Below are 56,885 nucleotides of genomic sequence, written 5' to 3'. Positions count from 1 at the left end.
TCAATTGCCAGCGCCTGCCCTTTCAGCACTACACAAGCCTGACCGACATCTGCAGTCCCCATGCTGCGCAGGATACCTGCCGCTCGGTCAGCATCTGCGTGATCGGTATCCGAGGGGTGTGCCTCAGTCAGCGCGCCGAGCGGCGGTAGCAATTCAGGTGCGATCTCGTGCGCGGCACGGACCGTCAATTCAGAATCTTCAAAAATCCCGATAACTGCGCGCAGGGCACCGTCATCACCGGCCATAATGGCCTTTTGTAAGATCGGGACCAATGGCATCGTCGCAGCATCAATGCGCGCAGGATTTACGGTGGGCCGGCGCACAGCCCCGGCCATGCAAATCTCGATCACGCCACGCGCTTTCAGATCGGCGATAAAACTGCCCAATTCCTCAAGCGGAAAGACCACGTCAACATTCAGCCTTTCAGGTTCAAACCCTTCCAGCGCGCAAATCAAAGGTCGGTTCGGCAAACATGCGACCACCTCGTCCGGCAATGCCCCAGTTCCCGCGATCAGCGCCAACATGTCTTATTTCCTCGGCGTCAGGAAGGAACGGTCCGTTTGCCCCGTCACAAACTCGACAATCTGGCGCACATATTCGTTGTCGGCCTCCTCGCCCAATCGATTGGCGCGATCCATGAAGGTGCCATCACCTTCCGACAACTCTTTGAATGCCGCGCGCAGCGCCGAGATATCCTCGCGCGTGACACCGCGCCGTTTCAACCCGACCAGATTCAATCCATCAAGCTCACCGCGTGGTGCCTGAACCAGACCATATGGAATCACGTCGTTCGGAACCATAGTCAGCGCACCGATGATGGCCCCGCGACCAACGCGCACGAACTGATGCAGCCCCGAGATACCGCCAACGATGACGTCATCCTCGATTATGCAATGACCTGCTGCGCCTGCGTGGTTTACCAAAATGACCCGGTTACCGATCTGCACATCATGCGCAACGTGGACTCCAGCCATCAGCAGGCAGTCATCGCCAATCCGCGTGACGCCACCGCCGCCATCCGTGCCGGTATTGATGGTGACGTGCTCGCGAATGCGATTGCGTTCACCGATTTCAAGCCGTGTATCTTCACCGCCAAACTTTTTGTCTTGTGGGATTTCGCCGACAACGGCAAAGCTGAAGATCACTGTGTCGTCACCAATTGAAGTATCGCCGGTGACGACCACATGGGATTTAAGCTCAACCCGATCGCCTAGACGGACGGACGGCCCGATATGGCAGAACGGACCAATCGTACAGCCCTGCCCGATCTGCGCACCGTCTTCGATAATGGCGCTGGGATGAATGCCGCTCATGTTGTTTTTTCCATATCCCAGTCGACATAAGCCGAAAATTCGGCTTCAGCGGCGACCTCACCTTCAACGGTCGCACGGCCGCTGAACTTGAAGATCTTGCCACCTTTCTTGCCACGCACCGTCTCTACATGCATTTCAAGCACGTCACCGGGCACAACTTTGCGACGGAATTTGCATTTGTCGATGTTCATGAAATAGATCAGTAATTCACTGTCGATCACGTCCATGCCAACACCCAGCATGACACCTGCAGTCTGCGCCATCGCCTCGACAATAGTCACACCAGGCATGATCGGTGTGCCGGGAAAATGACCCTGAAAATGCGGCTCGTTCATAGTGACATTCTTGATGCCAACTGCAGATTGATAGCCGTCAATATCCACGACCTTGTCGACCAGCAAAAACGGATAGCGATGCGGCAATATACGCTGAATCAGCTGAATGTCGGCGCTCTGGGTTTCCGTGGTCATGGTGCGGATGTCCTGTTTTGGATGTCTCTTTCAAGCGTGGTTAGCAATACGCGTACTTAAGGGCAAGCCAGCCTATTTGTCATTAGCGTCTTCAAGTGCAGACCCGTCGCCAATTGCCGCGTCAATCCGGGCAATTGCGGTATCGGTAATATCCGACGCATCCGAGCTGAGAACAACATTTGAACGCTCAATGACGATCGACGCCCCATATTCGCGTAGAAGTTCGATCAATACAGGTTGCGCCATCTCAAAGAACTGATTGCGTGCCTCTTCTCCATGCCGCGCCAAAGCATCCAGTTTGGCGCGTTGGCTATCTCGATGCGACTGGACTTTCTCATCGAAAGCCTCGGCCAAAGGTCGAAATTCACTGGCGGACATTTCAGAGCGCTTGTCCGTCAGGTCTTTCTCTTCTTTGCTGAGCTGTGCCACGATCAACTCATTTTCATCCGCTAGCAGAGCGCTCTCGGCCTCAATCTCGCGAAAAACGCGCTGACCGAACCGAGAATCAGCAAACAGCCGTTCACTTGAAATGGTAAGTACGTCTGATTGCGGAACGCCCAATTGTTGCGCCAACAATGGACTTGGCGCCATCAAGACCGCCCAAACACACAGGGCCCTTAGCGGGCCCTGCAGAATGTTCATGACTTTGGTCAACATCTGAGTTCAGAACTGTGCCTGAATGGTCAGGTCAAAGCTCTGTTCCTTGTCGAACTCTTCTTTCTTCAGCGCTTGTGAAAAGTTGAAGCGCAGAGGACCAAATGGCGTTGTCCACAGAACCGAGACACCTACCACATGGCGGATGGATCCGCTGGCTCCGACGATATCGGCACCCGACGTATCCACGTTGTTGATGTTGTAAAGGTTACCTACGTCGTAGAATAAACCACCCCGCAATCCGAGCTCTTCAGGCAAGCCCAAGGGGAAATCAGACTCGAACCGGGCAACCCAATAATAGTTACCACCGATGGCATCGTCCTGACCGTTGGAAAGGTCGCGCGGCCCAAGACCGGCAGGTTCGAAACCACGGAACGTGTTCGGGCCAAGCACAAATCGATCAATCGTCCGGCTAAAATCATCCCCGGTCCAGTTGAGCGCGCCAAGTTCCAGAGATGCCCGAAGCACGACCTCCTCGTTGAGCACGCGCTTCTGAGCGATCGCGCGGGCTGTGGTTTTGATATACTCGTTGTCGCCGCCCAATCCAGCTGCATCTACGCCAAGCTCAAACAAGACGCCTGCATTAGGATTCAAGCCACCCAATCGACTGTCGTACACATAAGAAACACCAATCGAACTGCTGGTTCTTTTGCCCTGAGCAATTTCAGAAGCGATGACCGCTCCATTGGTCTCGTTGCTCTGCTGGGTCATTTCGCTTTGGTTCCAGCCGTAACGCAAACGCAGCGCTGAAAGTTCGCCGATGGCATAGCTGACCTGAGGATTAAAAAAGACGGTTTTGGTGTCGTAACTCGCAAAGCTTGAGTTGGTGCTTGCGAGACCTACCCCAAGATCAAAGCGTAATTTCCGCCCCAACAGATAAGGTTCGGTAAAGTTAATTGTATACTGCTCAGAATCTTGAGCCGTCGATAGCGTGATCCCAAGATTCTGGCCACGGCCAAGGAAATTGGATTCGTTCAGGCCAATGGCGATCCCGAAACCGTCCGAAACCGAGTAGCTACCACCCAGGCTAAGCGATCCGGTCGGTTGTTCTTCAACATCGACATCAACGATGACCTGACTTGGAGATGTACCCTCGCGGGTTTCAACATCAGCGGTCGAGAAGAAGCCTAACGCACGAATACGTTCGGCGCTCTGACGGATTTCTCGCGGATTGAAGGGGTCACCTTCCACGGTATCGAATTGCCGCCGGATCACCCGGTCAAGTGTTGTGGTATTGCCTTCGATGTCGATGCGTTCGACAAAAATACGCGGGCCGCGCGTTAGGACAAACTGAACATCCAGCGTCAGATCACGCGGGTTGCGCGTCACCCGAGGTTCAACCCTCAAGAAATCGACGCCCTGTTTCAGACCCAGACGCTCAAGTCGAGCAATCGAGTTTTCAATCAAAGTCGGCGAGTAGATAACACCAGGCTTGACCTTTAGTGCTGCCTGATAGGGTGCCGGATCGACCCCAGGAATTTCGCTTACAGTTGAAATCTGACCAAAGGCGAATCTCTGACCTTCGGTGATATTCATGACCAGGAAAAACGCATCCCGTTCACGCGTGAATTCCACATTGGCACTGTTTACTCGGAAATCGATATAACCGCGCGAAAGGTAGAAATCGCGGATGACCTGCTTATCGAATTCGATACGATCAGCAATAAATGTGTCGCCCCGTAGGAAAGTCCGCAGAATATTTGCTTGTTTGGTCTCGAGCACACGACGCAGGCGGCGGTCCGAGTAAGCACGGTTGCCAACAAAGCTGACGCGCTCAACTTCGATGGTGGTGCCTTCGGCCACCTCAAAAACCAAATCCACACGATTGTCATTTCGGCGGATGATGCGTGGGATCACCGTTGCTGACACCCGGCCCTGCGCAGAATAGATCTCGGCGATCAAATCTGCGTCGGCTTCTGCCAATTGCGGGGTAAAGACACGGCGGGTCTGGGATGAGATCGCCTCGAGCAGTACGTCATCCTTGACGCGACGGTTCCCCTCAATGCTGATCTGATTAATCGTCGGGTACTCTTCAACCGCAATAATCAGTGTGTTTCCGCGAGGAGTCAGTTCGACTGTTTCAAAAACACCACTGTCAAGCAAACGCTGAAAAGCATCATTTATCTGTCCGGCACTGACAGTTTGCCCCGGCTCGATTCCCGTTCGTGCGATGATTGTCGAGGTTTCGATCCGTCGATTGCCTTCAACCTCGAAGCGGTTAATCGTGTAAGATTGCGCCTGAGCAGGATCCGGTAATACCAGCAAACCCGGTGTAGCAAATAGAAAAAAGAGCGTTAGTGCCTGCCACAAAATATTGGTCTTCTGCCCTCGAGCGCCGCAGAATGTGCTCGTGCCCCTGCAATCAGTCATTTTTATCACTACCCAGAAATCTCAGCCTGTAGTTGCTGAGTAGCCGGATTGAGAAGCCATGTCAAAAGAGCAAATACAAAAAAACGGCCCGGTGGGCCGTTGCATTTTCATAGTCTTGGTCTGAAGAATCACAAACCGACGAGATATCCACCTACAGCCAATGCCAAGGCGGTTACGCCAAAGCTAAGTAATACATCCCAGTTCAACTGAAAAAGGACGCTGACGCTTTTGTAAGATCTCTGCAACGCTTCGGTCATCGCTCTCAAGCCCGCTCATTGAATTACACCAATGAAGATACGCTTCAATTGCGGCAATATTGCGTCCAAATGACGCCTGTCACGCCTTATTCAGCAGAACAGGTCATTGCTGACAGAGAAGATCATCAACGAAAGGATCAGCGTTATTCCAATTCCCATCAAAATCCGCAGGGCATTGTCACTGGGTGGTTTGCCCGAGACGGCTTCGTAGGCGTAAAACAACAAGTGTCCGCCATCAAGCGCTGGGATCGGGAACAGATTCAGCAGCCCAACCGCCGTAGAAAGTACCGCGATAAAGAAGATGAAATTCTGTGCACCTTGACTGGCCATCGCGCCAGAGGTTTCCGCAATCCCGATCGGGCCGGATATATTGCACGTGCTGATTGCCCCCGTGATCATGTGCCACATACCGGACAATGACCCTTCGATAATGCGTCCGGTCTGGGCAAAACCGGTTTTTACGGAATCCCAGATGCCGGCGGGAACAGTCTGAGGTTCGAACATCATCCCCCGAACGATCCCGATCCGCCAATGGGTCACAAAACCACCATCTGCTTTCGGCTCGTCAGTACGTCTGGGGGCCAGCGCAAATTCAAGCTCGGTTCCATTACGCCAAACGTCCAGAAGCAACACGCGCCCGTCCGAGCTTTCGACACGTTCTTTCAATTGTTCGAAATTGAAAATCGGGTCGCCATCGACCGCTGTAATTACATCGCCCTGCTGCAATTGTATGTCCATTGCAGCGCTGCGTGGCGTAACCTGCTGGATCAACGCTGGAAACAGCCACGGGGCAGAAACATCGATGGTCTCACCGTCCCGGATTACAGTATAGTCCAGTTCAGGCTGTACGGGCAGAGCATCAACGAAATCCGACCAACTGCCTGCATTGTCAAAATCCGGTGTCGGCACGCCTGCAATCGCAACAATTTCGTCCCCTTCAAGCAACCCCTGCTCGACTCCGGGGAGCGGCTGCAAGGAACCGACTGTCAAAGGTTCTCGTGATACGCCTTGCGACCAGTACACAAATCCAAAAACCAGGATCGACATCGCGAAGTTGAATATAGGCCCTGCCGCCACAGTGGCGGTACGCGCCCACAGCGGAGCCCCATGCATCGTTCGACGCAATTCTTCCGGGCTCTGTTCGGCGATCTCGTTTATCGCATCCGTGTCTTTGCCAGACGCAGCGTTGGCATCCCCCAAAAACTTGACGTATCCGCCAAATGGAAGCAACGCGACCTGCCACCGTGTGCCACGCTTATCTAACCGGCTCCACAGAACCGGACCGAAGCCGATCGAAAACACTTCTGCATGAATGCCCGACCAGCGCCCGACAATATAATGACCGTATTCATGCACAGCGACAATCACTGAAAGCGCAATAACAAAGGCTACTATGGTATAGAGAAGATTGCCGAATTGCGGGATCAAAGAGAGTATGTCCAAAGGTATTATCCTGCTCGTTCCAATACGGTTTCATCGACCCACTGACGTGCGAGATGGTCCGTTTGCTGTACATTATCAAGAGTCAACGGAGCATCAATAAGGCCATCTGTCGCCTCAAAACGCTCCAAAACCGACGAAACTGCGTCAGCCATATCCAGAAACCGAATTCTACGGGCGATAAAGTGGTCCAGCGCGCGCTCTTTAGCAGCATTGAAGATCGCACCCGTCAATCCGCCGCGTTGCATCACTTCGCGTGCAAGACGCAACGCAGGATACCGGGCCTCATCCGGAGCGCTAAAGCTCAATTGCCCCAGTTGAGCCAGATCAAGCCTTGCGACAGGTAGATCGAGCCGCTCGGGCCAGTGCAATGCGTATCCGATGGCATGGCGCATATCGGGTGCACCCATGTGTGCCATCAAGGCACCATCCCGATACCCAACCATCGCGTGAACAATAGATTCGGGGTGCACCAGAACTTCGATTTCAGAGGGCTGAATGCCGAAGTATTCTTTTGTTTCTATGACTTCCAATGCTTTATTGAACATAGAAGCACTGTCGATTGTAATTCGCTGCCCCATGTTCCAATTCGGATGGCTTGACGCTTGTTCGACAGTTGCGTTCGCCAGATCACGCAGCGGCCAATCCCGAAATGCGCCACCGCTTGCCGTGATAATAATCCGCTCGACGCTTGTCATATCTTCGCCGACAAGGGCCTGAAAGACTGCCGAATGTTCACTATCGACAGGAAGTAGCCTTGCGCCGTAGTTCCGAGCAGTCTCCAGCACCAAAGGTCCTGCACATACCAGCGTTTCCTTGTTCGCCAGCGCAAGCGTCGCGCCTTGCCTAAGGGCTTCGATCCCCGGAGCAAGCCCCGCGGCGCCGACAATCGCTGACATGACCCAATCCGCGGGTCGCGCACCTGCCTCGATCAAAGCCGCCTGCCCCGCAGCCGCTTTGATACCGCTACCGGCTAAGGCTGAACGCAGGTCATCCAACCTGTCATCAAACGCGGTGACAGCAACATCTGCGCCCAGACGGACCGCATCTTGCGCCAATTTCGAAATATTGCCGCCACCGGTCAGCGCGACGACATCATAGGCATTCGGATTCCTCGAAATCAGATCAAGCGTGTTCTGCCCGATCGATCCGGTCGCGCCGAATATCGATACCTTTCGCATTACATGCCTCCGGGTGCATAAAGCAACCCTGCCAACAGGACAAAGACCGAGGCCCCCATCATCCCGTCGAACCGGTCCAGAAAGCCACCATGACCAGGTAACAAGTTCGAACTGTCCTTAACTCCAAACCTGCGTTTCGTTGAGCTTTCGACGATATCGCCGATCTGGCTCGCCATAGAGGCGAGAACCGATACAACTACGAAAGCCAAACCAAAACCCGCGTAGAACGCAAATAATGTACCAACTATTCCTGCGGCGACCCATCCCCCTATCGTTCCAGACCATGTTTTCTTGGGGCTGACCTTTGGCCAAAACTTAGGTCCACCAAGCGTTTTGCCCACAAAATACCCGGCAACATCCGTCGCTATGACAACAAGGATCAGCCACACCATCCATCCAAACCCCAAGCTTTCGCGTATCGAGATAAAGCCCAACCCCGAAGTTGCTATCCAGATCGCAAAAAGCGCATAGGTACCACGCGCGCACTTGATTTGACCCGCGCCAACCAAAGCAGGTGCCAACAAAAATGGAATTTTATACAGCGGCGGCAAATGGTAACTCAGAACAACGGCGACACCGGTCAATATCGCAAGCTGAATCGCGACGCCTTGTTGCTGAGGGTCGACAATCCGCACCAGCTCCCACGTCATGAGTCCGCACGAAATGGCAATAAATGCCTCGAACCAAAGTCCGCCTAGCCACACCATGATGGCCGCTATGACGACCAACACTGACGCTGACAAAACCCGAGCGGTCAGATCAGACCATCGGCCATCACTCATGCCGGAACCGCCCCAAATCGCCGTTCACGCGATCCATAGTTCAGGCATAAACGTTCCAACTCGGCAGCAGTAAAGTCGGGCCACAATGTATCTATGAATTCATACTCTGAGTAGGCAGATTGCCAGAGCAAGAAATTCGAAATTCGGGCTTCACCACTGGTGCGGATTACCAGATCAGGGTCCGGCAGAACCCGCGTGTCCAGATATTTGGGCAGAGTTTCCTCGTCCACATCTTCGGGACGCAAAACACCTTCGGCCACGTCACGCGCCAAACGTTTGGTTGCGCGAGCAACCTCATCTCGACCGCCATAGTTCAAGGCGACTGTCAGATGGACCAGATCATTATCCTGCGTTTCACGTTCAAGCGTATCCATCAGCTCGGTAAGTTTGGCATCCAAACGTACGCGGTCACCGATAAATCGCACCCGGATACCATTGTTCTTTAGCGTATTGGTTTCTTTGACAATATAGCGTCGGAACAGGCTCATGAGGCCTGCAACCTCCACCTGCGTACGCTTCCAGTTTTCTGTCGAAAACGCAAAGATCGTCAGATATTTGATCCCGAGCCTTGGGCAGGCCTCGACTACCTCACGAACACGCCGCGCGCCTGCGTGATGGCCAAACAACCGAGGCCGTCCCCGTGCCTGAGCCCATCGACCATTGCCGTCCATGATAATGGCCACATGGCGCGGACCGGCTTGCAAAGCGTTATCGGGATCCTTTGGCATGACCGAGTCTCAGACCTGCATAATCTCGGCTTGCTTGGTCTCAAGTGCCTCATCGACGGATTTGATCATCGTGTCGGTCAGCTCCTGCACTTCTACCTCCCAGAATTTCTGATCATCCTCGGACATGCCATCGGCTTTGGCTTTCTTGATCTGGTCCATACCGTCGCGGCGCACGTTCCGGATCGAAACACGCGCGCTTTCGGCGTATTGGCCTGCAACCTTGCCCAATTCACGTCGGCGTTCCTCGTTCAACTCGGGAATCGGTAGCATGATGATCGTGCCATTCAACTGTGGATTGATGCCAAGCCCGCTTTCACGAATTGCTTTTTCAACTTTGCCCACAAGACCTTTGTCCCAGACATTTATGGTAACCATGCGTGGTTCGGGGACGTTTACGGTGCCGACCTGATTGATCGGAGTCATCGAGCCATACGCGTCAACCATCACGGGCTCAAGCATCGAGGCCGACGCGCGCCCGGTCCGCAATGATGCGAATTCGGTTCTGAGGTTGGCCATTGCGCCGTCCATACGGCGTTTCAGATCATCGGTGTCGAGTACGAAATCATCAGACATGCTGCTCACTCCCCGTCTTCAGGTGATGTTTGGATGGGTCTTAAGCCATCACAATTGGGATGTATAGCAATCATGCGGATGAATTGTGGCAATGACCAGAACTGTTTCCAGCATTCCGGCCCCAATCGCGACCAAGGGACCGACCGAACACTGAACTCGGTCGGATTTTTCTTGGTACAATCAATATCAGGTGTTCACATCGACAACGACGCGACCTTTGACTTGTCCCTGCAGAATATCCGCGCCCAATTGCGGCAGATCAGACAGTGTTGCTGGGTGAATCATGGCCTCAAGCTTATCCATGGGCAGATCGGTAGCGATACGCTGCCAAGCGCGAACGCGGTTGTCATAGGGCTGCATGACGCTGTCGATACCCAACAGATTCACGCCACGCAGTAGGAATGGGATCACAGTCGCAGGCAAACCTGCACCTCCGGCAAGTCCAACGGCAGCAACTGATGCCCCATATTTCATCTGACCCAATACGCGGGCGAGCATGGCGCCACCCACTGCGTCAACACACCCCGACCAGGTTTCACTTTCCAACGGGCGCCTGGTGGTTTCGTTCAAATCGTCGCGCGGAACAATTGTGGTTGCACCCAAAGACTTTAGGTAGTCAGCGGTATCCGGGCGACCGGTTACTGCTGCGACTTCATATCCCAGATGAGCCAGAATGGCAGTCGCGACCGATCCAACACCGCCCGCGGCACCCGTGACTAGCACCGGGCCATGGCCCGGCTGCATTCCATGATCTTCCAACGCCATGACGGCTAACATGGCCGTAAATCCTGCGGTGCCAACTGCCATCGCCTGTCGCGTATCCAAACCCTGCGGCAATGGAACCAGCCAATCTGCACGGGCATTGGCCTTCTGAGAATACCCGCCCCAATGCGCCTCACCCACGCGCCAGCCCGTCAAAACGACTTTGTCACCGGGTTTATAGCGATCATCAGAGGATTGCTCGACGGTGCCCGCATAATCGATACCCGGGATATGCGGATAACTCCGCACTAAGCCGCCACCCTTTGGCGACATACACAACCCGTCTTTGTAGTTAACCGTTGAATATTCGACAGCAACAGTCACTTCTCCATCCGGCAAATCATCCAGAGATATCTGTTTTACCGAGGCGCTTGCGAGGCCACTTTCTTCATCTTTTTCAACGACGAGTGAATTAAACATAACCTTACTCCTTTAGTAGCCCGTATGGGCATGTCCTCAGATACAGGGCTCAGCGCCAGAATTTCTCTTGTACGACGGCCCATCGCATACCGTGTTCAGTCATCAACTCGATCCGCGTGTCGGGTGCCCAATGCGACCGGTCCACCATCCCTATGGCGACGTTCACCTCAAACTCGGGCGAATATGCAGCAGAGGCCACTTGCCCCACCTGACGACCCTCAGCCATCAAAGGCCAAGATTCGGTGCACGGGCCGATCTCGCCCTCGATAGTCAGCGGACGGATTTGTCTGGGCGGCCCGTTTTCTGCCTGATCCGCCAAAGCGGCCTTACCGATGTAATCCAGCGGAGAATTGCAAAAGCGCTCAAGACCGCATTCATAAGGAGTGTTCTCGCGTCGCATATCCGACCCAAAACTCAATAGGCCACTCTCGATCCGTTCAATTCCATTGGGGCAACCCGCACGTACATTTAGGTCGCGCCCATTTGCGAACAACGCATCCCAAAGCGGCATTCCGTAATCCGCTCCTTCGACATAGATCTCGAACCCACCTTGTTTCGACCAGCCGGATCGGGCGATGACAAACGATGTATCTTCGAAGGGCAACCTCTTGTATCGGAAGAATTTTATGTCCCTGACATCATCTCCAAATACCCGTGCCATCAAATCATCTGCCCTGGGGCCTTGAACGGCTAGCGGAGACACGTCTGGTTCGGAAACTTCGACATCCAGCCCCAGGGCAAGCACGATGCCTAGGGCAAATTGCCAAAGATCTCCATCAGCGACGGAAAGCCAGTAATGGTCATCTGCCAGTTTGATCGCCACCGGGTCATTCAGCATACCGCCATTTTGGTCAACGATCGGCACATAATAACACTGATCCGCCTGCATCTTGTCCATATCGCGCGGGCTGAGCATTTTCATCAGTCGCAGCGCATCCGGGCCTTTGATCAGAACTTGTCTCTCACACGAGACATCCCATACCTGCACATGCTTTTTCAGATGCGCAGCATCAGCCTCGACACTTTCGAAGACTGTAGGCAGAAGCATGTGATTATAGACAGTATATCCCTTTACCCCTTCGGCTTCGACACCCGGAGTAAACGGGGTTTTGCGCACGCGTCGGTTCGGTGTAATGACTGCCATGTCAGAAATCCTCTGGCAGAAAGACAAGATCGCTGACGGGCGCATCAGAGCCTGCCTCGGTCAGCATTTGGTGCAATTGTCCGCGATGATGCGTCTGGTGATTGAACATGTGAATGATGCATTGCGCATAAGGCTTTGTTACTTCTTCTTCTTTTGCAGCGGAATACCATGAGAACGGGCCCGTAAGTTCGTCGTCTCCCAGAGTTTCGCTCCACCTAGTAATCCGATCGTCAATGGTATCCCGCAGCGACAACCAGTCGGACAAACCAGCGCAGATTGACACGCTCTCTGGGATGCCACCGCCTGGTCCAGGGCCTTTGTCGAACCGTGAGATCCAGATCCAGTCCCCCCAAAGCAGATGATTGGCTGTTCCCATGATTGAACCAAAAAAGGCACCCTGATTCCGCGTCAGTTCTTCGTCGGGAAGAGCCTTAAGAAAACCCTTTAACTGACTGTTCTCCCATCGACTATAACGCGCCATCTCACGGGCATAGGCACCGGTGATCATTACTTTGGCCCGTGCCAGTCGATGGGGCAAATCTCGGCTGATTTCCCGCCAAAGTCCCAGACGCGACCGTAATCACGTACCTTGGATTTCGTTCCTCTGGCCACGATGATGTCCGGGCCCATCCAATATTTCGAGTTTGAAACCATCACCGGATGTTCAGGATCTTTACCAGCCAGCATCTCGATCTCGCCCTGAATTTTGCGCCCGATCATAATCCGGCGTTTTGTCCCATCTCGCTCGATTTGAACCGGTGCACGCTCTGCCCCGATGATTTCACTAACCAACATGGTGAATAGACCGGTAGTGCCGCCTGCCTGCCCGCTGAAGATTTGCAGCAACCCGTTATAGGCCTTCCCACTGGCGCGTTCGTCGACATAGGCCGCGACCTTCCATTGGCCTTCACCCATGCGGCCCGGAATGTCGACCAGCAGCCCAACATTCAGCCCGGACAGGTCTTCGCCTTCGTAATGGCCTTCGTCGATCACGATACCCATCCACGCATGGCAATGTCCTTCGGTCGGAGGGTGTGCGCCTAGCGAAACGACGCAAGGACAAAACACATCGCAGGAGCAGTTCAGGATCAGTTCACCCTTGACTGCCCAGTCGGTCGGGCTCATCTCGCGGCGTTTGGGATTGGGCATCCGGCTGTCAATTCTCTGACTGACCGGCAGCTTATCCGCATCCGGTTTTCTGTTTTTAGCCATAGACCTATCCTCCGTAAGTAATGTGATGTACGAGCAGTGCCAGACCGCCTGCTATTAAGATGAACCCCATAGGCCGGGTTATTGCGTGTCCGATTTGGGGTAGTTTTTCCAAAACCATGAACAGCGTCGCCAGCCCCATCCACAGCAGGCTCATGACGCCGCCCACAAAGCCCAGAGCCATGAAGCCCCAGCAACAGCCAACGCAAAATGCACCCAACCCTAAGCCCATGCGCAGGCCGCCTGAGAAACCCGTTTTCCAATGTCCCAGAAAGTACGTCATGGGCGCATGACAAACGCCATGGCAGACCTCTTTTGAACGGGTGAATTGGAAAGCGCCCACCGCGACAAGCAGGCCTGCAGCCAAGTAGGGCGATTTGGCGATGCCCAACATATCAACCGCACCCCCGAATAGCAGTGCCAACTGCAGGCAAGCGATCAGCGCCGCAAAACCCACCCAAACTATGAAGTATCCGGATAGAACGCCCAGCCACCCTGCCCGCGTGCCATTCGCGCTGCGGATCAGATCATCGTAACTGCGCAATGTGGGGACTAGTGTTGGCAGCATCATTGCCGCCATCATGATTGCCCACATCGAGAACAGCGGGCGAAACTCGGCCATGGGCATATACATATCCATGCGCGGGTCCATCGCCGCCATGGCCTGTCCCATCGGGCCGGGCCGCCCGATCCAGTCCAAATCCATATCGCGGCTCATCGAGACCATCATCCACCACGCCCAAAGGATCGCGATGTAGAAGCCCAACCAAAGCGCGCTGCGGAAAACTGAGCGACTCACTTGCCTCTCCCGACTCAACTCTCTTGCTTTTCAAATGTCAGACTTTTAAATGTCAGACAAATAAAAATTTACTTTTGACGCAAGCGACGATGAAAATTGACCCCCAAAGCTCTGCCGATCTATCGGCTCAAATTGCCCAAGCGATCCGGGATGCCATCATATCGGGGCAGCTTATCGTCGATGAACGCTTGCCCTCCGAATCTGAACTTGCCGAGCAATTCAATGTCTCGCGCCCGACTGTTCGCGAAGCTTTGAAACGCTTGGCGGCACAATCTCTGATCCGTACGCAACGTGGGGCCACAGGGGGCGCGTTTGTAAATCGACTAAGCTTTGAAGGTGCTTATTCTCAACAGGTTACGACCTCAACGCTATTACTGTCGATGAACGCGGTCAGTTTCGACACTGCGTGCGAGGCACGGTACGCGTTGGAACGAGCCTGTGCGTCCCTGTCTGCGCAACGTCGAACGGCAGATCAGCTTGCGACAATGCGGGCCGAGATCTTTCGGCAGGCACAGCCCGGTCTGACTGACGAAGCATTCTGCGCCTCAGATGTTGCCTTCCATCGAGCGCTGGTCGATGGCGCTGGCAATCCGGTCTTGTCCTACCAGCTGGCTAGCGCTGTCGAGGCGATGCAGCCATTAATGAACATGATCACCTTCACCGCTCGTTCGCGGGAAGAAATCATCGCGTTGCACGCCAACATCGCCAATGCCTTAGAGGCGCGTGACGCTGAAAAGGTTGATGCGGCGCTGGTTCAGCTTGAGAGCTATACTCGGCAACTGGCGCAAGATGTTGCCCAGAAAAAACGCAAACCGGCCTGATCTAAATGGCTTAATATCAGAGGTTTAGAATAGAAACATGAGGTGGAAATGATCAATGCCCTCAATGTAGCTGCCGCTTTGCTGACAATTGCTTTCGGGTTATTTGGCTTCCTGGCGCCTGCGCATACTGCTAACGCATTGGATTTGGTCCCGACCAAAAGCACCATGGGTCTCAGTGAAATGCGCGCCTCGGTTGGTGGGCTGTTTGTAGTCACCGGCGCTGCAGTGCTGTGGCTTAACAATCCGATGGCTTATGTGATGCTGGGGATAGTCTATTCTGGTGCAGCACTTGGCAGATTCGTTTCTGTTGCTCTCGATCATCCACCTTTGGCGAAAGCATTGATTTTTGGTGGAATCGAACTTGTTCTCGCCATCTGGCTTATTCTGGCAAACATGAACAGAGCATCCTAACTCATTGAAATAAAACCACCCCATAGCCCACATTCCGAGTTTGCATCCCATCGTTACCTCACCTATATAAGAGAGGTCCCTCGGGACTATGGACATAAACGCGCTCGTAATAAGCGGATCGGACCCGGGGGCGGTACCCGGCGGCTCCACCAATCATCCTTCGTTTGGGGACTTTGGGGCCGAAACAGGATCGACGAACGTCTAAAGGGGTTAGCTTTGTCTCGGCTGTCTGCCACCGTTACCGGCGAAAATAGTACAATTGCAAACGACAATCGTGCTCCGGTTGCAGTTGCTGCGTAAGCAGTAGCAAGACCGAAACTTAAGCCCTTGCGCCTAGCCGCGTAAGGCGGGGTTCGCAGGTACCTGGCAACAGAAACCTGCATTTTCCCTGTTATGTCTGTTTATTGCTCATAGCTCATCAGAGATTCAGGATTTATTCACTTGTTTATCCCATATTTCTGTCCAGGCGACAGGAGGGTTAAGATGACGAATTCTGACAGGCTTAGGGCGTGGTATTCTGAGGTTTGGGAACAGGGCAATACCGACGCAATCGATCAGTTTTTTGCACCAGACACGATGGCCGAGGGGTTGATCCCTGAAATGCAGGTTGGGGCTGATGACTTTCGCGATCTGGTCATGGCCTTCCGACATGTGCTGGGCGAAATCAAGGTCGACCTCCCCAAAATCATTGAAAACGGTGATTGGGTTTCCGGAGTTCTTCATGTCCGCACATTTCGGGCTGACAACGGCGCACCATTAGAAGTTACTGGGCAAGTCATGGCCCGATTCAAAGGGGAGAAAATGGTCGAGGCGTATAATCAGTTCGATTTCATTTCACTCTTTGAACAGCTTGGGCAGTTTCCGCAGGATACGCTTCCGGTTTGCATGACAGGGCAAAGGTTGGACTGGGTCGGTTAAACCACAACCGCAAGCTTGACCCCTACCGCGTCCACGCGATAGCAGAGGTTTAAGGGGTAAGCTTGCGAACACCCCGTGAGGCGGCAGCCCAAGTTCGCATGTATCCAAAGCCACAAGGAAACATGCAATGGCTGCCCCCAATGCAATAACACCCCGACAACTGCTTCGCTTAATCGGTACGCCTAAGGCTCCTGTCCTTATCGACGTACGAACCGAGGCGGATTTTGCGGACGACCCTGTGCTTGTTCCGAGCGCTATTCGTCGTTCTTTCAAAGATGTTGACAAAATCAGAGAATGGATCGGAGAGCGCTCTTCTGTTGTGATTTGTCAAAAAGGCAAGAAACTAAGCCAGGGTGTCGTCTCTTGGCTGCAATCCGAAGGCGTAATGTCCGAATATCTTGAGGGCGGCATGTTTGCCTGGCGCGATCTGCCTGGGGCACCCTCCGTGCCTGTTTCGGCCCTGCCTGAGATTGCCCAGGGCGGTACGATTTGGGTGACACGACATCGCCCCAAGATTGATCGCATTGCGTGCCCTTGGTTAATCCGAAGGTTTGTGGACGCTCAAGCGCGCTTCCTTTTTGTGGCGACTGCCGAAATACAGGGAGTGGCGGAGCATTTCGGCGCCACCCCCTTTGACGTTGAGGGTGTCGACTGGAGCCATCACGGTGAGAAATGCACTTTCGATACCATGCTGGACTTGTTCAACCTGCATTCAGAACCAATGGACCGATTGGCCACCATCATACGCGCTGCAGACACCAACAAGCACGATTTAGCCCCTGAAGCTGCTGGATTATTGGCAATATCGGTCGGACTGTCGCGCCAATATCGGGACGATCAGCAACAACTGGAGGCTGGTCTGCATATCTACGATGCGCTTTATCGATGGGCGCGGGATGGATCTGGTGAAACACATGACTGGCCAGCAGGTCACGGGAAATGACACCATCGTACCGTGAGTTGTTCAGCGTTTTCGGGCGTATCGGGCTTTTGTCCTTTGGTGGGCCAGCGGCGCAGATTTCACTGATGCATCAGGAACTCGTCGAGAAACGCCCCTGGCTGGACGAGCAAACCTATCTACGTGCGCTTTCGTTGTGCATGTTATTGCCGGGGCCCGAGGCCATGCAGTTGGCAACATACGCGGGTTGGCGATTGCGTGGTGTGATCGGAGGCTTGATTGCAGGTGGCTTGTTTGTCCTGCCCGGGGCGCTGGTCATTGCAATACTTGTAGCGCTGTATGCAGCGTATGGTACATTGCCACTGGTTCAGGCGGGGTTTTTGGGCATCAAGGCCACCGTCATTATCATCGTTCTTCAAGCCTTGCGTAATCTGTCGAAAAAGGCGTTGACCGATACCGAACATCAGATGATCGCCGGGCTCGCGTTTCTTGGAATATTTCTGTTCAACCTGCCCTTCCCTCTGATCATTTTCTGCGCGGCCCTTTGGGGCTTTGCAATATCCAATGACCAGGCTCCTACAGCCGTCCAGGCAAGCCCAGCATTAGGCAAACCCGTTCAAACGGCAGTATTCTGGCTCATATTGTGGCTGGGACCTTTGTTTTTGCTGCAATTGTCAGGGCAGGAACTGCTCAGCGACTTGGGTTGGTTTTTTGCCCGTCTTGCCGTCGTCACCTTTGGAGGAGCTTATGCGGTGCTGGCCTATATGACCCAGACCGTTGTGGACACATACCAATGGATCAGCACGGATCAGATGATCGACGCGCTTGGCCTGGCCGAAACCACGCCGGGACCTCTAATCCTTGTGACGCAATTTGTAGCGATGCTGACTGGACAGGTTGCCGGAGGGCCATCACTTGCGTTGGCGGCCGGAGTTGTCGCTTTATGGGCGACATTTGTCCCCTGCTTCCTCTGGATCTTCCTCGCAGCGCCACAACTGGACAGAATTGCAGCACGCCCTCGGCTTGGGGCCGCTATGCACGGCATCACAGCTGCGGTTGTCGGAGTGATTCTCAACCTCTCCGTGTGGTTTGGGTTGAATGTTCTGTTTGGCTCTCTCCCCGGTTGGTCATTGGGACCTGTGTCAATCCCCCTGCCCGATCCTGCTACGCTCGATATCAGGGCGCTTGTTCTTACGGTGTTAGCTGGCCTGTTGATTTTCCGTATGAAATCCGGTTTAGCGACCACATTAGGAATTATGGTTCTGGCCGGAATCGGGTTGCAGTTTTTGTGATCAATACAGCCCAGCACGGCCTTTCGTTTCCGTCCGAATGAACTATGCTGGTAATAACCACTTTCGAGGATCAAACATGTCGCAAGACATCGACTACGGGAATCTGATGCACACGGCCATGCGGGGCCTGATCAAGACCGTCCTGACGGATGTGTCCAAGACTGGCCTGCCCGGAGCACATCATTTCTTCATCACCTTTGATACACGATATGAAGGCGTTGAACTGGCTGACTGGCTAAGAGAGCGGTATCCCGGTGAAATGACGATCGTCATGCAGCATTGGTTCGAGAATCTCGAAGTCGGTGAAGAAGGATTTTCGATTACCCTGAATTTCGGCGATGCGCCTGAGCCGCTGTACATACCGTATATGGCAATAAAAACCTTCGTTGACCCTTCGGTCGAGTTTGGCTTGCGCTTTGAAAGCCCCGAGGATGAGGACGACGAAGTCTTTGTGGCGGATGAAGCCCCAATCGAACTGGAAGCGGAAGAACCGGAACCACAGCACCATGATGCGGATGTTGTTTCGCTGGATAGCTTCCGCAAGTGATCAGATAAAGCCCCGCTTTATGCGGGGTTTACTTCTTTTTCAAAAATGTCTCGACCGAGCGTGATTTGACTCCGTCCCGGAACCTCGAAAATGACAAATCCAGACCGCCATCTGCCAAGGTCCGGTCAAACTGTTGCAACTCGTAGCCCCCATTTTCTGCGATGAACAACGAAAATACAGTCAGAGTGTCGCCTTCAATCCTGCCCCAGACAAATGGTTCACCTTTCATCGGGTCAAGCGGCACCTCGTGCCCGAACACGTTGCGTTTCATCGCGGCAGAATAAACATCCGCACGATCCGAGCTTTGAAAATCAACCGAATATTTCTCATCCTTGATGCGCCCATCTGCTTTGTAGGTCGTGGTGGTCCAACTTACGTTGAAACCACCTTTAATCTCATGGATTGAAACACTCATATCCCGAGGCGTCGAAGTACCATCGGCGTCAACAACTTCGGCAGATCCAGTATAATCGCCGACAAAAGGCTCAATGTTGGTCGCGTTGGCTTGCTGTAAAGATGCGGCCAGCCAGATACATGCGGCAAACGCCAACGCAACCGCATGCAGGGGTCTGTTCATAAATGATACTCGCATGGCTGACTCCGTCCTCTATGTAACTACATTCTAACTTTAGTCCGTCTGCGCACAATGGCACTGTTTTCGCTAACAGAAATTAATTGGGGCGGCGCTTCGTCTATACCTTTGTCCGGCCTAGGTTTATGGTGCGCTCAACTGGCCGATTGCGCCTCAGCCCCGCTGCGGTTAAACGGCATACGACTGCATACCAGACCGGAGCGACCGATGTCTAAAACCCGTACCGAATCCGACAGCTTTGGCCCTCTCGAGGTGCCCGCCGACAAATACTGGGGCGCACAAACACAACGCTCGATCATGAACTTCCCAATTGGCTGGGAAAAGCAACCCGTTGCAATCGTACGGGCGCTGGGCGTGATCAAGCAGGCCTGCGCAATGGAAAACAAGGCGACGGGCAAATTGGATGATAAGATCGCTGACGCGATTATTCAGGCCGCAGGAGAAGTATTCGAGGGTAAGTTTGATGACAACTTCCCCTTGGTCGTCTGGCAAACCGGATCGGGTACTCAATCCAACATGAACTCGAACGAGGTCATTGCAAACCGCGCGATCGAGATTTTGGGTGGCGTGATCGGCTCGAAAGAGCCAGTACATCCGAACGATCATTGCAACATGGGTCAGTCCTCGAACGATACCTTTCCTACTGCTATGCACATCGCCACCGCAATGAGTGTACGAGATGTGCTGATGCCAGGGCTCGAGAAATTTGCGTCTGCGCTGGAGGCCAAGGCGAGAGAGTTCGCCGGGATCATCAAGATCGGTCGCACCCACACACAGGACGCCACCCCACTGACACTGGAACAGGAATTCGGCGGTTACGCGCATCAGATTCGTCAGGGGATTGCGCGGGTCGAAGCCTCGATGCCCGGCATTTATGAACTGGCACAAGGTGGCACCGCCGTTGGTACTGGATTGAATACTCATGACGGTTGGGACGAGGCTGTCGCCAAGAATATGGCCGAAATCACCGGCCTTCCCTTCGTTACTGCACCGAACAAATTCGAAGCGTTGGCCGCTCATGACGCCATGGTCTTCCTGTCCGGTGCTTTGGCCACGATCGCCGGATCCTGCTATAAAATCGCAAATGATATTCGTCTGTTAGGTTCGGGACCCCGCTCGGGCCTAGGTGAACTTATCCTGCCCGAGAACGAACCCGGCTCGTCTATCATGCCTGGCAAAGTCAATCCGACCCAGGCCGAAGCGTTGACACAAGTGGCCGCGCACGTGATGGGCAATGACGCAGCAATGAAGTTTGCTGGCTCGCAAGGACATTTCCAACTGAATGTCTATAACCCGATGATGTCGTATAACCTGTTGCAATCCATCCAACTGTTGGGTGATGCGACCGACAGCTTTACCGAACGGATGCTAATAGGCATCAAAGCCAATGAACCGCGCATCGATAAACTGATGAAAGAGTCGTTAATGCTGGTGACAGCTCTGGCCCCCACCATTGGGTATGACAACGCCACAACCGTCGCAAAGACGGCCCACAAGAATGGCACAACTCTCAAGGAAGAAGCAATTGCGCTGGGCTTTGTCGACGAAGAAACCTTCGATGCTGTTGTCCGCCCAGAGAAGATGATCGGGCCCAAGAACTGATGGGCAAGCCGGTCAACCTGAACCGGTATCGAAAAGAGAAAGCGCGGGCCGAAAAGAAGGCCCGTGCAGATGCAAACGCTGCGAAACACGGACAGACCAAATCCGAGAAAGCTGTGGTAAAGCTGGAGCAAATGCGCCAGCGCCGCGACCTCGACGGTCACAAGGTCGACGAATGAGCGGGCGGCCTGTCAAACGCTCCCTGACCTTGCAAGGTCATCGAACATCCGTTTCGCTTGAGGATGAATTCTGGCAGGCATTCCGTGACATTGCGCGGAAAAAAGATATACCAATCAATGTCCTGGCGGCAAATATTGATGCAGAACGTGATCCTGAAACCGGGTTAGCTTCGGCCATTCGCGTTTTCATTCTGAATTGGTATCGTCAAACTGAATGATTGCTTGATTTCAGCCAATCGCGTCGCTTATCCTCGCGGGGAACAAAAGAGGTACATTCATGAGCGATTTGGCAACGGGTCCAGATGGGAGATCTCGGTGCGCGTGGTGCAACGCCGCCCCTGAATTCTTCGACTATCATGACAACGAATGGGGATATCCCGTTTCCGACGACAGACGGTTGTTTGAAAAACTATGCCTTGAAAGCTTTCAGTCGGGCCTGAGCTGGCGCACCATTCTGTCAAAACGCGAGAATTTCAGAGCAGCGTTTAGAAACTTTGATTTCAACAAGATAGCAGTGTTTTCTGATGCAGATGTCAATCGTCTTCTGGACGACAAAGGAATCGTACGTCACCGCGGCAAGATCGAAGCCGTGATCAATAACGCCGGTCGCGTGCAGGACCTAATCGCAGCTGAAGGATCATTGGCAGCGTATGTCTGGAGGTACGAGCCTGAGACACCACCAGCCCCGCAAAGCGCATCCACTTCGGCAGAATCCATTGCGATGTCGAAAGATCTGAAAAAACGCGGCTGGAAATTCGTCGGTCCTACGACCGTGTTTGCCTTCATGCAGGCTATGGGGTTGATTAATGATCACGCAATTGGATGTGCCATGCGCGAAAAAGCGACGCAAATGCGCCGCGATTTCATCAAGCCAGTATAAAATCTCCTGCGATCAGATCGAGGCGCGGTAGATATTGTCAATGTTGCTTCCGAGCGCTGCATTGAATTCCGCATCGGATTGTTGCTTGGACAAGCCTTCAGTCAGCGCGCGAGAGAAAGACGCGATCATCTTGCCGTTCTTGCCGAGCAGGTCACAAGCCTGCTCGGTCGAATATCCACCCGACAGCGCAACCACGCGCAGAACACGTGGGTGGTCGGCCACCTCGTCATACAAGTTGGCCTGACTTGGAATGGTCAGCTTCAGCATCACCTCCTGCCCCTCGGCCAATTGATCGAGGTTCTTCAGGATTTCTGATTTCAAGATGTCTTCGGCCTCGGCTTTGGTTTCCGAATGGATGTTCACTTCGGGCTCGACAATCGGCACCATGCCTGCGTCTGTAACGACCCGGGCCACTTCAAATTGCTGTGCAACAACATCCGCGATGCCCTGCGCATTGGCTTCGTGGATGACCGAGCGTTCCTTGGTTCCGAAAACGCCATCCGCGTTGGACAGGGTTTCTGCCAGCCCCGGGATAGGCTTCATCATTTGAACGCCATTGGCTTGTTCCTCAAGCCCTTTATCAATCTTCAGAAATGGCACGATGTTTTTGACCGACCACAGGTAATCTGCGACCTTCTTGCCATCGATTTCTTCACCTAGCGTACGTTCGAACAGGATCGCCCCAATCACTTTCTCCTTGGTGAAATCTTCTGCCAGAATGATCCGGGCGCGCATCTTCTGGATCTCTCCGAACATCTCTTCGTCTGAGTTATACCCAGAGGCATCAACGCCATACAAAGCCAGTGCTTTTGGGGTTGAACCGCCGCTTTGATCCAGGGCTGCAATAAATCCTGCGCCTTCGGACATCTGCGCGCGCTGTTCTGCTTTCGACATAACTCATTCCCGTTCAATATGATTCCGCATTTTCCAACCGCATACAGCAAGCCGACGAACGATGGTAGTTTGTTAGCGCTCAACTAGACGCAACCAAATCCCATCCTTTGATCTGACGGTCAGATGTGCGACCGGTACGGGCGTTTTGCCTTCGATTGTTTCAAAGCGATATCGACGCAGCAGCATCGACAGTATGAGTGGACCCTCAACCATGGCGAACCCCGCGCCTGTGCAAACCCGAGGGCCGGCAGAAAATGGGATGTAGGCGTCGCGTTGAAATGCCTTTCCGTTCTCTGTAGCCCATCGCCCGGGGTCAAATTCGTCTGGTCTGTCCCATAAGCGTTCGTGGCGATGTAAATGCCAGGGGCTGACTACAATCTGAGATTTTTGTGGAATATCTCTGTCACGGAATTTTTCCGGACAAGAGGCTTCACGCACCATCATTGGAACAGGTGGGTACAGGCGCAGCGCCTCACGAAATACATCGCGGCTAAGTCGTAGTTGGGACATCGCCGAGAACTCGGGTGTATCCAGCGCTTGCGCCTCTTCTGACAGTTTATCCTGCCAATCGGGATACAAGGCCAGTAGATACAGGGCCCATGCCAACGCTGATGCACTGGTTTCATGCCCCGCGAGAAAGAAAATGGCGACCTGATCGACCATGTCTTGCGCGTCAAAGCATTTGCCTGTCTCTGGATCGTTAGTCGTCATGATCTTTGTGGCGAGATCATCAGGTGCCGTTCCGTTCTTGATTGCTGCTGCCCGGTCAAGTGTTAGTTGGCTGATCAGAGCGCGTATTTGTCGGGCGGTCTGACGCGTCTTGCGCGAATGTAACCGGGGGCCCCATTTGGGAAGCGGTACAAAGGCTGCTAGGTTCAACAAAGGTTGTTCGCGCTGATAGATCCTGAACTTTTCAAAAACCTGCGCAGCTACCTCATGCTCAATCGGAACCGAGAACAAGGTTCTAAAAATGACATCTGCGGCCACGTGGCTGGTGATCTCTTCACATTCCACGTCCTGCCCAACGCGCACCTCAAGCCTGTCGACGCAAGCTTGCGCCGCATCTACCATCGCGGGAAATGTGTCTTTCAATCGGCCACCTTCAAACGCAGGGTCGATGATCCTGCGCTGCTGTTTCCAGACCGCCCCATTGGTCAGAAACACCGACCGCCCCAGCAGCGGGCGCAAACCTTCGCTGATGCGGCTTGATTTGGGAAACGCATCGGGTCGATCTTTCAACACGGTGCGGATCAGTTCCGGTTGGTTGATCAGGAACGACCGAAAGAAAGGCGTCCGAAACTCAGCCATCCAGGCCCGATACAAACGTTGAGGTTGCGCCGACAGAAGGTCTTGTCGAAACAAACGCATATACCGCCAGAGTGAAACCTTATCGGGCCGTGAAGCAGGTTTAGGTGGCCTCATGCCGCCACCGTAGTGTGTTTCGAAATGGTGCTTTCAATGCGTGAACGCGAAGGTGTTCGGTTAGCAAACCTTTCTCCCAGCGTTTGCGGGCCCGCGGTTATTTTGAAGTAGTCGTAATCATTGGGCCTATCGAACGCGCACAGATACTGGAAATGCAGCCGAAAGAACCGCCACCTGAGCTTTTTCCAGCGCTCGGGTGAAAGGGTTTGAGTGAACGCTGCGGACAGTACCAGCGGCCAGCATTTGTTGGGTGGCGATACTCCGCTAACCGCCACCGGATCACACAAAGCGAAGGCGCAGCCGTCTCCGGGTGCTGAAACATCGACCCAGGTCAGTCCCTCGCTACCCGAGAGATATTGCAGATCGGTCCGCAAGACGCAGGCCTTTGGCAAAAAGGAAACCATCGGCACAACCTGCCCCAATGACAGGAATGACAAGGCCGGCCCGCCGATCTTGCCCTGCCTCCTTAGAACCTCAGCCAGGGCTGTCACGCCAAGATGAGCCCCAGAGCTATGGCCAACGACCAAAACCTCATCAACGTCAGATCTGAGGGCCTGCGAAATCTGATCTGAAAACTGGTCAAGCCGCGTTGTCAGCTCAGGTGAATATGCACCTTTTAAACGTGCGGAATGCGCATAGTCATGCATCAGGTAATAGGCGAACAATCGGTTGTCGATCGCTCGAAACCAGCGCATCAGAGCGTAAACGGCCACAGCAGCAGGCAGCACAGACCACCACCACATGAACGTGCTTAACCCAACAGCAACACCCCACCCAACCAGCAGAGCCAGCGCAAGTTGAGCCAATAACATTCCTACCGGATATAGTGCGGCGATAACCGGACCCTTGCGCAATTGCATAAGGCGCCAAAGCGTTCCCGTTGATATGTAGATGCAGGCGGTCTGTACCATTTGAAAATACGTCACCAGTATCGAGCGCACCATGCTGTCCTTAACGATATCAGCCCAAACCAAAACCTCGATCTCGGTCTCAACAGATACACCGTCTTGATGTGAAAGAACGCGCCAACCATAGGCTCCACCATCGGTTTTGCCGATCACTTCGATCTCGTAACCAGATATCGCGGCCTGGGAACGGCTCTCTCTTCGATAGAGTTCGCGATAGCGGCGTGGGGGAATCGGATCATAGCCGGGTATATAAAACACCCGGCGCTTGCGCACCTGTGGTTGGGTTTGTTGACTGCTCATGACCCGGCCCTCTGATCCGCAGATTAGCGCAGCGGCAAGGTCAAGGTAAGACCCGCCGTTTAACCATCCACGTTTAGTGCCAGAGGGTTAACCAAAATTCGCCAAAGCTGGAAATGTTTCAAGCAGCCACCAGCTGAATTCCGTGAACAGCCCAGTGATCAGCATGATACCGACGAACAATAGCAACCCACCCATCACCTTTTCGATCGTACCCATGTGAGGTTTGATACGGTTCATAACGGCCATGGAGCGGTTAAGGAACATTGCGGCCAAAAGAAACGGAATACCCAGCCCTGCAGCATAAACACCTAGTAACAACGTGCCGCGTGCGACAGACGCCTCTGACGCGGCCAACGACAAGATTGCCCCCAGTTGGGGACCGATGCAGGGCGTCCAGCCAAAAGCAAACGCCAGGCCCAGAATATAGGCCCCGAATACGGAACCACCGGATTCTCCAGCATCAACGCGCGCTTCGCGATCTAACAGAGGGATACGGAACACATTCAGAAAGTGCAGGCCAAAAACAATCACCACCGCGCCTGACAATTTAGCAAAAAGCACCTGATTCTGGAGTACGAAGGCTCCAAAGGCCGATGCTGTGAAGCCCAGCAGAAGAAATACCGTCGACAGACCCAGAACAAAGAAAAGCGCCGACAGGGTCGCCTTGCGCCGCGCGCGCGCCTCGTCCTGCATTTCGTGAATGGTCACGCCGCTCATATACGCAAGATAGGGGGGCACAATCGGCAACACGCAGGGCGACAAAAAGCTGATCAGCCCGCCGAGCAAGGCGACAAACATGGCAGGTAAAAGTCCTGCATCGATGATCTCAATTCCGAACATGGATCAGCACATATGGTATCAAGTGGGTTTCGTCACGGGGCCATTCGGTCACATCCTCGTGGTTGCACGCTGGACAGTGCCCCTTGTTGGAAATATCTCAACCGAATGACAGATGAGACAGATACATTGGATGCGCTGGGATTGTTATGCCCTCTACCCGTCCTCAAGGCCCGAAAAAGGCTTAAATCCTTACCTGCAGGTGGTGTCCTGCGCCTGCTTGCTGATGATCCGGCAGCGATAATCGACGTGCCGCATTTCTGTACTGAGGCGGGTCACACGCTCATTTCACAAGACAGTGTAGATGGTCATCAGATCTATTTGATCCGAAAATCCGTCTAGCGACTCGTCACGATAGTATTAAAGAAAAAGGCGGGGCCAATCAGCCCGCCTTTTCTTTATTGCCCGAGTGACCACCACCCGCGCCGCTTTGGCTTGGCTGGCGCAGGTTCAGGTTCTTCCGTCACAACCTCCAGGACAGGCTCCGGGGTCTCAGTCTCTACAACTTCAGGTTCAATCTCTATAGGCTGTTCCTCGGCCTCTATGGCCACCGGTTCAGCCTGTTCAGAAGCTTCTACTGGCTGAGCCTCGGCAACCTCAGGTTCGGGTGCTTCCCCGGGGTTCTGGGCTTCTGGGGTTTGCTCTGGTTCAGCGTCGGAAACCTCAACTGTGGAAGCAACTAGTTCGTTCGCCTGTTCAGCCGCCGTGTCATCTGTGGCAGACTGAGTTTCGTTGGCATCGGCGTCAGTATCTGCATCCTTTTTACGGCGACGCGGCGCCCGACGCTTCTTGGGCTTGGCTGGTTTCTCAGCCGCTTCCTCATTAACCGGTTCGGCCTCGGCCTGCTCGGTCTCAACAGTTTCAGCCCGCTCAGCCGCCTCAGCGTTATTCTCGGCCTCAGTTTCGTCAGTATCACTATCAGACGCCTCCGAACCGCCCGCGTTCTTCTTGCGCCGACGCCGACGACGCTTGCGCTTGGGCTTGGTCTCTTCCTCGGTCTGTACTGTGACTTCTTCTTCGCTTTCTTCCTCTTCGGTGGCGTCGACCAAATCCATCAGGGACGCATCCACCGATACCACCGGGGCAGTAGCCTCGGGAACAACGCGGCTGGCGGTTTTGAACTTCTCCATCGAGAAATCAGGGCTAACCAGATGCACATCCCCTTCGATGCGCACCGACAAACCATACCGCGCCTCGATCTGAGCGATATGTTCACGTTTCTGGTTCATCAGGAAATTGGCGATGCTGACCGGACACCTCACCAGAACCTCACGCGAACGGCGGCGGGTGCCTTCTTCTTCGATCTGGCGCAATATCGACAGCGCCATATTGTCATCCGATCGGATCAGACCAGTGCCATGGCAAGACGGGCACGGCTGTGTCGTCGCTTCAAGCATACCAGGCCGCAGACGTTGGCGGCTCATCTCAAGCAGACCAAAGCCCGAAATCCGGCCCACCTGAATACGGGCGCGATCTGTTTTCAGCTTGTCCTTCAAGCGTTTTTCAACAGCCGAGTTGTTCTTACGCTCGTCCATATCAATGAAGTCGATGACGATCAGGCCCGCAAGATCGCGCAGACGCAATTGGCGTGCCACCTCTTCTGCGGCCTCTAGGTTCGTTTTAAGCGCAGTTTCCTCGATCGAGCCTTCTTTGGTCGCCCGACCCGAGTTCACGTCGATTGCCACCAGGGCTTCGGTCACGCCGATAACGATGTAGCCACCCGATTTCAACTGAACCGTCGGGTTGAACATCCCTGCCAGATAGCTCTCCACTTGATAACGCGCGAAAAGTGGCAGCGCATCCTCATACCGTTTCACGTTCTTGGCATGGGACGGCATGATCATCTTCATGAAGTCTTTGGCGATGCGATACCCGCCCTCACCTTCAACCAGAACTTCATCGATATCACGATTATAGAGATCGCGGATCGACCTTTTGATCAGGTCGCCTTCTTCGTAAATCTTTGCCGGCGCGATGGATTGCAGCGTCAGTTCTCGAATCTGTTCCCACATACGTTGCAGGTATTCATAGTCGCGCTTGATCTCTGACTTGGTGCGCTTGGCCCCTGCCGTGCGCACGATCAGACCCGCACCTGTTGGTACGTCGATCTCCGAGGCGATGTCCTTCAATTTTTCCGGTCGGCCGCGTTGGTGATCTTGCGGCTGATCCCTCCACCGCGCGCCGTGTTTGGCATCAGCACGCAATAACGACCGGCCAACGAAAGATATGTGGTCAGCGCCGCACCCTTGTTGCCACGTTCTTCCTTGACCACCTGCACCAGCAAAACCTGGCGCACCTTGATGACTTCTTGAATCTTGTACCGGCGTGGGCGCGGTTTACGCGGAGGACGGATGTCCTCGCTATCATCTTCATCCGCTACGGATTCGATCGAGTCGTCTTTCGAGGCAGCGTCCGGCGCCTTGGCCTCCTCGCTCTCGTCCACGTCTTGATCAGCCTCCTCCGAGGTCTCCGTGTCAACAGAGCCCTCAACGGCTTCTTCTTGAGCCGCATCCTCGGCAGTCTCTTCGGATGCTCCTTCTGTGACATCCCCTGCAACAGCTTCGGATTGCTCCTCAGAGGAATCTTCCGCGCTGGGTGCCTCTTGCTCGGCAACCTGCTCAATCGCGGTCTCTTCCGACTGGTCAACTGCTTCGTCGGCCGGTTCCTCTACAGGGGTCTCAGCAACCGTTTCCATGGGCGAAGTCCCCTCGGGAACCGATAGATCGGTCTCCTCAGTTTCATCTCCCAGATCGATGGTTTCCATACCGGTGGGTTCGGACGAAACTTCGAGGGTTTCGACCGGGTCATCCGTTTTCACATCTGCCGCCTTGCTGCGTGAGCGCGAGCGACGTTTTTTGGGTTTGGATTCCTCCGCCTCATCCCGTGCCCTCATGGCTTCGGCATAAGCGCGCTCTTCTTCCATCAGCGCTTCGCGGTCGGCGACCGGGATTTGATAATAATCCGGATGAATCTCAGAAAACGCCAGAAACCCGTGCCGGTTACCGCCATAATCCACAAAAGCCGCCTGAAGCGACGGCTCAACCCTCGTTACTTTTGCAAGATAGATGTTGCCAGCAAGCTGGCGTTTGTTTTCGGATTCAAAGTCAAATTCCTCAACCTTGTTTCCATCGACCACCACAACGCGGGTTTCCTCCGCGTGGGTGGCATCGATAAGCATTTTCTTAGCCATGTGTCCTTGGTGCACCGCGCCAAACGCGTTGTCCTGACCCGTCCAGGCGGACAGGCGCTTTTGGGGAGGTGTCTTGTACGGGCGATTTCAGACGGCGCGCGGCAGGGTGCGGCGCTGTGGCCCCCTGCCCGTATACTCAATCGTTGCGCGCGCGTCATCGCGGTTCTTCTCCGACAGGCACGGGATAGGGCCGCGGCCTGCCCATTATTCCTTTCACCCGCCAGAACGGGTTCAGGTACTCAGTTGCCCCGGCTGGGGCACAATCGGCCTGCTGAACTGCGTGGAAATGATCCTCAGCAGCAGATCAGCAGCGAAACTCAATGATTCGGGACTTCTGGGCGTCAAATCGCCTGGCCCGTCCGAACACAATAAAAGCAGTCCTGTGGAAAAGACAATGGGCAAACTGAATAACACCCACAGATCACAGCACAGGATCTCTTCATCTGGCTGAAAATATCTCGTGGGTGAATTGAGCCTAAGGCTCAAGAGGGGGCTGGCCCCCTCTCCGGCCTACAGGTAATCCGAGCGCTGCAATCCATACTTTGCCATCTTTTCATTCAAAGTTCGGCGCGGCAGGCAAAGCTCTTCCATCACGGATGCGATCGATCCCTTATGACGGCGCATCGTATTGTCGATCAGCATCCGTTCGAAAGCTTCAACATATTCCTTTAGCGGCTTGCCCTCGGTGGTCATTACGGGCTGCATCTCTTCATGATCTGACATCAGCAGCGACGCAATCGTCCCTGACCCGCGTCGCGATTGAAGCACTGCGCGCTCGGCAATATTGATCAACTGCCGAACATTCCCCGGCCAAGGGGCTTGCAATAGCTGCGCCGCTTCTTGTGCGCTGACCTGGGGTGCATCGCAACCATATTCTTCGGCAAACTGTTCGCTCAAGCGCGTAAACAGAGTCAGGATATCCTCGCCGCGCTGACGCAGCGGCGGCATCGTGATGCGCAAGGCCGCAAGCCGGTAGAACAGGTCAGGCCGCAAAACATCCTCGGATGTCTTGCCGGCCTCCTGCAGATTCGAGATCGCAACAATCCGCGTTTCCGCAGGCGTCCCCTGTTCGTTCATAACACTCAGCAAACGCGCCTGCAGCGTATCGCTCAGCGCTTCGACATCTTCCAAAACCAATGTCCCGCCTCGTGCTTCTTCGATGGCAGGCAACTGAGTATCCTCTGGCAGCATCGGGCCAAACAAGCGCTTCGACAACGCTTCCTCTTCCAACGCGGCACAAGAAACCAGAACAAACTTTTTGCCCGCCCGGCTCCCGACAGCGTGCAGGGCATGCGCCACCAAAGTCTTCCCGGTCCCCGTTTCACCATCAATCAGAACGTGACCATCGGCCTGCCCCAGATCAAGAATATCCTCGCGCAAGCGTTCCATGACGGGGCTGGCGCCAATCAGCTTATTCATGATCTGAGTGCCACCCGACAATTCGCGGCGCAGCGCCCGGTTGTCCAGTGTCAAACGTCGTGCGTTGCTGGCCCTCTTGGCCAGTTCAGACATCTTGTCAGGATTGAACGGTTTCTCAAGAAAATCAAAAGCACCCACCCGCATGGCTTCGACGGCCATTGGGACATCGCCGTGCCCTGTGATCATAATCACCGGTAATGTGCTATCCGCGCCCATCAATTTCTTTAGAAGCTGAATGCCATCCATACCCGGCATTTTGATGTCAGAGATCACGATCCCCGGATATTCCGGACCAAGCACCTTGAGCGCATCTTCGGCGCTGGCGAAGGTTTCCGTGTCATACCCCGACAAAGCCAGCCACTGGCTAATTGACTGGCGCATGTCCTGTTCATCATCCACGATGGCGATTTTCATGGCCTGTGCCATAGTCACTTCCTTTATTCCGCGGCCTCAAGGCCGTCGCTTCCCAGAATGGGCAATTGCATCTCAAACACTGCGCCGCCCTGTTGGCCGTTTCGTGCGGTCAAACGTCCGCCATGGTCGTTTACGATCCCGGACGAGATGGCAAGCCCCAGACCAACACCGTCTCCGGGGCGTTTGGTCGTATAAAACGGCTCAAACAGATTTTCGATATCTTCGATCCCGTGGCCATTATCACGTACGGTCAGTACAGCAGTATCTCCTGCAGCCAGGATAATCTCGACATCAGGTTCAGCTACAGATTTGGTGGCATCCAGCGCATTGCGCAAGAGATTGACCATAACCTGTTCAATCCGCATCCGATCCCCCATCACTATAACAGGGACTTCGGGTAAAATCTGGGTTATCTTAACGTGCCTTTGACGGAGCTGCGGCTCCATCATCGACAGGCTCGATGCCAGTGCTTCGCCTAGATTTACAGGCGAAAACGCATCCGCGCCCTTGCGGGCATACGACTTTAGCTGGCGCGTGATCGCACCCATCCGTTCAATCAAACCATCAATGCGACCAAAACTTGCCAGAGCTTCTTCGGGTCGGTTCCGACGCAACAGCAAACGCGCGCCTGCCAGATAGGTTTTCATAGCGGCCAGCGGCTGGTTCAACTCGTGGCTCACCGCTGCCGACATCTCACCCAGAGCCGCCAGTTTCGAGCTTTGAGCAAGCGTTTGCTCAGCAACTTCCAGCGTCTTTTCAACCCTTTCTCGCTCAGCGATTTCCCGCTGCAGCCTGGCGTTCAATGCGCGAAGCTCCGCCGACTCTCGCTGGAACAAAGTCATGCGCGAGGTGGCCCTGCGACTGAGAGCATAGAAGGTCAGCGCCAGAAGAATCGCAAATGCCATGATTTCAAGCGCGAGGACGCTGTTCACACGTTCCCGGATTGACGAATAGGTGGTGAACGATGTCATCTGCCAGCCCCGGAACGGTATGCGAGTTTCCATTCGCATCACAGCTTCGCCTTGCAAGTAAGCATCCGGCGGCAGCGCATTCCAGTCGGCCGTCGCGCGGATCGCACGTTGAATGGCACTTTGAGGGGGCTGGCGCAGAATAGCGCTTCCTTCTTCCAGGCCACGCCATTGTGGTTCAGTCGACAGAATGATCGCACCGGTGCTGTCTGTCACCATCACTGCATCAGAAATCCCGGCCCAGGCGCGCTCGAATTTTTGCAAATCGACCTCGACCACAATCACCCCGAGTATCTCTGCATTGGCTTCAATTCTGCGTGAATAGACAAAGCTGTATCCCCCAGCCTCGCGCGGGATGACCGAGAATATCGTAGCATTCGATCGCATCGCATCAATGAAGTAGGGAGAGCTACGATGCCCCTCACCCAATCGATTGCGATCGGTTGCCGCCACCGTAAGCCCATCTCCGTCCAACAGAACCAGCGACGCCGCTCCGATTTCTTCTACAAAAGAGATCAGCCGCTGAGTCGACAGCGTATAGTCACTGGACTGCAAGGCCGAGATCAGCGTTGGGTCTCTGGAAAGAAGTTGCGGAACGATGGAATTGCGACGCAATTCACTGAGCAAGTTACCGGAATACAGCGCCAGACGCAGTTCGGCCCGGTTGCGGGTGGATTCCGTGAAACGGCTGGTCAGAAGACTGTTGGTAATCCAGACTGTGGCGACCGTTACAAGCAGCAGCAAGAACACAGCAAGACGCAACCGCCAGCCCATTGGCGAGCCACGCAGTCGGTTCAGGAACCCGTTGCGGTCTGATTGATCTTGGGCAGTCATGTTCTGACGCTACGCGTCCCGACTGATGACCTCAAGTCACGCTGGCGCCAACACCCCGGCCAATGCGCGGAAGAGCGCCGTTCCATCAGTGCCACCGTGGCCTGAATCCGCCGCCCGCTCGGGGTGGGGCATCATGCCTAACACGCGGCGGTTGTGTGATAAAATGCCCGCAATATCGTCGCGCGAACCGTTGGGATTCTCGGCGTAAGTGAAGGCAATGCGATCCTGATCCTTAAGTTCAGAAATGGTCGCGTCGTCGGCGAAATAGTTACCATCATGATGGGCAATCGGGATATCGATCACATCACCGGCATTATACCCTTCGGTAAATGCACTGTCGCTGGTTTCGACTTTTAGTCCGATAGTTTTGCAGATGTATTTCAGACCAGCATTTCGCAGCAGTGCGCCGGGCAGAATTCCGGTTTCGGTCAAAACTTGAAACCCGTTGCAGATACCGACGGCGTAACCACCACGCTCGGTATGCGAAGCCAGCGCTTTGCAAATCGGTGACTGTGCCGCAATCGCGCCACAGCGCAGATAGTCGCCGTAGGAAAATCCACCCGGAACACCAACGATATCGATACCCTCGGGCAGCGCGGCATCCTTGTGCCAGACCATATCGACGGAAAAACCGGCCTGTTCGAAGGCGACAGCGAGATCGCGATCGCAGTTGGAACCGGGGAAAACGATGACGGCTGCGCGCATGGCGGACCCTCCTAGGTCGGAAAAACTCAGAGCAGTTCGATCTCGAAGCGTTCGATGACCGTGTTGGCCAACAGCTTTTCGCACATTTTAGTTACGTCCGCTTCGGTCGCGCCGTCGGCCAGTTCCAAATCGATCACTTTGCCCTGACGGACACCTTCGACCTGATCAAAACCCATCGCACCCAATGCGTGACGCACAGCCTCACCCTGCGGGTCCAGAACCCCGTTCTTGAGCATCACATGCACACGTGCCTTCATTTTCGAAAACTCCACTGGTGGACCGCTCTCCGATCCGTTTCGTTGCGCGCGGGATACCCCGCTTGGGCGTGTCGGACAACCCTGCCCGTCCGGGGCAGGATCAGTTGATCAGCGTTGGCTTGGTCACATTACTTTTGGGCAGAACACCAAGACGACGGGCGACTTCCGAATAGGCATCCGTCAGGCTGCCCAAGTCGCGGCGGAACACATCCTTGTCCAACTTCTGACCGGTTTCGATATCCCAAAGACGGCAACTGTCGGGGCTGATCTCGTCCGCAATGATCAGGCGTTGGAAATCACCTTCGAACACGCGCCCGATCTCAATCTTGAAATCGACCAGTCGAATGCCGACAGCCAGCATTACACCGCTCATGAAATCATTCACACGCAGTGCAAGGCTCAGGATATCGTCCATGTCCTGCTGGCTAGCCCAGCCGAATGCCGCGATGTGCTCTTCAGTCACCAGCGGATCACCCAGCGCATCGTCCTTGTAGCAGTATTCAACAATCGGGCGCGGCAGCTGAGTCCCCTCGGCGATACCAAGACGTTTGGACATCGTTCCGGCGGCATAGTTGCGCACGATGACTTCCAGCGGCACGATCTCGCAATTCCGCACCAGTTGTTCGCGCATGTTAAGACGGCGGATGAAGTGCGTTGGCACCCCGATCTGGGCCAGACCAGTCATGAAGAATTCACTCAAACGATTGTTCAGAACACCCTTGCCGTCGATGACATCTTTTTTCTCGGCGTTGAAAGCAGTGGCGTCGTCTTTAAAATACTGCACGATGGTTCCCGGTTCCGGGCCTTCATACAGAATTTTGGCTTTACCTTCGTAAATCTTCTTGCGACGCGCCATGAGCGACCTTTCCAGGCTGGGGAAAGGGAATGAGTCCCCTTACGTTGGCGCCCTCATAGTGCAAGCCCCGCCTTCCCGCAAGTTCGCGACCCCGAGAGGCTTTGACGCAGCGCAAATACCTTGCGCCCGAGGCGTCGTATAGTCATATCATCAGGAAAGAGAATTCAAGCCAAGGGGTCCCCAACCAATGACCACATTCGACGAACGCGAAGCCGCATTTGAAAGCAAATTCGCTCATGACGAAAAGATGCAGTTCATCGCACGGATGCGCCGTAACCGGTTTATGGCTGTCTGGGCATCGACACTGAAGGGCGAAACCGTAGAGCAAGCGCGGAAATATGGCCAGGAACTGGTCCATACCGATCTGCAGAATGTCAGCGAGGACGATGTCGTCGAGGCGGTTAAAGGCTATCTTGGCGATCTTGCAGACGAGGCCAAGATTCGTGAGAAAATGGCCGAACTGCTGGTTGAAGCCAAGGAACAGGTTATGGCGGAAGCCGAAGATTGATTGCGTAAAATGCAAAACTCATGATCTTCATGAGTTTTATGAATTTGATTTGACGCCCCGGTCATGAGACACGGGGCGTCTCATATTTTGACGGGCCACGGCCTTATTCTTGGAATACCTCAATGACAAACGCGCTCAGCACTCTACTTGAAACCGTCGACGTCATTCTTGCGGATGGTGCGACGGGCACGAACCTGTTCAACATGGGCCTGCAATCTGGTGATGCACCTGAGTTGTGGAACGTCGATGCTCCCGACAAGATTCGCGCGCTGTATCAGGGCTCGGTCGATGCTGGTAGCGATCTGTTTCTCACCAACACATTCGGCGGCACCTCAGCACGTCTAAAACTGCATGATGCCCAGAACCGTGTGACCGAATTGAACCGTATCGGAGCAGAGCTGGGTCGTGAAGTTGCAGACAAAGCAGGCCGCCCAATTGTTGTGGCAGGTTCTGTTGGCCCGACCGGTGAAATCATGGAGCCCGTTGGCAGCCTTTCGCATGCTGAAGCCGTCGAGATGTTTCATGAGCAGGCAGAGGCGTTGAAAGCCGGAGGCGCAGACGTTCTGTGGCTTGAGACCATCAGCGCCCCAGAAGAGTTCCGTGCCGCAGCTGAGGCCTTTGCACTGGCCGACATGCCCTGGTGCGGCACAATGAGCTTTGACACCGCGGGCCGGACCATGATGGGTGTTACATCCTCTGATCTGGCGATGATTGTCGAAACCCTACCCAATCCCCCTGTGGCCTTTGGGGCCAATTGCGGTACGGGTGCGTCCGACATTTTGCGTACGGTGCTTGGTTTCGCTGCTCAGGGCAGCGAACGTCCGCTGATTTCCAAGGGAAACGCGGGCATTCCGAAATACGTGGACGGACATATCCACTACGACGGAACGCCCGAACTGATGGGCCAATACGCCGTCATGGCCCGAGATGCAGGTGCGACTATTATTGGCGGGTGCTGTGGCACCATGCCTGCGCATCTGCGCAAGATGCGGGAAGCACTGGATAGCAGCCAACGCGGAGATCGACCGACCCTGGATCAGATTACATCGGCGCTTGGTCCGTTTACCTCAGCCTCAGATGGCACCGGCGACGAGGCGGCGCCTGAACGACGAACACGACGTCGCCGCCGCGCCTGAATGATCTCTCAGCGCCCCTCGAATTTCGGGGAGCGTTTTTCCAGAAATGCCACCACACCTTCGGCAAAGTCACGGGTTCTACCGCATTCGCCTTGCAGGTGCGCCTCGGCGGCAAGCTGTTTCGGCAATGTTCTATCGTAGGTCCCCCGGATCGCTTGTTTGATTGCCCGGAACCCGGCAGTTGGGCCATTAGCCAAATAGGTGGCCCGTTCGCGCCAATGCGCGTCGAACTGATCGTCAGAGACTGCTTCCCAGATCAACCCCCAGTCGTCCGCCTGACGCGCGCTGATCTTGTCAGCAAACAAAGCAGCGCCCATCGCTTTGGCAAATCCCATCTGACGCGGCATGAACCAAGTTCCACCAGCATCAGGCAGCAATCCGATCCGAGCAAAGGCCTGCAGGAAATAGGCGCTCTCGGTTGCGATTACGACATCGGCACAGAGTGCGAGATTCGCCCCTGCCCCTGCTGCCGCCCCGTTAACGGCCGCGATCGTTGGCACCGGGCAGTCGTAAACCGCCTCAAGCATAGGCTCATATTCATCCCGTAATGCTCGTTCGAGATCGATCTTTCCTGTGCTCGACGCGTCCCCTAGATCCTGGCCAGAACAGAACGCAGGCCCAGCCCCTGTCAAAACAATTGCTCTGGCATGGCGAGCCGCTTCTTTCATCGCATAGGTGATCTCGGCCCGCATCTGCGTCGTCAGCGCATTCATCTTGTCTGGTCGGTTCAATGTCAAAACCGCCAAATCATCGGTAATATCCAGAAGGATCGCTTCGTATTCCATGTACATCCTCACCTGCGCAGTGTTTCGCAAAACCCTGACGCAAATGTGGAAAAAGGAAAAGCAGAACCGCGCGTCAGTCTTCCAAGATTTGGCGCAAGCGTTCCTGTTCTTCATCGGTCAGCGCATCAGAATGCGCCGCTTGTTGATGCCGCGAACGCTTCCGCAAAAAGCTCCAGCCCATGCCCGCCGCGATCAGCAACATGATCGGGCCCGCCAACCAAAGCATCAGATTGGCTCCGGTCGTGGTTGGTTTCAGAAGAACGTATTCGCCATAGCGATCAACGATAAATTCGACTGCCTCTTGGTCCGTATCGCCCGCAACAAGACGTTCCCGCAGAAGAATGCGCAAATCACGCGCAAGCTCGGCATTACTTTCATCAATGCTTTCGTTCCGACAGACCAGACAGCGCAAGCCCGTGCTGATATCCCTCGCCCGCGCTTCAAGCGCCGGGTCATCCAGAACCTCGTCCGGCTGAACAGCCAAAACCGGTGACGCGATCAGCAGCACTATCAAAAGTAAACGTTTCATTCGGCCGGCACCCCACCTGCAGGCGTCTTACGCGCACCAGCTGCGACCCGGAAACGGCGGTCCGAAAGGCTGAGCGCACCTCCCAGAGCCATCAAGATACATCCGCCCCAAATCCAGTTGGCGAGAGGTTTGATGTAGGTTCGCATCACCCAGCCGCCATCCGCCTGTTGATCACCGATCACAACATAAAGATCACGCAAGAAACGATAGTCAATCGCGGCTTCTGTCGTCGGCATGCGCGCCACGGGGTAGTCACGCTTTTCAGGGTTAAGCGTCGTGACAAAACGCCCATCCTGTTCCACCATCACATCCGCCATGGTCGAGAAATAGTTCGGTCCCTGGACCCGGCGCACATCCTGCAATGTCAAAGTGAACTGCCCAACTTCGAATGGCTGACCGGGTTGGGCGACTCGAATATCTTCGACTTCCCAAGCTGTCAGTCCCGCGATGGCAAACATTGTGACACCCAAGCCAGTATGGGCGACGGCTTTACCCCAATCAGCACCCGGAAGGCGGAACAGGCGTGCAAGGCTGCCTTTGCGGCCTGTTCGGCTCCAAAGATCGACAAGAGCACCGAACGTAATCCAAGCGCCTAGGAACAGACCAACAGGCCCTAAAGCGCTGCGCCCTGTCTGTATCACCCAGACCAGTATCGCCAACGCTACTGCAAGAATGAATGCATAGCGCAGAGACCACGCCGCGCGACCCAACCTGCCCCGCTTCCAGGGCAGCATAGCGCCAACAGGCAGCACGATCCCCAGGGCAATCATGAATGGTGTGAAGGCCGCATTAAAAAATGGCGCTCCGACCGAGAGTTTCCGGTCAAATGCCATCTCAGCCACCATGGGCCACAGCGTACCAAAGAACACGACGAAACAACTGACTGCCAGCAGAATATTGTTCAGAATCAGCGCGCTTTCCCGGCTGACCATCCCGAACACTCCCTTTGCTTCCATCGCCTGCGCACGGGCAGCAAACAGGGTCAGTGCGCCGCCGATGAAAATCACCAGAATGAACAGGATGAATACCCCCCGTTCGGGATCATTTGCGAAGGCATGGACCGAGGTCAAAAGCCCCGAGCGCACGATAAAAGTCCCGATCAGCGAGAACCCGAAGGCGATGATCGCCAGCAAAATAGTCCAGCTTTTTAGCGCCTCGCGCTTTTCGACAACGATGGCCGAATGCAGCAGCGCTGCGGCCAGCAGCCAGGGCATAAAGCTGGCATTTTCGACCGGATCCCAGAACCAGAAACCACCCCAACCCAATTCGTAGTAGGCCCACCAAGACCCCAGTGCGATACCAATGGTCAGGAAAATCCACGCTGCAAGCGTCCAAGGTCGCACCCAACGGCCCCATGCCGCGTCCACGCGGCCTTCGATCAGGGCCGCGACAGCAAAGCTGAAGGCCATGCTCAGGCCAACATAACCCAGATAAAGAAACGGTGGGTGAAACGCCAGGCCCGGGTCCTGCAACAGTGGGTTCAGGTCCCGACCGTCGAAAGGTGGAATTGGCAAGCGATCGAACGGATTAGACGTGAACAAAATGAATGCGAAAAACGCAACAGCGATGGCTGACTGCACCGACAGAACTCTTGCTTTGAGCGTCGGGGGCAATCCGCCGCCAAAGATCGCAGCCATCGCCCCGAAAATTGTGACGATAAGGACCCATAGCAGCATCGAGCCCTCGTGGTTTCCCCAAGTCCCACTGATCTTGTACAGCATCGGCTTGGCGGAATGGCTGTTCTCAACCACAATCCGCAACGAAAAGTCGGACGCCACGAAGGCCCAGACCAATGCTCCAAACGAAAAAGCGGTCAGCAAAAACTGCGCAATGGCCGCAGGTTCAGCGAAAACGATCCATCCGTTCCAACGTTTGGCAGCCCCGACCTGAGGCACCACAGTCTGAACAATGGCGACCAGGAAGGCTAGGATCAGTGCGAAATGGCCGAGCTCTGTAATCATGACGCGCTTATACTGCGGCAGGTCGGCATGTGCCATTAACATTCGTCAAGTATCGCCGCACATAGTGTCGCGCCTCAGGCTGCGCGCAGCCGTCGCCAATCTTCTAGTGCAGGGTTGAAATCGGCCTGTATTACTGCTTCGGTCAAGGCCGCGTCCGACCGGGTATCCGCGATGCCGGGGCTGTCCTCGCGAAATTCACGGATTGTCGCAAGGTTGGCCAATACTTCTGGCGCTTGCAGCACCGTTTGATTGATCTCGCGCTGAAAATCCTGCGCTTTGATCTGATGCCTCGCGCCAAAGTAGAATGACACGATCACACCCAACAGCCACCACAGCGGTTCCGGCACCAGTGCAATGCCTTGCATGCGCGCCGCAAACCAGAGCGGGTCGATCATAGCGGCAAGAAACAGGCACAAGGTGCCCAACGCCAAAGCCGGGCGCGGCAGACGATTCAGCCCGTCCATGAATCGATCAAACCCCCCTTTTCTGGGAACTTGGAACTCGGCCCCGAACTGCACCATCGCCGCACTGCGTAACGCTGTGGTCCGCTGCGCCGCGCTTTCAGCATTTTCTCGAAATATCTCGGTAGTTTCACGAACCACATTGCGGCCTCCACCGAACAACAGGGCTAAAAGGCCAGAAATCAAACCCATCCTGAAATCCTCCTCTGAAAGTCTGCATCCGTCAGGTGATACTGAGGAGACAAAAACTCTTCAGCGCGCGTGATCCAACCGCCTTTGCCCCCGGCCCGAGTTCGGGCATATTTACGTAGTGAAACCCTCCGATCTGCTAACCGGAAATAATAGTTACGCCGTGCGACGCCATAGGCATCTGTTAGGGCCTGAGGTTTTGGTTTGGCAGCAGCATCTGTTGCACGTGCGGTTTGGGGGCCGATCACGCCATCAACCGCGACCTCAAACCCCATTTGGCACAGCAGGCTTTGCAATATTCTGACTGCCTGCGAACCCGCATTGACGTACATATCAAACACCGAGGCCTGTACAGCCTGGGGCAGCAACCCAAGGCGAGGCCTTTCAAAATAGTGGTCGACAAAGATGTCTATGGCCTGCGCCCTGGTCAGAACTTTCACATCCCGATGTGTCACAGCACCGTCGCGATCCAGATCAAGACCCAAACGCTGCATGGTGTGGATCGTCACACCAAATTTTGTTGCCCCACCGGGATCGTCGGGATCGTCGACAAAGCCACCTTCCCGCGCCACGATTTCATCTGCGATCTGTCGAACCGTCCGCATGCCCGCCCCCTTTAGTGTGGTCAGGCTAACGGTCCGGCAAATAAGTTAATCCGACGATAGAACAAAGGGCGCTGCGTGTTTCTTGCACGCAACGCCCTCAAGATTTCAATGCTTTGGAACTAATCAGCTGTCGCCGGCTTCTTTGTAAACACCTTGCTCTTTCAATGCGTCCACAACCTCTTTCGGCATATAGGTTTCATCGTGTTTCGCAAGGATTTCAGTGGCTTCGAAGACACCGTTCACATAGCTACCTGTACCGACCATACCTTGATTTTCTGAAAACAGATCAGGCAGGACACCCGTGAAAGCGACTTTGACGCTTTCACCGCCATCGGTGACGACGAAATACACAGTTTCACCCTGCCCACGTATGATCGAGCCCTCTTCGACAAGCCCACCGATGCGGAACACTTCGGACGGCTTAGGCGGCTCGGCGATCACTTGACTGGGTGAACGGAAGAAGTTGATGCCATCTTTCATGGCCACCCCAATCAACGCCGTCGATAAGGCAAGGGCCACCGCGGCTAGCACAATGATCTGTATTCGACGACGTTTCTTGAGCGTTTTCATACCGTCCTCACGGGAACAGAGGGGCCATCATCAGCCCTTGGGTTTCATCCTCACCTAACATCAGGTTGGCGTTCTGCAAGGCTTGCCCGCTGCTACCTTTTGTCAGGTTATCCAAAGCTGCCACAACGATCGCGCGCCGTTCTATCCGATCGGCGACGACACCGATATGGCAAAAGTTCGACCCCCGCACATGGTGAGTCGAAGGGGTTTCGCCAAAGGGCAGCATCTCGATGAACGGCTCATCCTCATAGGCCGATTGCAAAGTCTCATAGACGCTCTGTGGATCGCCCTTTACGTAAGAGGTCGCCAGAATGCCCCGATTGGCCGGGATCAGATGTGGCGTGAATTGAATATGAACGGTCCGACCGGCAAGTTCAGAAAACTCCTGATCGAACTCACCCAGATGCCGGTGTGTCCCACCTACTGCATAGGCATTTGCTCCTTCGCTGAGCTCTGCGTGCAGAAGGTTTTCTTTCAGTGCCCGACCTGCGCCTGAAACTGCGCATTTCAAGTCTAGAATGATGTCATCCAGATCAATCACGCCCGCTGATATCAATGGCCGCAGCACATATTGCCCGGTCGCTGCGTTACAACCAGTACCTGCGACGAGCCGCGCAGAACGGATATCATCACGATAGAATTCAGTTAGGCCATAAACGGCTTCTTCCTGATGTCCCAACGCGGCGTGCGGGTTGCCGTACCATTTCTGATATTCGTCTCCGTCCCGAAGCCGGAAATCAGCCGAAAGGTCAACGATTTTCAATGTGTTGGGTAGATCACGGATGACTTCCTGGCTGGTCTTATGCGGCAGTGCGCAAAAGCAAAGGTCGATCTGGGAAAAGTCGATCTCGGAAATTTTGCAAAGCACCGGCAAATCCATATGGCGCAAATGCGGAAAGACCTGCGCCATGGTCTGCCCGGCCTTCCGCTCGGCGGCCAATGCCTTGATTTCCATATTCGGATGCCCGGCGATCAGCCGTACCAGTTCCGCGCCGGTATAGCCGGAAGCACCGAGAATTGCGATTTTATGGGTCATGTCAGACCTCTTTCATTCATGTGTCACATGGGGTGACCGCCGATGCGACGGTCAACGAATTACAAAATCAGAAAAGCGCCGTCCTTGACCAAAATCAGGCGGCTTCAAAGGTGATTTGTCGTCGGAGGAATTGCGTTGCGCGATCCGACACTGTGCTGGGCTTGCCGGTGGTTAAGAACCCACCTGCACCTTCGCCGAGCATGTTTGGGTGACGTTTCAGGTAGTCTGCAAGGCTTTCAGCCACCAAGTCTCCTTGGCTATAAACCTTCACATTAGAGCCTAATGCATTCTGAAACGTTTCCGCCATCAAGGGGTAATGGGTGCAACCCAGAATAGCCGCTTGCGGTTCCGGCATCTTGCGTTTTAGAGCGTCAACATGACTGCGCACCAAGGCTTCGGCCAAGATCATATCGCCATCCTCAATGGCGTCGACCACACCGCCACAAGCCTGCGCCTCAACATCAACGCCAATCGCCCGGAATGCCAATTCCCGCTGGAACGCCCTGCTAGACACAGTCGCGGGTGTCGCAAACAGCGCGACATGTTGCACTTCGACCTCGCGCGGAGGTGAATTGTCACCCCATTGCCGCTCGGTCAGCGCTTCGATCAATGGAACGAACACGCCCAGTACCCGCTTTCCATCTGGCACACCCGCCTCCTGCATCCGGCGCAGAGCGGCAGCACTGGCTGTGTTGCAGGCCAGAATCACCAGATTGCAGCCGCGATCCCAAAGATCATGAACGGCAGTGCGGGTCAGGTCGTAGATGTCTTCAGCATCGCGAACGCCGTAAGGCGCATGCGCGCTGTCCGCAAAATATAGGAAATCCACGTCCGGCAGATGTTTCTGCGCGGCGTTCAAGACGGTTAGACCGCCCAACCCGGAATCAAAGATACCTACTGCCATTTGCCCCTTTAGGCGCGATGCCGTTCCTCAAATTCATAGCCGTAGTCATAAGACTTTAATGGCTCTGGAGACAGCTCATACGTCGCTTTGCGCAGGAAATCCATCATCTTGCGCGTATCCTTGCCCAATGGGTCCAGAATGTCGCGCCCGATGGGGTCTCCAACAACCACGCGCACTGGAGTATCAACACGTTTTTTGAATTCTTTGATTAGAAGACCCATGCGCAACGTGTTGTGCAGATGGCTTGCAATCTGGAACAATCGCGAGGTGTGTCCATCAAAAAACACCGGCACAACAGTCGCATCAGATTTGGCCACCATCCGAGCGGTAAATCCGCGCCACCCTGGGTCCATCGGATGCGCAAATGGCTTCGCAGCCGTGCTGACGGTGCCACCTGGAAATATCCCGATTGCCCCGCCGTCGCTTAAATAGCTTAGAGCAGTCTTGCGGGTCTCAAGGTTCAATCGCATCGCCTCTTTGGTGGCATCAAAAGAGATTGGCAGGACGATCCGATCCAAATCTTCAGCTTTGCGGAAGACATGGTTGGCAAGAATACGAAAATCTCCGCGCGTCTGAGACAGGATATGACCCATCATCAGCCCGTCCAGAATGCCGTATGGATGGTTCGCAATCAAAATCAGGGGGCCATCTTTGGGAATGTTCGATAACGCGCCACCAACCACATCCAATGTCAGCCCATAGCGTTCCATCATCACCGACCAGAAATCACGTCCCTGTGCGACTTCCTGATGGTAGCCATCTGCGCGACGGATAAGACGCAAGCGGCCCGTCGTGTTTTCCATCAACTTGATCACCATACGCCCACCCCGCGTTTCTGCGGAATGAGCGTAGGATATGTCACGAGCGACGTGATGATGCGGCGGCATTGGCTACTCCGGTTTGCTACCGACTAAATATGACGAGGTAACCAATTTGCCTAGATTTTATGACAGGATTGTAAAGCCTCACTCTGCCGCAGCTTGCATTTGAGGCCCGCCATCGCGGATAACAGCCAGCAATTCTTCGCGCCGTTTCGCGGCCTTGGCCTCATTCGCGACCAGAACCGGACCAAATCCACGAATCTCCAAAGGCAGAGCGGCAAGCGCCGTAATTGCATCGCTAGTCTCGGGTGTCAGCTTGGGCAGAACCTCTTTCAAATCCTTTTCATACTGACGGATCAAAGCACGCTCCATTTTGCGCTCCGCCGTGTAACCGAACAAATCCAGTGGAGTGCCACGCAGAACTTTCAGTTTTGCAAGCACTTTCAGAGGGCCAAGAAACCACTCGCCAAAGGCTTTCTTGGCCGGACGTCCATTATCGCCCTTTGTGCCCAAAGTCGGCGGTGCAAGATGGAAGGTCATTTTGAAGTCGCCGTCAAACTCGGCCTCTGCCTTCTGGCGACTGTCGAGCAGCAACCGTGCGACCTCATATTCATCCTTATAGGACAAGAGCTTATGGTAGCCTTTGGCGATCGCTTCACGGACCTTCTGATCATCGACGCTTTCGACCAAATTACGATAGCGTTTGGCCAATCGCTTGCTCTGATAGTCGATCAGATGTGCCGCGCGGAAATCGATCATCTGATCCAACGATTTAGGTAAATCGGCCACGTTCGGCCTTAGGATTTTGTTGACCTCTTCGTGATGGGTCACAGCCCAGCGGCCAACTTCGAACGCGCGTTTGTTGCGTTCGACCGCCGCACCGTTCAGTTCAATCGCTTCCATGATCGCCTGATGACTGATCGGTAGCAGGCCACGCTGCCATGTGGCGCCAAAGACCATCATGTTGGAATAGATCGAATCCCCCATCACCGCGCGGGCCAGATCGGTTGCATCGAACAGTGCGACCCTATCCTTTAGCCGTGCTTGCAGGGCAAGCTGCAGCTGATCACTTGGAATAGTAAACTCGGTATCTCGAGTGAAATCACCGGTAATGATCTCATGGCTGTTCACGACTGCCCCGGTACGACCAGTCTGCGTTAGACCCAGCGTTTTTGCCCCTGCCGAGACCACCAGATCACCGCCGATCAGCGCGTGCGCTTCACCAGTGGCGACACGGATCGCGCTGATGTCTTCTGGCTGGTTTGCAAGCCGGCAGTGGATATGAACGGCACCGCCCTTTTGTGCGAGGCCCGCCATCTCCATCATGCCTGCCCCTTTACCGTCGATCTGTGCAGCCTGTGCCAGTACCGCACCTATCGTGACGACGCCTGTGCCGCCAACACCCGTGATTACGACATTATGGGTTCCATCGATCTGCGGCAACTCAGGTTCCGGCAGGTCAGGTAAATCAAGCTCAGTGGTGGCTTCTTTGCGGATTTTCGCGCCTTCTACCGTCACGAAGGAAGGGCAGAACCCATTCAAGCATGAGAAGTCCTTGTTGCAGCTCGACTGATCAATTGCACGTTTGCGCCCGAGCTCGGTCTCTTTCGGGACAATTGAGACACAGTTCGACTGGACGCCGCAGTCCCCGCAACCTTCACAGATATCGGTATTGATGAACACGCGCTTGTCCGGGTCCGGGAACGTGCCCCGCTTGCGCCGCCTGCGCTTTTCGGCAGCGCAGGTCTGGACATAAACAATGACTGATACGCCCTCGATTTCGCGGAACTTTTCCTGAACCTGCATCAGTTTGGCACGCTCAAAGGTCTCGACGCCCGAGGGTAGCGCCCCGAAGTTCACATCTTCTTTTTCGTCATAGACGATGGCAACGTTGCTGACACCCATCGCGCTGACCTCAGCAACGATACGCTCAGCACTCAGACCACCTTCGTTCTCTTGCCCACCAGTCATGGCAACGGCATCGTTGTATAGAATTTTGAAGGTTATATTGGTGCCAGCCGCCAACGCGGCCCGGATCGCTTGAACGCCCGAGTGATTATAGGTTCCGTCGCCAAGATTCTGAAACACGTGTTTGGTGGTCGAGAACGGAGCCTCGCCAATCCAGTTCGTCCCTTCACCGCCCATCTGGGTGAATCCGGTAGTTTCGCGATCCATCCATTGCACCATGTAATGACAGCCAATCCCGGCATAGGCACGGCTGCCTTCCGGCAACTTGGTCGAGCTATTATGCGGGCATCCTGAACAAAAATAGGGCAATCTTGCTGCGATTTCCTGAGCATTATCAGCGCGGCGCGCCTCGTCCAGTTTTGCAAGACCTGCGCGAACGCCATCAGTATCATGGCCTTCCTCAACCAGAATCTGCCCAAGTTTTTCAGCAATCATGATTGGATCAAGCGCCCCTCGGGTCGGGAACAGCTCTTCGCGGTGCAGAGTCCCTGCTCCACCTTTGTACCAGCCGTAAACGCGACGACCACGCCGATCGTCGAAGATCGCCTCTTTGACCTGAACCTCAATCAGCTTGCGCTTTTCCTCGACGATCACAATCAGGTCGAGACCTTCCGCCCAATCGTGGAAACCCCTCATATCCAGAGGGAAGGTCTGGCCGATCTTGTAGGTTGTAATGCCAAGTCGCTCAGCCTCGTCTGCATCAATGTTCAGTAGTGACATTGAGTGCATCAGATCAAGCCAGTTCTTGCCCGCGGCAACAAATCCGATCTTGGCACCGGGTTTTCCCCAGACCCGTTTGTCCAGTTTGTTCGCATGAGAGAACGTCTCAGCCGCAAAACGTTTATAGTCAATGACCCGCGCTTCCTGTAGATGCGGCGTGTCTCCCAGCCGAATGTTCAGTCCTCCTTCGGGCATATCGAACTGAGGGATAGTTATCTGCATCCGATCGGGGCTGCCATCCACGACCGAAGTGACCTCGATCGTGTCCTTCATCGTTTTCAACCCGACCCAAACCCCAGCAAATCGGCTTAGCGCAAATCCGTAGACGCCGTAATCCAGGATTTCCTGAACTCCGGCCGGGCTGACGACTGGCATATACATATCGACCAAAGACCATTCAGACTGATGCAGAACGGTCGAGCTTTCGCCAGTATGATCGTCGCCCATGGCCATCAGGACGCCGCCATGTTGCGCGGTACCGGCCATGTTGGCATGACGCATCACATCTCCGGACCGGTCGACCCCAGGGCCTTTGCCATACCAAAGGCCAAATACACCATCGAACTTGCCGTCGCCACGTAACCCGGCTTGCTGACTGCCCCACAATGCGGTGGCGGCAAGATCTTCATTCAGACCGTATTGAAACGTCACATCGCTTTCGGCCAATTGCTTTTCAGCGCGCGACATCTGCAAATCGACAGCCCCGAGGGGTGAACCTCGATATCCCGTAACCAGACCTGCGGTATTAAACCCCGTCGCGCGGTCACGTTCTTTCTGCATTAACATCAGACGCACCAACGCCTGCGTTCCGTTTAAAAGAACCGGGCTTTTGGATAGATCAAACCGATCATTTAACGTGATCTTCGGCTGACTCATCTGACGTCTCCCCTCGTCGGATTAGTGTGCTGTATCTTTAGGTATTTTAGGTCACAATTACTGACCTGTATAGTAATTTTCTCCTTTGCCGTAACGATTTCCCGGTTTGAATGTGGAATTTGTTACGTGTTTCATATAGGGCTGCCGAAAGATAACGAAAGTTGCGACGATGGATTGGGACAAGCTCAGAATATTTCACGCGGTTGCGGATGCAGGCAGCCTCACACATGCAGGGGACAAGCTCAATTTGTCTCAATCTGCTGTGAGCCGTCAAATTCGCGCTCTCGAAGAATCACTGGATGCGACCTTATTCCACCGCCATGCGCGTGGCCTGATTCTAACTGAACAAGGCGAATTGCTGTTCGACGCGACTTCGGCAATGTCCAAACGTCTGGACACTGCGGCTGCAAGAATTCGGGACAGCGAGGACGAGGTGTTCGGTGTTTTGCGTGTTACCACCACGTTTGGTTTCGGCACGCTCTGGCTCGCGCCTCGACTGCCCAAGCTTTACGAAAGATATCCCGATCTCAATATTGATCTGATGTTGGAAGAACGCGTTCTTGACCTGCCGATGCGCGAAGCCGACGTCGCCATCCGCATGAAAGAGCCCAGTCAGGCGGATTTGGTGCGCAAGCGCCTGATGACAGTGCAAATGATGCTCTATGCCACCAAAACCTATCTGGACAGCCACGGCGGCAAACCTGAGTCTCTCGAAGAAATCACCAAGCACAGATTGATCTGCCAGACACCATCCGCGCCTCAGGTCGGGGCCGGCGCTTCGATGGTAAAGCACCTAATGACCTATAATCCTGGATCGTTATTAACCGTGAACAACTATTTTGGCGTTCTGCAAGGTGTACTCCACGATCTTGGAATTGGTGTCCTACCCGACTACGTAACTGAGGACTTTCCCGATCTGGTTCCGATCCTGTCAGACATCGAAACTGCTGATGTACCAGTTTACCTCGCTTATCCCGAAGAGCTTCGCCATTCCAAGCGGATCGCGGCCTTTCGTGATTTCGTGCAGGACGAAATCATCGCCCACCGCAAACATCTGAGGCAGATGGGGAAACTCTAGCCATGCACTCAGGTCATAGCGGGCATGACGATCTTATCTCCTATTAAACCTTGATCGTTAACAAACTGATCCCTAAATGAGCAATTGAAGGCGATGATGCTGTAACGCTCATCATCTTCATACCTCCCTGTTGGACTACGGCCGAGCTTAGTGCTCGGCCTTTTTTTTGGCCTTACGTTCGGCAATTCTCAGGAAAGCACTGGGAAAATTGAATACACGAGCCTATGATCCCGAAAAAACACTTAAAATCGTGTTCGAGGGCTAATTCATGTTCCATTCATTGCGCCTATTGTTGGCGATGATTTCAGTCTTGTTTCTGGCGGTGCCGCTGCACGCACAAGACACAAGCACAACTTCTTCGGTTACGATCCCCCAGGATCTAACGCCTGAGCAAGTCGATGATCTGGTTGCGCGTATGTCTGATGACCAGGTACGGGCGATCTTGCTTGAACGCCTTGATGCAGTTGCCGAAAAACATGCCGCAGAGAAGGAAGGTCACGAAGATCCGCTGACTGAACTGAACGAGATCTGGGCGGAAATGGTTACCTCCTGGACGCAAGTACTAACGACAGTTCCCAATATCGTCAGTGCGCAAATAAAAGCGTTCAGCAATTTTGCGGATAAATTCAACGAAACCGGGGTCCTTACCTTGATCGGGCTAGTGCTATCGGTCCTACTGGTCGGATATGTAGCAGAAAAGCTGTTCAGCATATTAACCCGTCGCTGGTCAAAGGCATCCGAAGTCGGAGATGAAGCTGACCTTAGGGGAGCCGTGCAGTACCTATTCCGCCGGTTTTGCCGCGAAATTGCCGGTCTCATCGTGTTCTACGTGGTTATCCGGGCGCTTGGTCGCGCATTACTGACCCCCGAACAAATCACGTTTGCCGCACCATTCGTATTCTTCTTGATTTGGGTCCCGCGTCTTGGGGCAGCTGTGTCGCGATTTGTACTCGCGCCGCAAAAACCTCAATACCGCTTGGTGAATATTGATGACCACTGGGCTAAATACCTGCACAGAAATCTGATTGGCCTTCTGATCCTGATCGGTTTCACGCTATTTGTTGTCCGCTTCAATGGACTCAACGGAATTACTCCAAACGAGACGCGCATCGGCTTTTGGCTGAATGCGGCAATCCACATCTATATCGGTGTAATCGCCTGGACTGCTCGTGAAGGACTGTCGCAGATGATGCTGGGCACAGACCCGGATCGCACCAAGTTTGATGAGGAAGTCGCGCATTATTACCCCTACTTCGCCATTGGCGTGTCGGTGGTGATCTGGTTGCTCGTTGAATTCCTCGTGGCACAGCGTAATCCGGCAATCTTGCGCGTGCTTGGAACCGGGGCGCATTTCACCACTATGTTCTGGCTGTTGATCGCACCAGCGCTAGACACGTTGATACGTGGATTGGTGCGCCATCTGCAGCCACCGCTATCGGGTGAAGGACCTTTGGCGGAACGCGCCTATCGCTCGGCCAAGCGCAGTTATATCCGGATTGGGCGGGTTATTGCGGGGCTGTTCGTGGTCCTGATGATTTCGCGTGCCTGGCAACTTGACCTTCGCCATGTCGCATCAGCTGGCATCGGAGCAGAAGTCGGTGGCGCGGTCATACAGTTCCTGCTGATCATCGCGGTCGGCTATATCTTGAACGAGATTGTCTCACTCTGGATCAATCGTCGTCTGGCGAAAGAACAAACTGCCGCGGAAGAGCTGGATGAAGAAGCTGGCGGCGAAGGTGGCGGAGCTGGTGGTTCGCGCCTGGCAACGGTTCTGCCTTTGCTGCGGATCACCGCACAGGTCACAATCTGCGTCATCTTTGGCCTGCTGGCGTTGAGTGCGCTTGGGATCAACATTACACCGCTACTGGCCGGTGCTGGTGTTCTGGGTCTGGCTATTGGCTTTGGCGCGCAAAAACTGGTGGCCGATATCGTAGGTGGTATTTTCTTCTTGATCGATGACGCCTTCCGTGTCGGCGAATATGTCGATGTCGGCGGTACGATGGGAACGGTCGAAAAGATCTCGATCCGCTCCATGCAATTGCGCCACCATCGCGGGCCCGTTCACACGATCCCATATGGCGAGATTCAGAAGTTGACCAATTTCAGCCGCGACTGGGTCATCATGAAGCTCAAGTTCACAGTGCCTTTCGATACCGATCCCAATAAGGTCAAAAAGATCTTCAAGAAGATCGGTGCCGAGATGATGCAGGACGAGACTCATAAAGATGGGTTCCTGCAGCCGTTCAAATCTCAGGGTGTGTTCGACTTTGATGATGTCGGTATGATCATCCGAGGCAAGTTCATGGCCAAGCCGGGCAAGCAGTTCACGCTGCGGAAGGAAATCTTCAATCGCGTGAAAGCAGAGTTCAACGCCAATGGCATCGACTTCGCCCGCCGCGAGGTGCGCGTTGCGATACCTGGCAGCGAGAATATGACTGAAGAACAAAAAGCAGCCGCCGGTGCAGCTGCAGCTGATGCCGTCAACAAAGGTCAGAACCCGGCCTAAATCGGTAGGATTGGCGCTGGGATTTTACAGCGCCAATCTATAAGCCAACCTCCAGATGTGCGGAATCGGCGGCATTGTCGGTTCCGCATTTTCTTTTCTAAATGGCCCTGCGGTGACTTGACCCTTCCCACGGAAGCGCCCTTGCCCTAAAAGGCCCGCAATCTCGGCCACTATGGACACAGGACAGAAGATGCAAGAGCCCGCCATCACCCCGGATCTGATTGCTGCACACGGGCTCAAGCCCGAGGAATACGACATGATCCTCGAGATCATCGGGCGCGAGCCAACATTCACCGAACTTGGCATTTTCTCGGCTATGTGGAACGAGCATTGTTCATATAAGTCCTCGAAGAAATGGCTACGCACACTGCCCACCTCCGGCCCACAAGTTATCTGCGGCCCTGGTGAGAACGCTGGCGTGGTTGATATTGGTGACGGCCAGGCCGTGGTGTTCAAAATGGAAAGCCACAACCACCCCTCCTACATTGAGCCCTATCAGGGTGCCGCGACCGGCGTTGGTGGTATTTTGCGGGATGTCTTTACCATGGGCGCGCGCCCCATCGCCTCAATGAATGCGCTGTCCTTTGGTGAACCCGGCCACCACAAAACCCGTCAGCTTGTAAATGGCGTGGTTGAAGGCATCGGCGGCTACGGTAACTGCTTCGGTGTGCCTTGCGTTGGTGGCGAAGTTCGGTTCCATTCAGCCTATAACGGCAACTGCCTCGTTAACGCCTTTGCTGCAGGTCTGGCCGACAGTGACAAGATTTTCTATTCGGCGGCCTCGGGTGTCGGTATGCCTGTTGTTTATCTAGGCGCTAAAACCGGACGCGATGGCGTGGGCGGTGCGACCATGGCTTCGGCGGAATTCGACGACACCATCGAAGAAAAGCGCCCGACTGTTCAGGTCGGCGACCCCTTCACCGAGAAACGCTTGATGGAAGCCACGCTGGAACTGATGCAGACCGGTGCCGTGATCTCCATTCAGGATATGGGCGCAGCGGGGCTGACCTGTTCGGCCGTTGAGATGGGAGACAAGGGTGGTCTCGGCGTTCGCCTTGATCTGGAGAACGTCCCTCAGCGCGAAGAAAACATGACCGCGTATGAAATGATGTTGTCTGAGTCTCAGGAGCGAATGCTGATGGTCCTCAAACCTGAGCTTGAAGCCGAAGCCCGTGCGGTTTTCGAGAAATGGGATCTGGATTTCGCCATTGTTGGTGAAACGATCGCCGAAGACCGGTTCCTGATCATGCACAACGGCGAAGTCAAAGCAGACCTCGTCCTTTCCAAACTGTCTTCAACGGCACCCGAGTACGACCGCCCATGGGAACCAACGCCCAACGCGGAAGAGCTGACAGATGTGCCCCAGATCGACCCAGTTGATGGCCTTCGCGCCCTGCTCTCTTCGCCGAACTACGCAGGCAAGCAATGGGTGTACGAACAGTATGACACCATGGTCATGGCCGACAGCTCCCGCACGCCTGGTCTGGGGGCTGGAATGGTGCGTGTGCACGGAACTGACAAGGTGCTGGCGTTCACCAGCGACGTGACCCCGCGCTATGTCCGCGCAAACCCTGTTGAGGGCGGCAAACAGGCCGTAGCCGAAGCCTACCGCAACCTGACTGCCGTGGGCGCCAAGCCGCTGGCCACCACTGACAATTTGAATTTCGGCAATCCCGAAAAGCCTGAGATCATGGGCCAGTTTGTAGGTGCAATCCAAGGTATCGGAGCCGCAGTCGGAGCCTTGGACATGCCCATCGTTTCCGGCAACGTGTCGCTATATAACGAGACTGATGGGCAAGCGATCCTGCCAACTCCCACGATTGGGGCCGTAGGCCTGCTGCAAACTGCCGATGAAATCATCGGCAACGAGGTTCGTGAAGGCCATGTCGCTCTGGTTATCGGCGAAACCCAAGGCCATCTGGGCCAGTCGGCCCTTCTGGCCGAAGTCTTCAACCGAGAAGACGGGGACGCCCCACATGTCGATCTGGACGCTGAACAGCGCAACGGAGAGTTCATTCGCGCCAATCGTGAAATGATCAAAGCCTGCACCGATCTGGGTGACGGTGGCCTTGCCCTAGCCGCTTTTGAACTAGCCGAGGCTGCTGGTGTCGGCGTTTGCCTCGACGATGCCTCGACCGAGTTCCTGTTCGGAGAAGATCAGGCGCGCTATCTGGTCGCCTGTAACTTTGATCAGGCCGAAGCATTGATGATCGCAGCTGGTCAGGCGGGTGTTCCCCTAGCGTCAGTTGGACGTTTCACTGGGGATAGTGTTAAAATCGGCAGCTCCGAAGTCTCGCTTGCCGAGTTGGCGGATACGTTCCGCAGCAGCTTTGCCGAAGCCGTTGCCTGATCAATCTTTGTTCTGGTGCGATCAAACAGATTTCTTGCGCGTGTCGGCGCACAGGAATTGTTGTTGAACGGAACCGGCCCCATCTTGCACGCCCCGTCTCATCGCTCTACATCTTGGGAATGACCTTCAGGAGTAAACCTACATGCCGATGAGCGCCCACGAAATTGAAACTCTGCTACGCGAGAGCTTTCCAGATGCGGAAATCCAGGTTGGTGGCAGCGATGGCGTGCATATGTCCGCCATGGTCGTGGATGAGAGCTTTCGCGGTAAGAACCGCGTTCAGCAACAGCGTGCTGTTTATGCCGCGTTGAAAGGCAAGATGGATGGCCCGGATGGAGAGTTGCACGCGCTGGCGCTGACCACGAAAGTACCGGAGTAATATGGAGCACGCGATTGTAATCTCAATTGCAGTCACCGTCTTTGTTGTGTTGATCGCGCTCATAGCTTGGAACCATTCAAAGACGGGACGCAATACAAGACGAGGATCGCCACCTGGACAGGGAGAACACCTCCTGCATTCCTCCTACATTTCACATGACGGTGCAATTAGCTCGGCGCAGACCCATATTCCGAAGAATCCTCAAGACTACGCCAAAGCAATAATGCCGAAGAGCAAAGGAAACACCAAATGAACGACGTGAAATCCCAGATCGACGAAACCGTCAAAGCCAATGACGTGGTGCTATATATGAAAGGTACCAAAGAGATGCCGCAGTGCGGGTTCTCGTCGCGCGTCGCTGGTGTATTGAACTACATGGGTGTCGAATATACCGACGTGAATGTTTTGGCGGACGACTCTGTCCGTCAGGGCATCAAGGATTATTCGGACTGGCCAACTGTGCCCCAGCTTTTTGTCAAAGGCGAGTTTGTCGGCGGCTGCGACATCATCACCGAGATGACCCTTTCGGGAGAGCTGGATACTTTGTTTGAAGAAAACAATGTCGGCTACGACAAAGATGCAGCCGACAAAATCCGTGAAGCAAACGCCTAATTCACCGGCTAGAGCAGTCCTTGAACAAGACACGTTCGGGGGCTGTGCTGCCTTGGGCCTGATGGCTGATCGTAGCTTCCCAGCCTTTGGATCGAAGGGTGTATGTCCCTGCCCCGTCTACAGATTCGTAGCGAATACCTGATCCGCTTTGAACCTGTTTCAGCGCAATCAACTGGTCCTCAATCAGCATCGCGGCAGCACCTGATCCATCTGCGGCGTTGAAATAGGACACTGGCACCTGCGTGTTGTTCTCGCAGTTAAATGTCACAGACAGTATGTCGATCTCGGCCAAACCTGCCGTAGCGTACAAAGACAATACCGCGGCCCCTGCAGCCGTTCGAACAAAGCCCATCAGGCTTTCCTTTCCTCGATCACCGCAGCCAGCGCTTCTGCACGCGCGGCCATCTCCGCCAATGTGTCTGTTACCGAAGGTGGCACCACTGCAACTTCAATTCGCTCGGGCTCGGGCAGAGGTTGACTACGCAGGCGATTCAACTCGGCTTCGGCTTCCACAAGCTTTGCCTCGGCCAGCTTCAGGCGATCTTCGTGCGCTGCCGCTTTGTCGGCCAACATTAGTCCGGCCATCAACAACATGCGAGATTCAGGCATGCGTCCGATCTGGTCCGACAATACCTGTGCTTCATCATCCAAAAGCTTGGCCGCGGCCTGCAGAAAGGGCTCTTCACCGTCCTGGCACGAGACATCAAATCCTCGTCCGCCGATATGAATGGTCACCTCGGGCATTATTCAACCTCTCCTTCAGCCAGATTGGCGTGGGTCAACAATGGTTCGAGCCGGGCCAGAACCGCATGTGCTTCGGCCGCGTCCGAGGCTCTTGCGGCACGCGTTGCTTCCAACTCTGCAGCAGTTGCGCGATTCAGCATGTCTGCATCGGTCACACCATCTTCTGCAGCGGCGCGCAACTCATCCACTGTTCCACGCAACTGTTCGTTTGCCTTGCGCAACCGTTGCAAATCGTCATCCAGTCGCGACATCGCCGCGCCATGGCTGGCACGCTCGGCACGCAGCATTTCAAGCTCGGCGTTCAATTCGGTCAGCCGCTCGCTATCGACCAATTCAGCGCGCAGACGGGACAGCTCTGCCTCCATCTCTTCGGCGCGATCTGCGATGGGGGTCAATTGCTCGACCTCGGCCCGCAACGAATCGGCTTCTTCTGCGGCATTTTCCATGGATCGCAGGGTTTCGATTTCGGCTTTCAGTGAATTTACTTCGTCGCTGTTATCCAGAGCGGCCTTGGCCTCGGCTAACTCTGCGCGCGCGGCCTCGACCGTTGCAAGCTTTGCGGTCGCCTCGGCCAATTGATCACGCAGTGCAGCAACTTCTTCTCCTGATCCCGCCTGCTCCCGGAGGGCATCAATCTCAAGAGCGTGCCTTTCTATGAGCGATTTCAGCCGCTCTTCCAACTGCGCATTGGCCAAGCGCTCTTCTTCAAGTTCTGATCGTAATGCAGCACCATTATCGACCGCGGGCCCAGCGTCCTGCAGTGCCTCGACTCCGGTGCCGATCCGCTCCATCGCAGTAATGATACGGCGTTGTAATTCTTCGATCTGACTCATGCCCCTGTCACCTCTTTATCAAGGTTCGTTCTGCTATACGCCTGTCCGAATCAAAAGCGGCGGCTCTCTGC

General features: G+C 54.6%; 56 protein-coding genes, 1 other RNA gene and 1 pseudogene (1 of these 58 only partly in view). 19 read left to right on the top strand and 39 right to left on the bottom strand.

Annotated elements, in window-relative coordinates:
- The 15 genes from G7G_RS0107005 to G7G_RS0106935 all read right to left on the bottom strand — a co-directional run.
- Nucleotides 1-524, bottom strand: the 5' portion of a protein-coding gene (locus G7G_RS0107005) for an LpxI family protein (protein WP_010439982.1). Its footprint begins 271 nt before the window's first position; only the first 524 of its 795 coding nucleotides appear in the window; it begins with the start codon at nt 522-524; the stop codon falls past the left edge of the window.
- A gap of 3 nt (nt 525-527) precedes the next feature.
- The gene (lpxA, locus tag G7G_RS0107000; RefSeq protein ID WP_010439980.1) at nt 528-1,313 is read right to left on the bottom strand and encodes an acyl-ACP--UDP-N-acetylglucosamine O-acyltransferase; all 786 of its coding nucleotides are present in this window, start codon (nt 1,311-1,313) and stop codon (nt 528-530) included.
- Entirely contained in the window at nt 1,310-1,783 is a 474-nt protein-coding gene (gene fabZ / locus G7G_RS0106995; protein ID WP_010439978.1) for a 3-hydroxyacyl-ACP dehydratase FabZ, read from the bottom strand. The genes lpxA and fabZ overlap by 4 nt, the downstream gene beginning before the upstream one ends.
- Nucleotides 1,784-1,855: 72 nt before the next feature.
- Nucleotides 1,856-2,425, bottom strand: coding sequence for an OmpH/Skp family outer membrane protein (locus tag G7G_RS0106990; RefSeq protein ID WP_037320989.1), 570 nt, complete (start codon nt 2,423-2,425; stop codon nt 1,856-1,858).
- A gap of 21 nt (nt 2,426-2,446) precedes the next feature.
- Nucleotides 2,447-4,807: an outer membrane protein assembly factor BamA gene (bamA, locus tag G7G_RS0106985; RefSeq protein WP_029621794.1), complete on the bottom strand. Its 2,361-nt coding sequence runs from the start codon at nt 4,805-4,807 to the stop codon at nt 2,447-2,449.
- A 347-nt stretch (nt 4,808-5,154) separates the two neighbouring features.
- Nucleotides 5,155-6,507 carry an RIP metalloprotease RseP gene (gene rseP, locus G7G_RS0106980; RefSeq protein ID WP_010439973.1) on the bottom strand — a complete coding sequence of 451 codons (1,353 nt, stop codon included), beginning with the start codon at nt 6,505-6,507 and terminating at the stop codon, nt 5,155-5,157.
- Nucleotides 6,508-6,512: 5 nt separating this feature from the next.
- On the bottom strand, nt 6,513-7,685 hold the full coding sequence (gene dxr, locus G7G_RS0106975) for a 1-deoxy-D-xylulose-5-phosphate reductoisomerase (RefSeq protein ID WP_010439971.1): 1,173 nt from the start codon (nt 7,683-7,685) through the stop codon (nt 6,513-6,515).
- Nucleotides 7,685-8,467, bottom strand: a complete 783-nt coding sequence (locus G7G_RS0106970) for a phosphatidate cytidylyltransferase (protein ID WP_010439968.1) — start codon at nt 8,465-8,467, stop codon at nt 7,685-7,687. Before G7G_RS0106970 ends, dxr begins: the two co-directional genes overlap by 1 nt.
- A complete protein-coding gene (locus G7G_RS0106965) occupies nt 8,464-9,195 on the bottom strand; it encodes an isoprenyl transferase (RefSeq protein WP_010439966.1) in 732 nt (243 codons plus the stop codon). Before G7G_RS0106965 ends, G7G_RS0106970 begins: the two co-directional genes overlap by 4 nt.
- A gap of 9 nt (nt 9,196-9,204) precedes the next feature.
- Nucleotides 9,205-9,768 carry a ribosome recycling factor gene (gene frr / locus G7G_RS0106960; RefSeq protein ID WP_010439963.1) on the bottom strand — a complete coding sequence of 188 codons (564 nt, stop codon included), beginning with the start codon at nt 9,766-9,768 and terminating at the stop codon, nt 9,205-9,207.
- Nucleotides 9,769-9,954: 186 nt separating this feature from the next.
- Entirely contained in the window at nt 9,955-10,950 is a 996-nt protein-coding gene (gene acuI / locus G7G_RS0106955) for an acryloyl-CoA reductase (RefSeq protein WP_010439961.1), read from the bottom strand.
- Between the two features lie 49 nt (nt 10,951-10,999).
- Nucleotides 11,000-12,094, bottom strand: a complete 1,095-nt coding sequence (locus G7G_RS0106950; protein WP_010439960.1) for a dimethylsulfoniopropionate demethylase — start codon at nt 12,092-12,094, stop codon at nt 11,000-11,002.
- A 1-nt stretch (nt 12,095) separates the two neighbouring features.
- Complete coding sequence (locus G7G_RS0106945) at nt 12,096-12,602, bottom strand: DinB family protein (RefSeq protein WP_010439957.1); 507 nt, start codon at nt 12,600-12,602, stop codon at nt 12,096-12,098.
- The gene (locus G7G_RS0106940; RefSeq protein WP_010439955.1) at nt 12,602-13,306 is read right to left on the bottom strand and encodes a DUF1326 domain-containing protein; all 705 of its coding nucleotides are present in this window, start codon (nt 13,304-13,306) and stop codon (nt 12,602-12,604) included. The genes G7G_RS0106945 and G7G_RS0106940 overlap by 1 nt, the downstream gene beginning before the upstream one ends.
- A 4-nt stretch (nt 13,307-13,310) precedes the next feature.
- Entirely contained in the window at nt 13,311-14,102 is a 792-nt protein-coding gene (locus tag G7G_RS0106935) for a DUF2182 domain-containing protein (RefSeq protein ID WP_010439953.1), read from the bottom strand.
- Between the two features lie 89 nt (nt 14,103-14,191).
- Between G7G_RS0106935 and G7G_RS0106930 the strand changes: the two genes are divergently transcribed.
- The 7 genes from G7G_RS0106930 to G7G_RS0106905 all read left to right on the top strand — a co-directional run bounded on the left by G7G_RS0106930 (nt 14,192) and on the right by G7G_RS0106905 (nt 18,989).
- Entirely contained in the window at nt 14,192-14,923 is a 732-nt protein-coding gene (locus G7G_RS0106930; protein ID WP_010439951.1) for a FadR/GntR family transcriptional regulator, read from the top strand.
- 48 nt (nt 14,924-14,971) lie between these two features.
- Nucleotides 14,972-15,334, top strand: coding sequence for a DUF4345 family protein (locus tag G7G_RS0106925; protein ID WP_010439950.1), 363 nt, complete (start codon nt 14,972-14,974; stop codon nt 15,332-15,334).
- Nucleotides 15,335-15,370: 36 nt separating this feature from the next.
- Nucleotides 15,371-15,718: a transfer-messenger RNA gene (ssrA, locus tag G7G_RS23895) on the top strand.
- Nucleotides 15,719-15,817: 99 nt separating this feature from the next.
- Nucleotides 15,818-16,252, top strand: coding sequence for an ester cyclase (locus tag G7G_RS0106920; protein WP_010439948.1), 435 nt, complete (start codon nt 15,818-15,820; stop codon nt 16,250-16,252).
- A 127-nt stretch (nt 16,253-16,379) separates the two neighbouring features.
- A complete protein-coding gene (locus G7G_RS0106915) occupies nt 16,380-17,195 on the top strand; it encodes a chromate resistance protein ChrB domain-containing protein (RefSeq protein ID WP_010439947.1) in 816 nt (271 codons plus the stop codon).
- Nucleotides 17,192-18,442, top strand: coding sequence for a chromate efflux transporter (gene chrA / locus G7G_RS0106910; RefSeq protein ID WP_010439945.1), 1,251 nt, complete (start codon nt 17,192-17,194; stop codon nt 18,440-18,442). Before G7G_RS0106915 ends, chrA begins: the two co-directional genes overlap by 4 nt.
- A 76-nt stretch (nt 18,443-18,518) precedes the next feature.
- Nucleotides 18,519-18,989, top strand: coding sequence for an SspB family protein (locus G7G_RS0106905; RefSeq protein WP_010439943.1), 471 nt, complete (start codon nt 18,519-18,521; stop codon nt 18,987-18,989).
- 28 nt (nt 18,990-19,017) lie between these two features.
- Here G7G_RS0106905 and G7G_RS0106900 read toward each other — a convergent pair whose 3' ends face one another.
- Nucleotides 19,018-19,566, bottom strand: coding sequence for a hypothetical protein (locus G7G_RS0106900; RefSeq protein WP_010439941.1), 549 nt, complete (start codon nt 19,564-19,566; stop codon nt 19,018-19,020).
- 222 nt (nt 19,567-19,788) lie between these two features.
- On the opposite strand from G7G_RS0106900, the gene fumC reads away from it, so the two are divergent.
- The 4 genes from fumC to G7G_RS0106880 are packed head-to-tail and all read left to right on the top strand — an operon-like array spanning nt 19,789 to nt 22,239.
- Entirely contained in the window at nt 19,789-21,183 is a 1,395-nt protein-coding gene (gene fumC / locus G7G_RS0106895) for a class II fumarate hydratase (RefSeq protein WP_010439940.1), read from the top strand.
- The gene (locus tag G7G_RS0106890) at nt 21,183-21,359 is read left to right on the top strand and encodes a DUF4169 family protein (protein WP_010439938.1); all 177 of its coding nucleotides are present in this window, start codon (nt 21,183-21,185) and stop codon (nt 21,357-21,359) included. Before fumC ends, G7G_RS0106890 begins: the two co-directional genes overlap by 1 nt.
- Complete coding sequence (locus G7G_RS0106885) at nt 21,356-21,577, top strand: ribbon-helix-helix domain-containing protein (protein WP_010439936.1); 222 nt, start codon at nt 21,356-21,358, stop codon at nt 21,575-21,577. The genes G7G_RS0106890 and G7G_RS0106885 overlap by 4 nt, the downstream gene beginning before the upstream one ends.
- A 59-nt stretch (nt 21,578-21,636) precedes the next feature.
- The gene (locus tag G7G_RS0106880) at nt 21,637-22,239 is read left to right on the top strand and encodes a DNA-3-methyladenine glycosylase I (RefSeq protein ID WP_010439935.1); all 603 of its coding nucleotides are present in this window, start codon (nt 21,637-21,639) and stop codon (nt 22,237-22,239) included.
- Between the two features lie 12 nt (nt 22,240-22,251).
- On the opposite strand, the gene G7G_RS0106875 is transcribed toward G7G_RS0106880, so the two are convergent.
- The 4 genes from G7G_RS0106875 to G7G_RS0106860 form a co-directional block, all read right to left on the bottom strand.
- Nucleotides 22,252-23,133, bottom strand: coding sequence for a fructose bisphosphate aldolase (locus tag G7G_RS0106875; protein ID WP_010439933.1), 882 nt, complete (start codon nt 23,131-23,133; stop codon nt 22,252-22,254).
- 72 nt (nt 23,134-23,205) lie between these two features.
- A complete protein-coding gene (locus tag G7G_RS0106870) occupies nt 23,206-24,555 on the bottom strand; it encodes a cytochrome P450 (RefSeq protein WP_029621792.1) in 1,350 nt (449 codons plus the stop codon).
- On the bottom strand, nt 24,552-25,763 hold the full coding sequence (locus G7G_RS0106865; protein WP_010439930.1) for a hypothetical protein: 1,212 nt from the start codon (nt 25,761-25,763) through the stop codon (nt 24,552-24,554). The genes G7G_RS0106870 and G7G_RS0106865 overlap by 4 nt, the downstream gene beginning before the upstream one ends.
- 87 nt (nt 25,764-25,850) lie before the next feature.
- On the bottom strand, nt 25,851-26,603 hold the full coding sequence (locus G7G_RS0106860; protein ID WP_010439928.1) for a cytochrome c biogenesis CcdA family protein: 753 nt from the start codon (nt 26,601-26,603) through the stop codon (nt 25,851-25,853).
- A gap of 105 nt (nt 26,604-26,708) precedes the next feature.
- Here G7G_RS0106860 and G7G_RS0106855 point away from each other — a divergent pair, with 105 nt between their 5' ends.
- Nucleotides 26,709-26,942 (top strand): sulfurtransferase TusA family protein, encoded by a 234-nt coding sequence (locus tag G7G_RS0106855; protein WP_010439924.1) that lies wholly within the window; start codon nt 26,709-26,711, stop codon nt 26,940-26,942.
- A 56-nt stretch (nt 26,943-26,998) separates the two neighbouring features.
- Here the strand turns inward: G7G_RS0106855 and G7G_RS22805 are convergent.
- The 6 genes and pseudogenes from G7G_RS22805 to purC form a co-directional block, all read right to left on the bottom strand.
- Nucleotides 26,999-29,790, bottom strand: a pseudogene (locus G7G_RS22805) (Rne/Rng family ribonuclease).
- 510 nt (nt 29,791-30,300) lie between these two features.
- A complete protein-coding gene (locus G7G_RS0106845) occupies nt 30,301-31,635 on the bottom strand; it encodes a sigma-54-dependent transcriptional regulator (RefSeq protein WP_010439922.1) in 1,335 nt (444 codons plus the stop codon).
- 11 nt (nt 31,636-31,646) lie between these two features.
- The gene (locus G7G_RS0106840) at nt 31,647-33,425 is read right to left on the bottom strand and encodes a sensor histidine kinase (protein WP_010439920.1); all 1,779 of its coding nucleotides are present in this window, start codon (nt 33,423-33,425) and stop codon (nt 31,647-31,649) included.
- Between the two features lie 36 nt (nt 33,426-33,461).
- Entirely contained in the window at nt 33,462-34,130 is a 669-nt protein-coding gene (purQ, locus tag G7G_RS0106835) for a phosphoribosylformylglycinamidine synthase subunit PurQ (protein ID WP_010439918.1), read from the bottom strand.
- Between the two features lie 26 nt (nt 34,131-34,156).
- Nucleotides 34,157-34,387, bottom strand: coding sequence for a phosphoribosylformylglycinamidine synthase subunit PurS (purS, locus tag G7G_RS0106830; RefSeq protein WP_010439914.1), 231 nt, complete (start codon nt 34,385-34,387; stop codon nt 34,157-34,159).
- A gap of 100 nt (nt 34,388-34,487) precedes the next feature.
- Nucleotides 34,488-35,243, bottom strand: a complete 756-nt coding sequence (gene purC, locus G7G_RS0106825; protein ID WP_010439911.1) for a phosphoribosylaminoimidazolesuccinocarboxamide synthase — start codon at nt 35,241-35,243, stop codon at nt 34,488-34,490.
- Between the two features lie 187 nt (nt 35,244-35,430).
- On the opposite strand from purC, the gene G7G_RS0106820 reads away from it, so the two are divergent.
- The gene (locus tag G7G_RS0106820; RefSeq protein ID WP_010439909.1) at nt 35,431-35,751 is read left to right on the top strand and encodes a DUF1476 domain-containing protein; all 321 of its coding nucleotides are present in this window, start codon (nt 35,431-35,433) and stop codon (nt 35,749-35,751) included.
- Between the two features lie 122 nt (nt 35,752-35,873).
- Nucleotides 35,874-36,887, top strand: a complete 1,014-nt coding sequence (gene bmt / locus G7G_RS0106815; RefSeq protein ID WP_010439907.1) for a betaine--homocysteine S-methyltransferase — start codon at nt 35,874-35,876, stop codon at nt 36,885-36,887.
- A gap of 8 nt (nt 36,888-36,895) precedes the next feature.
- Here the strand turns inward: bmt and G7G_RS0106810 are convergent, their stop codons facing one another.
- The 10 genes from G7G_RS0106810 to G7G_RS0106765 all read right to left on the bottom strand — a co-directional run bounded on the left by G7G_RS0106810 (nt 36,896) and on the right by G7G_RS0106765 (nt 48,312).
- Complete coding sequence (locus G7G_RS0106810) at nt 36,896-37,672, bottom strand: enoyl-CoA hydratase-related protein (RefSeq protein WP_010439905.1); 777 nt, start codon at nt 37,670-37,672, stop codon at nt 36,896-36,898.
- A gap of 73 nt (nt 37,673-37,745) precedes the next feature.
- Nucleotides 37,746-38,201, bottom strand: coding sequence for a cytochrome c-type biogenesis protein (locus tag G7G_RS0106805; protein WP_010439901.1), 456 nt, complete (start codon nt 38,199-38,201; stop codon nt 37,746-37,748).
- Nucleotides 38,198-40,162, bottom strand: a complete 1,965-nt coding sequence (locus G7G_RS0106800; protein WP_029621790.1) for a heme lyase CcmF/NrfE family subunit — start codon at nt 40,160-40,162, stop codon at nt 38,198-38,200. The genes G7G_RS0106805 and G7G_RS0106800 overlap by 4 nt, the downstream gene beginning before the upstream one ends.
- Nucleotides 40,163-40,236: 74 nt before the next feature.
- Complete coding sequence (locus tag G7G_RS0106795) at nt 40,237-40,815, bottom strand: holin family protein (protein WP_010439889.1); 579 nt, start codon at nt 40,813-40,815, stop codon at nt 40,237-40,239.
- Nucleotides 40,806-41,417 carry a holin-associated N-acetylmuramidase gene (locus G7G_RS0106790; RefSeq protein WP_010439885.1) on the bottom strand — a complete coding sequence of 204 codons (612 nt, stop codon included), beginning with the start codon at nt 41,415-41,417 and terminating at the stop codon, nt 40,806-40,808. Before G7G_RS0106790 ends, G7G_RS0106795 begins: the two co-directional genes overlap by 10 nt.
- Nucleotides 41,418-41,540: 123 nt before the next feature.
- Nucleotides 41,541-41,987, bottom strand: coding sequence for a cytochrome c maturation protein CcmE (gene ccmE / locus G7G_RS0106785; protein WP_010439882.1), 447 nt, complete (start codon nt 41,985-41,987; stop codon nt 41,541-41,543).
- A 7-nt stretch (nt 41,988-41,994) separates the two neighbouring features.
- Nucleotides 41,995-43,023 (bottom strand): N-acetyl-gamma-glutamyl-phosphate reductase, encoded by a 1,029-nt coding sequence (gene argC, locus G7G_RS0106780; protein ID WP_010439881.1) that lies wholly within the window; start codon nt 43,021-43,023, stop codon nt 41,995-41,997.
- A 94-nt stretch (nt 43,024-43,117) separates the two neighbouring features.
- Nucleotides 43,118-43,927, bottom strand: a complete 810-nt coding sequence (locus G7G_RS0106775; RefSeq protein WP_010439877.1) for a glutamate racemase — start codon at nt 43,925-43,927, stop codon at nt 43,118-43,120.
- An 8-nt stretch (nt 43,928-43,935) separates the two neighbouring features.
- Nucleotides 43,936-44,814 (bottom strand): lysophospholipid acyltransferase family protein, encoded by an 879-nt coding sequence (locus G7G_RS0106770; RefSeq protein WP_010439875.1) that lies wholly within the window; start codon nt 44,812-44,814, stop codon nt 43,936-43,938.
- Between the two features lie 78 nt (nt 44,815-44,892).
- A complete protein-coding gene (locus tag G7G_RS0106765; RefSeq protein WP_010439873.1) occupies nt 44,893-48,312 on the bottom strand; it encodes an indolepyruvate ferredoxin oxidoreductase family protein in 3,420 nt (1,139 codons plus the stop codon).
- Nucleotides 48,313-48,481: 169 nt separating this feature from the next.
- Between G7G_RS0106765 and G7G_RS0106760 the strand changes: the two genes are divergently transcribed.
- From G7G_RS0106760 to grxD, 5 genes are all read left to right on the top strand, one after another.
- Nucleotides 48,482-49,390 (top strand): LysR family transcriptional regulator, encoded by a 909-nt coding sequence (locus G7G_RS0106760; protein ID WP_010439870.1) that lies wholly within the window; start codon nt 48,482-48,484, stop codon nt 49,388-49,390.
- Nucleotides 49,391-49,658: 268 nt separating this feature from the next.
- A complete protein-coding gene (locus G7G_RS0106755; RefSeq protein WP_010439868.1) occupies nt 49,659-51,896 on the top strand; it encodes a mechanosensitive ion channel family protein in 2,238 nt (745 codons plus the stop codon).
- A 190-nt stretch (nt 51,897-52,086) separates the two neighbouring features.
- Nucleotides 52,087-54,246 (top strand): phosphoribosylformylglycinamidine synthase subunit PurL, encoded by a 2,160-nt coding sequence (gene purL, locus G7G_RS0106750; protein ID WP_010439866.1) that lies wholly within the window; start codon nt 52,087-52,089, stop codon nt 54,244-54,246.
- A 142-nt stretch (nt 54,247-54,388) separates the two neighbouring features.
- On the top strand, nt 54,389-54,625 hold the full coding sequence (locus tag G7G_RS0106745; protein WP_010439863.1) for a BolA family protein: 237 nt from the start codon (nt 54,389-54,391) through the stop codon (nt 54,623-54,625).
- Nucleotides 54,626-54,874: 249 nt separating this feature from the next.
- Complete coding sequence (grxD, locus tag G7G_RS0106740) at nt 54,875-55,237, top strand: Grx4 family monothiol glutaredoxin (RefSeq protein WP_010439861.1); 363 nt, start codon at nt 54,875-54,877, stop codon at nt 55,235-55,237.
- Nucleotide 55,238: 1 nt separating this feature from the next.
- Here the strand turns inward: grxD and G7G_RS0106735 are convergent, their stop codons facing one another.
- The 3 genes from G7G_RS0106735 to G7G_RS0106725 are packed head-to-tail and all read right to left on the bottom strand — an operon-like array spanning nt 55,239 to nt 56,814.
- Nucleotides 55,239-55,589: an MliC family protein gene (locus tag G7G_RS0106735; RefSeq protein WP_010439860.1), complete on the bottom strand. Its 351-nt coding sequence runs from the start codon at nt 55,587-55,589 to the stop codon at nt 55,239-55,241.
- A complete protein-coding gene (locus G7G_RS0106730; protein ID WP_010439859.1) occupies nt 55,589-55,981 on the bottom strand; it encodes a cell division protein ZapA in 393 nt (130 codons plus the stop codon). Before G7G_RS0106730 ends, G7G_RS0106735 begins: the two co-directional genes overlap by 1 nt.
- Nucleotides 55,981-56,814 (bottom strand): hypothetical protein, encoded by an 834-nt coding sequence (locus tag G7G_RS0106725; protein ID WP_010439857.1) that lies wholly within the window; start codon nt 56,812-56,814, stop codon nt 55,981-55,983. Before G7G_RS0106725 ends, G7G_RS0106730 begins: the two co-directional genes overlap by 1 nt.
- Nucleotides 56,815-56,885 lie beyond the last annotated feature (71 nt).

The sequence above is a fragment of the Ruegeria conchae genome (assembly GCF_000192475.1).
GTDB classification, from domain to species: Bacteria; Pseudomonadota; Alphaproteobacteria; order Rhodobacterales; family Rhodobacteraceae; genus Ruegeria; species Ruegeria conchae.
The sequence above is the reverse complement of the archived record's forward strand: the minus strand, read 5'-3'. Positions and strand labels throughout refer to the sequence as shown.

Coding starts and splice junctions, on each gene's coding strand:
- G7G_RS0106730 (WP_010439859.1), bottom strand. CDS start 55,981: ATGCCCGAGGTGACCATTCATATCGGCGGACGAGGATTTGATGTCTCG.
- fumC (WP_010439940.1), top strand. CDS start 19,789: ATGTCTAAAACCCGTACCGAATCCGACAGCTTTGGCCCTCTCGAGGTG.
- G7G_RS0106880 (WP_010439935.1), top strand. CDS start 21,637: ATGAGCGATTTGGCAACGGGTCCAGATGGGAGATCTCGGTGCGCGTGG.
- frr (WP_010439963.1), bottom strand. CDS start 9,768: ATGTCTGATGATTTCGTACTCGACACCGATGATCTGAAACGCCGTATG.
- G7G_RS0106795 (WP_010439889.1), bottom strand. CDS start 40,815: ATGGGTTTGATTTCTGGCCTTTTAGCCCTGTTGTTCGGTGGAGGCCGC.
- G7G_RS0106840 (WP_010439920.1), bottom strand. CDS start 33,425: ATGACTGCCCAAGATCAATCAGACCGCAACGGGTTCCTGAACCGACTG.
- dxr (WP_010439971.1), bottom strand. CDS start 7,685: ATGCGAAAGGTATCGATATTCGGCGCGACCGGATCGATCGGGCAGAAC.
- G7G_RS0106885 (WP_010439936.1), top strand. CDS start 21,356: ATGAGCGGGCGGCCTGTCAAACGCTCCCTGACCTTGCAAGGTCATCGA.
- G7G_RS0106770 (WP_010439875.1), bottom strand. CDS start 44,814: ATGCCGCCGCATCATCACGTCGCTCGTGACATATCCTACGCTCATTCC.
- G7G_RS0106810 (WP_010439905.1), bottom strand. CDS start 37,672: ATGGAATACGAAGCGATCCTTCTGGATATTACCGATGATTTGGCGGTT.
- G7G_RS0106945 (WP_010439957.1), bottom strand. CDS start 12,602: ATGATCACCGGTGCCTATGCCCGTGAGATGGCGCGTTATAGTCGATGG.
- G7G_RS0106725 (WP_010439857.1), bottom strand. CDS start 56,814: ATGAGTCAGATCGAAGAATTACAACGCCGTATCATTACTGCGATGGAG.
- G7G_RS0106755 (WP_010439868.1), top strand. CDS start 49,659: ATGTTCCATTCATTGCGCCTATTGTTGGCGATGATTTCAGTCTTGTTT.
- G7G_RS0106925 (WP_010439950.1), top strand. CDS start 14,972: ATGATCAATGCCCTCAATGTAGCTGCCGCTTTGCTGACAATTGCTTTC.
- bmt (WP_010439907.1), top strand. CDS start 35,874: ATGACAAACGCGCTCAGCACTCTACTTGAAACCGTCGACGTCATTCTT.
- G7G_RS0106800 (WP_029621790.1), bottom strand. CDS start 40,162: ATGATTACAGAGCTCGGCCATTTCGCACTGATCCTAGCCTTCCTGGTC.
- G7G_RS0106860 (WP_010439928.1), bottom strand. CDS start 26,603: ATGTTCGGAATTGAGATCATCGATGCAGGACTTTTACCTGCCATGTTT.
- ccmE (WP_010439882.1), bottom strand. CDS start 41,987: ATGAAAACGCTCAAGAAACGTCGTCGAATACAGATCATTGTGCTAGCC.
- G7G_RS0106855 (WP_010439924.1), top strand. CDS start 26,709: ATGACAGATGAGACAGATACATTGGATGCGCTGGGATTGTTATGCCCT.
- grxD (WP_010439861.1), top strand. CDS start 54,875: ATGAACGACGTGAAATCCCAGATCGACGAAACCGTCAAAGCCAATGAC.
- G7G_RS0106865 (WP_010439930.1), bottom strand. CDS start 25,763: ATGAGCAGTCAACAAACCCAACCACAGGTGCGCAAGCGCCGGGTGTTT.
- G7G_RS0106775 (WP_010439877.1), bottom strand. CDS start 43,927: ATGGCAGTAGGTATCTTTGATTCCGGGTTGGGCGGTCTAACCGTCTTG.
- G7G_RS0106905 (WP_010439943.1), top strand. CDS start 18,519: ATGTCGCAAGACATCGACTACGGGAATCTGATGCACACGGCCATGCGG.
- purQ (WP_010439918.1), bottom strand. CDS start 34,130: ATGCGCGCAGCCGTCATCGTTTTCCCCGGTTCCAACTGCGATCGCGAT.
- G7G_RS0106990 (WP_037320989.1), bottom strand. CDS start 2,425: ATGAACATTCTGCAGGGCCCGCTAAGGGCCCTGTGTGTTTGGGCGGTC.
- G7G_RS0106745 (WP_010439863.1), top strand. CDS start 54,389: ATGCCGATGAGCGCCCACGAAATTGAAACTCTGCTACGCGAGAGCTTT.
- G7G_RS0106915 (WP_010439947.1), top strand. CDS start 16,380: ATGGCTGCCCCCAATGCAATAACACCCCGACAACTGCTTCGCTTAATC.
- G7G_RS0106820 (WP_010439909.1), top strand. CDS start 35,431: ATGACCACATTCGACGAACGCGAAGCCGCATTTGAAAGCAAATTCGCT.
- G7G_RS0106920 (WP_010439948.1), top strand. CDS start 15,818: ATGACGAATTCTGACAGGCTTAGGGCGTGGTATTCTGAGGTTTGGGAA.
- lpxA (WP_010439980.1), bottom strand. CDS start 1,313: ATGAGCGGCATTCATCCCAGCGCCATTATCGAAGACGGTGCGCAGATC.
- G7G_RS0106900 (WP_010439941.1), bottom strand. CDS start 19,566: ATGAACAGACCCCTGCATGCGGTTGCGTTGGCGTTTGCCGCATGTATC.
- acuI (WP_010439961.1), bottom strand. CDS start 10,950: ATGTTTAATTCACTCGTCGTTGAAAAAGATGAAGAAAGTGGCCTCGCA.
- fabZ (WP_010439978.1), bottom strand. CDS start 1,783: ATGACCACGGAAACCCAGAGCGCCGACATTCAGCTGATTCAGCGTATA.
- G7G_RS0106805 (WP_010439901.1), bottom strand. CDS start 38,201: ATGAAACGTTTACTTTTGATAGTGCTGCTGATCGCGTCACCGGTTTTG.
- G7G_RS0106760 (WP_010439870.1), top strand. CDS start 48,482: ATGGATTGGGACAAGCTCAGAATATTTCACGCGGTTGCGGATGCAGGC.
- bamA (WP_029621794.1), bottom strand. CDS start 4,807: ATGACTGATTGCAGGGGCACGAGCACATTCTGCGGCGCTCGAGGGCAG.
- G7G_RS0106875 (WP_010439933.1), bottom strand. CDS start 23,133: ATGTCGAAAGCAGAACAGCGCGCGCAGATGTCCGAAGGCGCAGGATTT.
- argC (WP_010439881.1), bottom strand. CDS start 43,023: ATGACCCATAAAATCGCAATTCTCGGTGCTTCCGGCTATACCGGCGCG.
- G7G_RS0106950 (WP_010439960.1), bottom strand. CDS start 12,094: ATGGCAGTCATTACACCGAACCGACGCGTGCGCAAAACCCCGTTTACT.
- G7G_RS0106890 (WP_010439938.1), top strand. CDS start 21,183: ATGGGCAAGCCGGTCAACCTGAACCGGTATCGAAAAGAGAAAGCGCGG.
- G7G_RS0106965 (WP_010439966.1), bottom strand. CDS start 9,195: ATGCCAAAGGATCCCGATAACGCTTTGCAAGCCGGTCCGCGCCATGTG.
- chrA (WP_010439945.1), top strand. CDS start 17,192: ATGACACCATCGTACCGTGAGTTGTTCAGCGTTTTCGGGCGTATCGGG.
- G7G_RS0106735 (WP_010439860.1), bottom strand. CDS start 55,589: ATGGGCTTTGTTCGAACGGCTGCAGGGGCCGCGGTATTGTCTTTGTAC.
- G7G_RS0106790 (WP_010439885.1), bottom strand. CDS start 41,417: ATGCGGACGGTTCGACAGATCGCAGATGAAATCGTGGCGCGGGAAGGT.
- G7G_RS0106970 (WP_010439968.1), bottom strand. CDS start 8,467: ATGAGTGATGGCCGATGGTCTGATCTGACCGCTCGGGTTTTGTCAGCG.
- purC (WP_010439911.1), bottom strand. CDS start 35,243: ATGGCGCGTCGCAAGAAGATTTACGAAGGTAAAGCCAAAATTCTGTAT.
- G7G_RS0106940 (WP_010439955.1), bottom strand. CDS start 13,306: ATGGCTAAAAACAGAAAACCGGATGCGGATAAGCTGCCGGTCAGTCAG.
- G7G_RS0106870 (WP_029621792.1), bottom strand. CDS start 24,555: ATGAGGCCACCTAAACCTGCTTCACGGCCCGATAAGGTTTCACTCTGG.
- G7G_RS0106765 (WP_010439873.1), bottom strand. CDS start 48,312: ATGAGTCAGCCGAAGATCACGTTAAATGATCGGTTTGATCTATCCAAA.
- G7G_RS0106930 (WP_010439951.1), top strand. CDS start 14,192: ATGAAAATTGACCCCCAAAGCTCTGCCGATCTATCGGCTCAAATTGCC.
- purL (WP_010439866.1), top strand. CDS start 52,087: ATGCAAGAGCCCGCCATCACCCCGGATCTGATTGCTGCACACGGGCTC.
- purS (WP_010439914.1), bottom strand. CDS start 34,387: ATGAAGGCACGTGTGCATGTGATGCTCAAGAACGGGGTTCTGGACCCG.
- G7G_RS0106845 (WP_010439922.1), bottom strand. CDS start 31,635: ATGGCACAGGCCATGAAAATCGCCATCGTGGATGATGAACAGGACATG.